This window comes from Halobacterium zhouii (genome assembly GCF_021249405.1).
Classification (GTDB): Archaea; Halobacteriota; Halobacteria; order Halobacteriales; family Halobacteriaceae; genus Halobacterium; species Halobacterium zhouii.
In genome coordinates this window covers 1-54,082 of sequence record NZ_CP089593.1, presented here as the reverse complement: position 1 = coordinate 54,082, position 54,082 = coordinate 1, and the positions used below count along the sequence as shown (strand labels likewise).

Here is a 54,082-nt window from a genome sequence, read left to right as displayed (position 1 = left end):
CTCCCAGGCGCTCGCGCAGTGCCGTCGCTACCTCGACGAACACCACCCGGACGTCGACCGGCGCGCCGTCGCGTCCACCGCGCGCGGCGTCGAACTCGCGAGCGAGAACGACCGCGTCGCCGCCATCGCGCACCCCGACGCCGGCGGCGACGAACTCAACGTGCTCGCCGAGGACGTCCAGGACCAGACGAGCAACGCCACGCGCTTCTTCGTCGTCGCACCCCCCGAGGAGCGCTCGGACGCCGGCGGGAAGTCCTCGTTCGTCGTCTACCCGAACGCCAACTACCCCGGACTCCTTCTCGAACTCCTGGAGCCGTTCGCGGACCGCGGCATCAACCTCTCCCGGGTCGAGTCCCGCCCCTCCGGTGAACGCCTCGGCGACTACCTCTTCCACGTCGACGTCGCCGCCGGCCTCTACGAGGACCGCACTCAGGCCGCCATCGCCGACGTCGAAGCCCTCGCGGAGAACGGCTGGGTCCGGCGACTCGGGTCGTACGACACAGCGCACGTCACGTAGGGCGCTTTTGCGCTCCGGGCGCGCTCCGCGCGCCCTCGGCAAAAGCGACACCAAAAGCACTCCTCCACTCACTTCGCGCTACCGCGCTCCGTTCGGTCGTCGGCCTCCGCTCACTCACGTTGCTCACGGCTCGCTTCGCTTGCCGTTCGCGCATTCGGCGGTTCTCGCTTCGCTCCGAACCGCCCGCCGCTCGTTCGCGGATGCTATCGGTTTTCCGGCCCCGTAGTTCCGACGGCATTTGACCACCCTCTGGCCACAGAGTTTTCATCGTCTCAGGTCATCTGTTAGAGTATGGCACGAGGAAGCAGTCCGTTCGAGGAAGTCGAACGATTGTTCGACCGCATGGGAGAGATGAACCGAGGGAGCGGGCTCGCCGTGGACCTGGAGGACACTGGCGACGCGTTCGTCCTCACCGCCGACCTGCCCGGATTCGACCGAGAGGACATCGACGTGGAACTCCGGGAAGGGTCGCTTCGCATCTCGGCCAGCCGGGACGAGAGCGCGTCCCACGAGGACGAGAGCTACATCCACCGCGAGCGAACGAAACGCTCCATCAACCGCAGCGTCTCGCTGCCGGAACCGGTGGACAAAGAGGAGACGACTGCGACGTTCAAGAACGGCGTGCTCACCGTCCAGCTACCGAAATCGAGGGCGAGCGAGGACGCGACGAGCATCGACATCGAGTGACGAGCGCTCGAAGGTCGACGCGGGTCACTCGCCGAACGCGTCGACGTGGTCGGCGAGCGACCCACAAGTCGTGCTGACTGCAACGCGCCGTGCACCGAACCCGACCGGGTTCTCCGGGTGTCCGTCGCCGTGAAGCGCGTTCCTGAGCCAGTGGGTGACAAGCCACGGCGAGTGAACGCTCCGCGGCGCAACTTCGACACCAAGCACGCCGTCGACGCAATGAACAGCAGTGTCACCGAGATTCCACCGCTCCGCGGCCGTGTCGACGCGTTCTCTGGCGAGTTTCCGGTCGATGTCCCCGGGGAGCGCCCAGCAGACGGGTACGTCAAATCGACCGGGTACGTGGTGGCGTCGCTGGCACGAACCGTCTGAATCGCCGCCTCCGCACTCTGGTCGGCGGAGGCGACGCCGGCGGTTCGACTCGTCGGTGGGTGCTGTGAGTCATCCCACCGGTCGTCGTAGGCGTCCCGGGCAAGCCACCGGAGAAGGCAGGCGGCTTTTCGCGGCGAGAGCGTCGGCGGCGCCGTCAGGGTCACCGCGACGTACTGTCCGTCCACGGTAACGCCGGAAACCTCGACACCGCGGTAGCCGGACGTCGCCTCGTACGCTGCCGTCAGTCGGGTTTCTGGATTCGGCGGTACGTCGTCCGCGGAGTAGTACTCCCAGATGGCGTGGTAGGCCACGTCCCCGTGAAACGACTCTTGAGTGGTGGGTTCAGGACACTCCGTGACAACGTCCGCCGCATCGTCCCCCGGAGTGGCGGCGAGGTAGCCGAGGCTGTCGAAGTCGTGCTCGCGCTGGAGGACGGCGGCCGGGTGTTGCTTCCACGACGAGAACCACTCCGGGTCAGGAGGCACGTCGTCGCCGGCGGCGGGTGCGTACGTCTCGTACTTGGCGTCGGGACCGTCTTCGTCCGGCCACGCCTCCACGTCTCGCCGCGTCACCCACCTGCCGTGTTCGTCGCGCGCGTAGAGTCGCCCGGTCGCCGCGTCGGACGTGTCGTTGGCGGTGTACTTGACGTATCGCGGGACACCGAGGTACTCGCAAGCATGTTCGACGGCCGCGTCGTCGTGGCCGGCGTCCGCTCGAACGACAAGATTCCCGCCGAACACGGACGCGTCAGGGTCGCGCCGGCGGCGGAGACATCCCACGTACGCGAGCGCGTCGCTGGGCGTCACGCCCTCCGCTCGACTCGTCTCTAGCGTGTAGAGGAGGTAAGACGACACAAGCAAGGCTTTCCGGCGGACCGAGAAAACGTTTCGCGTCGTTCAGAGTAACTCGGCGATTTCGCCGGCGACGTCTTCGACGGCATCCCGCCAGTTCTCTGGTTCGCGCCTGCCACGCTTCGGCGGCGTGAACCGCAGATCGACGGCGTGGTAGTCGAAGCCGTCGACTGATTCTTCGGCGAGACAACCGACGAACGTCGCGTTCTCGCGCTTCGAGGAGACGCCGCCACTGTCCAGGTCGTAGTAGCCACTGAACACCTGAACGAGCAGCACTGGCGCGTCGAACTCGCCATCAGCGGCGTGCCGCGCCAGTTTCACGGGATTGTTCGCGGGATCAGCCCGACGCATCTCCACCTCCACGAACACGAGTGGCGAGTCGTCACCGGGAACGCCAGCAACATCCACGGGCGTCCGGTCGGCGTACCACTCCGTCCGCCAGTCGCGCGCAGTGTCGTGGCTGGCGAGGGCGTCGCGGAGCGCCGCGTGCACGTCGTCGGTGAACTCGCCCACGAGCTGGCCCAGCCACGGCGGTCACTTCAGTCTTCGTGGACGTGAATCGCGGGACGACCAGGCTCGGCCTTGCCCGCGAGGTCGTCGTCTGCCTCTTCGGCGTCGAGCACCCGGACCGGCGCGTCGAACTCCGATTCGAGGAGCCACGCGGCCCGCTCCAGCGTGTCGCGCTCTCGGTCGGGGCCGAGTGGCTCCGGAATCGCGGGTGCCTCGGCCGCGAGGTCCTTCGCGTAGTCGGCCGCCTCCTCACCCCGCTCGCGGAGGTCCTCGTCTCCCATCACCGCGCCGACCACGTCGCCGTCCGCGCCACGAGCGATCTCGAGCGCGTCGTACATCCAGTCGGGGGCGATGACCACGTCGACGCCGGTCGGCTCCTCGATGCCGGCGACGTCGACGATGTCCCGGACGTCCTCGCGGGTCCGGTCGACCAGCCGGGACGCCTGTCCGTGGTCGCTCACGTCCCGGTCCGGCGTCGGCCACGCGGCCTCTGCAACGAACCCGTCGCCGCCCATCTCGTCCCAGCACTCCTCGCAGACGTGGGGCGCCAGGGGCGCCAGGAGTTTCACGGCGACCTCGACGCCGCGCGCGAGAACGCCGGCGTCGGCCTCTTCGCGGTCGCGGTACCGGACCAGCAGCGACACCATCTCGTCGACCACCTGGACCGCCCGGTTGAACTCCATCTCCTCGAAGTGCTCGGTCGCCGTCTCTACGGTTGCGGCGACCTCACGGGCGACGTACTCGGCGGCCGGGTCAGTGTCGGCGGGCGTCGCGTCGGCGTCGACCCCGCGGGCCATCTCGAGCAGTCGTTCGAGGAACGCGTTACTCGACCGGACGCCCTCCTCGCTCCACGGGAAGTCCTTGTCTGGCCGAGCGGCACGGAGCACGAACAGTCGCGCGGTGTCGGCCCCGTACTCCTCGACGATGCGCTCGGGGGAAACGCCGTTGTCCTTGGACTTCGACATCTTCGTGCCGTCCTCGCCGAGCACCATCCCCTGCGTAGTGAGCGCCTCGAACGGTTCGCGGTGGTCGAGCAGATCCAGGTCGGCCAGCGCCTTCGTGACGAACCGCGAGTACAGCAGGTGCATCACGGCGTGCTCGACGCCGCCGACGTACTCGTCGACCGGCATCCAGTCGTTGGCTCGCTCGACGTCGAACGGCGCGTCGTCGAGGTCCGGCGCGACGAACCGCAGGAAGTACCACGACGAGTCGACGAACGTGTCCATCGTGTCGGTCTCCCGGACGGCGGGGCCGCCGCACTCCGGACAGTCCGTGTGCTTCCACTCCTCGGCGGCGTCCAGCGGGTTGCCGGTGGTGTGGACGAACTCGGGCAGTTCCACCGGCAGGTCCTCGTCGGGCACCGACACCGGTCCGCAGTCCTCGCAATGGACGACCGGAATCGGCGTCCCCCAGTACCGCTGGCGGGAGACGCCCCAGTCCCGGAGCTGGTACTGGACCGCCGACTCGGCGCTGTCGAGGTCCGCCGTCAGCTCCTGACGGGCCGTCTGGCTCGCCAGCCCCGAGTAGTCGCCGGAGTCCACCAGCACACCGTCGTCCGTGAACGCGGCTTCCTCGACGTCGACGTCCTCATCACTCTCGGGCGCAACCACCTGCCGGATCGGCAGGTCGTGGGACTGCGCGAAGGCGTGGTCGCGCTCGTCGTGGGCAGGGACAGCCATCAGCGCGCCGGTGCCGACGTCCGAAAGGACGAAGTCCGCGACGAAGACGGGAATGTCCTCGCCGGTCGCGGGGTTGGTCGCGGTCAGGTCGGTCCGGATTCCCTGTGGTTCGTCACCCTCGGGGTCGGCGACGTGGTCGACGAAGTGAGCGACCTCGTCGTCGCGCTCGGCAGCGGCCTCGGCCAGCGGGTGGTCGGGGGCCAGTGCGAAGTAAGTCGCTCCGTAGATGGTGTCGAGGCGCGTCGTGAACGCGACGACGTCCTCGTCACCGGCGGGCGTGTGGAGTGTGAACGGGACTTCTGCGCCCTCGGTCCGGCCGATCCAGTTGCGCTGCATGTCTCGAACGTTGGTCGGCCAGCCGTCCAAGTCGTCGATGGCGTCGAGCAGTTCGTCGGCGTATTCGGTGGTGCGGAAGAACCACTGGTCGAGGTCCCGCTCCTCGACGGGGGTACCACAGCGCCAGCACAGTTCCTCGTCGCCCTCTACCTGTTCGTCGGCCAGCACCGTCTCACAGGACGGACACCAGTTGACGGTCGCTGCCTGCCGGTCGACCAGTCCAGCCTCGCGGAACCGGTTGAAGATCCACTGGTTCCACCGATAGTAGTCGGGGTCACAGGTGGTGATTTCGCGGTCCCAGTCGTAGCCGAAGCCCAGCGACTCGAACTGCTCGCGCATCTGCTCGATGCAGCGCTCGGTCCACTCCCGTGGATTCGTGTCGCGTTCGTTTGCGGCGTTTTCGGCGGGCAGTCCGAACGAGTCCCACCCCATCGGGTGGAGCACCTCCTCTCCGTCCATCCGGCGGTATCGTGCGAAGGCATCAGTTATCGCGTAGTTCCGGACGTGACCCATGTGAAGCTGTCCGGAGGTGTACGGGAACATCGCCAGTACGTACTCCGGGTCGTCGGCATCGTCCGGCACCCGAAACACGTCGGCCTCGTCCCACTGGCGCTGCCAGCGTCGCTCTATGGCCTGATGGTCGTAGCCGTCATCCTGTCCCATGTGTGTCTCTTGAACGGGGGTAAGACGGGGAGGGGCAAAGGCCTTTCAATACGACAGTCGGCCCAGTTCGACCAGTGGCCCGCCAGCGAATAGTTCCGCGAGAAACACTTTTTCGCGTCGGCGTCGAATCTCCGGGTATGAGCGTCGCTCCCAAGCCCGTAAAGAAGGTTCTGCGTACGGTGACGCCGCCGTACCGCTCGCGTCCGGACGCCGAGATGACGACCATCGGCTGGCTGGTGTTCCTCGTGTTGCTGGTGCTCCTCGTGCCGCTGGCGCCGTTTATCGTCGCGCTGTGGGCCGTCACGAAGGTCTCAGACTACGTCTCGGACCAGACGAACAGCGACGCTACGGAGTAGGCCGAGGCGCCTACCCACAGATTGCTCACGGGCGACGACTGCTGCTCCGCGAGGCGGTGTCGCACTCACGCTCCGGCCGAGTGGCCGTGCGTACCGAGGCCCGCTGCCTCGAACCGCTGGCGCCTCGCGGTCCTGTTCAGGTCACGCGCAAGGTTGGCCCCGTTGTAGTACTTGAACCTACGCAGCCGATAGTGATCGGCAGTCGAATCAGCCAGTCCCGTCAGCAGCCGCCACAGCCGGTCGCCGCTAGTTCCGCGAGCGAACGGCTCGAAGAGCCTGAGTGAAGCGGTTTTCCGTCAACGCTACGCGTTGACGACGTCACGCTCGCTGTCGTCGCCGGCCTACGGCCGGCTTCCAGCGGGACCTTTGGTCCCGCCCGGCTCGCGTAACCACCGAGCGCGAGCAACGCGAGCGCTCGGGCCGACGACTGAGGGGAGTGAGCAACGCGAACGAACCGAAGAAGGAGTGCTTTTAGCGTAGCTTTTGCCAGCGAGCGAGGGCGCGACAGCGCCCGAGTGAGCGCAGCAAAAGGTACTATACGCCGAGCAGGTCGAATTCGTAGCCGTTGCCGTGTTCGTTGGCGTGTTCGTAGACGACGTGGGCGGCGGCGACGTCCTGGATGGCGAGGCCGGTGGAGTCGAAGACGCTGACGCCATCCTCGGGGGTTCGGGCGTCCGTCTTGTCGGTGACGAGTTCGCCGATCTGGCCGTGGATGTCGTCGTCGTCGAGGACGCCCTCGTGGTAGGGGACGTTGATTTCGCCGGAGTGAGTAGTTTGAGCGTGGTCGTCGATGACGAGTTTGGCATCGAGGAGAACGTCGTCGGCGAGTTCGTGTTTGCCTTCGGCGTCGGCACCCATGGCGTTGATGTGCGTGTCGTCGCCGACGTCGTCGGGGGAGACGACGGGGGATTCGACGGGCGTGACCGTGGAGAGGACGTCGCAGTGGCCGGCGTCGCTGATGGAACCGCCGCGGACGTCGAAGCGGTCGTCGAAGTGGTCGACGAACGCGTCGACAGCGTCGTCGTCGAGGTCTGAGACGACGACCTCCTCGATGTCTCGGACGGTGCTGATTGCCTCGAGTTGGGTGTAGGACTGGACGCCGGCGCCGACGACGCCGAAGCTCGTGGCGTCCTCGACGGCGAGGTAGTCGGTGGCCACTGCGGCCGCCGCGCCAGTGCGTTTCATGGTGAGTTCGGTGCCGTCCATGATGGCGAGCGGGTAGGCGTTCTCGGGGTCGGAGTACACCATCGTCCCCATGACGGTGGGGAGGTCGAACTTCTCGGGGTTGTCCGGGTGGACGTTCACCCACTTGATGCCGGCGGCGTCCCAGTCGCCGGCGTCGAGGTACGCGGGCATCGAACGGAAGTCGCCGTTGTACTGCGGGAGGTCGATGTAGGATTTCGCGGGCATCTGGGCGTCGCCGGTCTCGTACGCCTCGAAGGCGTCCTCGATGGCCGCGATGAGTTCCGGCATCGGTGTGTTCTCGTGTACGTCCTCCTTGTTGAGCAGGAGCGTCTCCATGCCCGCAATTCTTGCAGGCCGGCACTTAGAACCTCCTTTTGCGGGACGACAGCGGTCGTTTGGGTCAGGCGTCCGTGATTTCGACAGTACGTTTGAGTCGGTCGTCCGCCGTGATGAGCGCGAAGGAAACGGTGTCTGCCCGCTCAACCTCCTGGTGTGTCGTGACGAGCGTATTCCACTCCCGCGACTCGCCGGGTTCGAGGGCGAACGAGACGGGGTCAGACCAGTAGAGTGGTCCCGCCTGATTGAACGCTGCCCGGAACGTCCCCGCGCCGTCACCGCGGTTTTCGACGGTCGCGGAAACTGGAATCGATTCGTCACGGGGAACAGTGTCGGGCGCGCTGAACTCGGTGACGGAGAACACGGGTGGCGGTGCCTGAAGCGCGGCGACGGCGTCGTCGGGGAGTGACCAGTGCACCGCGCCCTCGGATTCGCCGCCGAACTGCACTCGGAACTGGGAAGCAGACACAGGGGCGGAGAGGTCGAACCGCAGCCAGCCAACTCGGGTGTCACGTTCGTACGGCTGCCCGTCGCGGGGGAGCCGGCGCGACGAGTCTCCGTCGGTCGTCCACGCCTGTACGGTCTCGTCCGTGATGACGGCGAAGTCCTCCGGTGCGGGTCGCGGATCATCGCCCTGGACGGTGACCGTGACGAACAGCGCCCGCCTGTTTCCGAACGAGAATACCCCGAGTGCGTCCGGGTACGCTTGATAGAATGCGGAGTGCTGGACGGTCGTGGCGCGCGGCGTCACCGCCGTGCCGTCGATGGTCGCGGTTTCGCCCCACGACAGCAGTGTTGGCTCGCGGATGGAGTCGACCGTCGTCGAGTCACCAGTCGTATCGGTCGGGGTGGTCGTGTTCGACCTGGTCGAGGAGGGTGCGTCGAGATTCGGGAACCGGCTACAGCCCGCGAGTGCGGCGAGGCCGACGCCGGCCGTCGCGAGCAAGTCGCGGCGGGTTCGCATACTGACGGCCACACCCAGCGGTGGTAAATGTCTTCTCCCGTTCGAAAAAAGTCGCAGAGTGGTGAGCGAGCGGTGCGGGAGACGGCAATCCGGAACGCCGGCGAGTTAGCATCCGGCGACCGAGCGGGCCGACAGGCCCCGGCAGGTCGCCGGTTCACCGCGCGACCGCAGGGAGCGCGGGCCGACGACCGACCATCGGGAGGGAGGAGTGCTTTTAGTGGAGGTTTTGCCGAGCGACGGCGCGCGAAGCGCGCCGAGCGCAGGGCAAAACGTCCTACATCGGCTACGTCAGAGCCCTGCTCTGACGGCCCATGGAAAGTAGGCGATCGCCTACTGTCACATGGCGCCGCCCATGCCGCCCATGCCGCCCATGCCGCCGCCCATGCCACCGCCGCCCGGCGGCATCTCGTCGTCGCCGCCACTGTCGGCGTCGACCTGGCCGCCCTTGAGGTCGCCGGCGGCGATGACGTCGTCGATGCGCAGGAGCATCGTCGCCGCTTCGGTGGCGGATTCGATGGCCTGGGTCTTCACGCGGAGGGGTTCGACGACGCCTTCGCCTTCCATGTCGATGGTTTCGCCGGTGTAGGCGTCGAGGCCGGCGCCGAGTTCGCCGCCGTCGTGGCGGGAACGCAGGTCGACGAGGGAGTCGATGGGGTCGTGCCCGGCGTTCTCTGCGAGGGTGCGCGGGACGACTTCGAGCGCGTCGGCGAACGCTTCGACGGCGAGCTGTTCGCGGCCGCCAACGGAGTCCGCGAAGTCACGGAGCTGCATCGCGAGTTCGGTCTCGGGCGCGCCGCCGCCGGGGAGGACCTTGCCGTCCTCGAGGGTGACGCGCACGACGCCGAGGGAGTCGTCGATGGCGCGTTCGACCTCGTCGACGACGTGCTCGGTGCCGCCGCGGAGGACGAGGGTCACACTTTTCGCTTCCTCGACGTCCTCGACGAAGATGCGCTCGTCGCCGCCGATGTCCTTCTGGGCGACGCTGCCGGCGTCGCCGAGGTCGTCGGCGTCGATCTCGTTGACGTTCGAGACCGGGGTGGCGCCGGTGGAGCGCGAGAGGCGAGTGAAGTCGTCGCTCTTGGCGCGGCGGACGGCCAGGATGCCCTCCTGAGCGAGGTAGTGCTGGGCCATGTCGTCGATGCCGCCGTCGACGAAGACGACGTTCGCGCCGGCCTCACTGAGCGATTCGACCATCTCGCGGAGCTGCTCTTCTTCCTGGTCGAGGAACTGCTGGAGCTGGTCGGGGTCGTTGACGTTGACTTCGGTGTCGATCTCGGTCTCCTTGACCTCGAGGCCGTCGTCGACGAGCGCGATCTTGGCGTCCTCGACGCCGTAGGGCATGTTGTCGTTGACGCGCTCCTTGTCGACGATGACGCCCTCGATGAGTTCGGAGTTCTCGGTGGCGCCGCCGGTGACTTTCTCGACCTTGATGTTGTCCGTGTCGACGGTGCCGTCGTCGGCGACGGACTGTGCGGCGCGAACGACGAGGTCCGAGAGGAGGTCCTTGGCGTTCTCCGCGCCCTTGCCGGTCATGGCGGTCGCGGCGATCTTCTCGAGTTCCTCGGTGTCGTCGGGGGAGACGTCGATGGCCTGCTCGTCGAGGAACTCCTTGGCCTTCGCGGCGGCCTGTCGGTAGCCCTGCGCGAGCGTGGTGGCGTGGATGTCCTGTTCGAGGAGGTCCTCGGCCTCGGAGAGGAGTTCGCCGGAGACGATGACGGCGGAGGTGGTGCCGTCGCCGACTTCGTTCTCCTGGGTCTCGGAGACTTCGACGATCATGTTGGCCGCGGGGTGCTCGATGTCCATCTCCTTGAGGATGGTGACGCCGTCGTTGGTGACGACGACACCGCCCGAGGAGTCGACGAGCATCTTGTCCATGCCCTTCGGGCCGAGTGTGGTGCGTACGGCCTCGGCGACGGCCTTGCCCGCAGTGATGTTCATCGACTGTGCGTCCTTTCCGGAGGTGCGCTGACTGTCGTCGGAGAGTACAATCAGCGGCTGGTTGCCCATCTGCTGCGCCATAATCACTCTCTGATTGAATGCGATTCTATTTAAAAGTTGTGAGCAAGTGAATGACACACCAACCGAGACGCGGCGAGGCGCCGGCTCGTCGGCGAAGCGTTACGTCGAAAGAAAGGGGTTTATCTGAACGAGAAGGTGGTGGTCGGGAGCGCGTTCGGCAGCGTCAGCCGGAGTAGTCGTGATACTCCATCCCCTGGTGTTTCAGTTCCTCGGTGCGCTTGCGCTCGAGGAACGAGTAGACGGTGCCGTGGGGCGCGCCGTCGAGGAGCATCTCGGCGGCCGAGCGCGCGATTTCGACCTCCTTCGGCTGGCCGATGACGCCGAACGTCGACCCGTAGATGACCACCGTCGCGCCCGTCAACTCCTCCATCAGCTCTCTCGTGCGACCACTCTCGCCGATGAGTCGCCCCTTCTTCCGGCGGAGGTCGTTGTCGTTGCGCGCGGCGCGCTCGATGTCGATACTCTCGTACATCCGCATGTCGTCGTCCAGCAGCGTCAGCGCCTCCTCGGGCTTGAACCCGCGCCCGATGGCCCGCACGATCTGGGGACCTTTCATCCCGCGCAGGGGGTCACCGGTCTTCTCGATGGCGACCGACCCGTTCTCGGAGTCGACGTCGAGGCGGACCTCCGCGGCCTGCTCGATGCGGCGGAGCGTCTCACCTCCTTCGCCGATGAGGACCCCGATTCGGTCCTGCGGAATCTTCACGTGTTGCATACACGGAGGTACTTTGCGAGCGGGTAAAAGCCTTCTTTCGGGCGTGTCGGGGAGCACAGCGAGCCGACAGAATGCGCGAACGGTGAACGGAGTGACCCGTGAACGCAGTGAGTGTCCGAGTCGGTCAGTCCCGCTGGAGGTCCACGGCGTCCCGTGCTCGCGCGCGTTCGTCCTCGGTCAGCCGGAATCGCTCGAGTTCCTCGCGCGTATCGCCGAGCGCCGCTCGTCGCTCCTGGTGGGCGTCGAGGAAGTCCGCAATCCGCTCGATGGCGAGGTTCTTCATCTCCCCGGAGAGCAGTTCGCCGCTTCGATACTCACGCTCGATGCGCGCGAGTTCCTCGTCGTCGTCCTCGAAGAACGCCGCGAGGTACTGGAACGGCACGTCCACGTCGGGGTCGCCGCCGTGCTCGCGGTGCTCCTCGAGGCTCGTCTTCCCGCCCGAGTACGCGTGTTCGTGAATCTTCTCCCGGACCGTCTCACGGTCGTCGGTCAAGCGAATCGTCGCGCCCTCGCTCGAACTCATCTTCCCCGGGCCCGTGAGCGCGGGGAGGAACTTCATCAGGAGTGCCCCCGGCTTCTGCACTGGGTAGCGGGCCTTCGCGGCGACGTCCCGGGAGACGCGGACGTGGGGGTCCTGGTCCACCGCGATGGGGACGAGCGTCGGGTGCTCGCCGTGGACGAGCTGGGGGAGCAGCAAGTGGGCGGTCTGTACCGCCGGGTAGAACCCCTGCCCGACGTTCTCGGGTTCCCCGTAGACGGCCTCGAGTGTGGAGTTCGTGATGTCCTTCGCGAACGCTGTGGCGAGCGGATACACGACGTCGGCGTCCTCGGTGTCCACGACGAAGCGCGTCAACTCGGGGTCGAAACCCACTGCGAGCAGGTCACGAAGGTTCGACTCGAGGTACTTGGACGTCTCCGCGAGCGTCTGGTCTTTGAACCAGTACTTCTCGTCGTCCGAGAGCGGGACGTAGACGCGCGCGCCGAGTTCCTCCTGCAGGCGCTTGGCGAAGTAGAACACGGGCGCGTGGCCGAGATGCATCGGTCCCGACGGGCCGATGCCCGTGACGATGGACGGGCGGTCGGCTGCCAGGAACTCGTCGACGTCGCGGCCCGCGTAGAACACGCGGCGGCGCACTAGCGGGTGGTCGGGGAAGCGACTGGTCTGGTCGTCGGTCAGTTCCTCCGCGCCGAAACGGGCGAGCAGTTCCTCGTAGTCGACGTCGCCCTCGACGGCGTCCGGTGTGACGGTGAATTCGGTCATGGTCGGGTGTTGATATCGGTATCGCGGTTGCTCGACGAGTGATATGCGGAAGAAGCGAAGGGAGCAACGCGCCCGACCCGAGCGAGTGACGCCCGTCAGGCCGCGAACGCGAGACTGTCCGCTTCCCGGTCGCACCAACGCCAGCAACGGGAAGCGGACTGCATACTCGATGGTAGCGGGTCAGCCGTCGAAAAACGTTGCGGTCAGTTCGCGTCCGACTGCTCGCCGTCGGCATCCACGTGTTCGCCGTCCGCATCTACTCGTTCACCGTCGGCATCCACTTGCTCGACGCCGCGCCCGTCGCCCTCGGTCGTTTCGGCGTCCGTCGACGGATCGGCGTGGGACGTGATGTAGTTGTAGAGGTCGTCGGCGTCCGCGTCCGCGCCCTGCCGCGAGAAGAACGCCGCGACGTTCTCACAGTCCCGCCGCAGGAAGTCGTCGCTGTTCGGATGGTGGGTGGTCATCGACTGCCCCACGTCGATGACCACGAGTTCGCCCTCGTAGACGACGATGTTGTACTCCGAGAGGTCGCCGTGCACGAGGCCCGCACTGTACAGGCGGCGCATGTACTCCCGGACCACCTCGAAGGCGGTCTGGGGGTTCTCCACGTCGACGTCGTTGAGCGTCGGCGCGTGGTCGTCCTCCCGGCCGATGAGTTCCATCACGAGGACGTTGCGCTGGACGGCGATCGGTTCCGGCACCCGGACGCCCGCCGCCCGGGCGCGCAGGAGGTTCGCGTACTCCTTCTGGGTCCACGCCAGTACCACCGTCTTCTTGTCGCCGCGGATCTCGTCGAGCCGCGGGTCGCCCTCCAGGTAGTCCCGCATGTGGCGGAAGTCGGAGGCGTTGATGCGATACACCTTCATCGCGACGTCGCCGTCGTCGCCGCCAAGCGCCTCGTAGACGTTCGCCTCCTTCCCCGTCGAAATCGGGCCGCCGACCGCGCCGAGGTGGCCGTCCTGCACGAGCTTGTAGATGGCGGCGTACGTCGCGTCGTCGAACGCGCCGGCCTCCACCTTGAACTGGTCGGCGTCCTTCAGTCGCTTCCGGAACTCCGAGAACTCGCGGTCCTGCGTCCTGGCGATGCGGTCGGCCTCCGTGTCCGAAACGTCGATCTCCTCGAACTCGTCGCCGGGAGCCCCCTCCGTCTCCTCGACGAGGCCGTAGTCGTCGGTCATCGCCGCCGCACGGTCATTCTGAGTGCTCCCTCGGTGTCATTGGATGTGTCCCTCCTCTCGCAGTTGGTCAGCTTCGGACTTCTCGTAGCGCCACGCCACGTCCGCCTTCTCGTCCTGCCAGTCCCAGGGCTCCACGAGCACGACGTCGCCTTCCCGGATCCAGATGCGCTTTTGCATCCGGCCGGGGATGCGCGCGGTCCGCTCCTCGCCGTCCGCACAGCGTACCTTCACGCGATTCGCCCCGAGCATGCTCGTTACCTCGGCGAACACCTCGTCCTCGTCGGGCATACGAAGGTTTCGGCGTCCGCCTCCGTCCTCGCTCATGCGTCGGAGTTGGCCCGGCAGCGGTTTAAACCCCACCGAATTCTCCAACGTGTGGCAGTCTCGGACTCCGCGGAGCGCACCGGGCGCTGTTTCCCGTCGGGGCGGCCGTCGACCAGACCAGTTCTCGACCAGTACGTTTACGGCGGTACTCCGATTCGCCACGAGCATGCTCGACAAACTCGGTCTCTCCGGCATCGTCGGCGCGCTCGTCTCGCTCGCCGGCGTCGGCATCGTCGCGTGGAAGGCGCCGGTCGTCGCCGGCGGCATCGTCCTCGTCCTGCTCGGCCTCGCGCTCGTCGTCCGCAGCCTCGCGAAGTCGCTGATGGGCGTCTTCGGTTTCTGAACGCGCTCTAATTCGACGGCTCCGAATGAGACTCGCACAAGACCTTTGGTCCAGAATGCGTACGCCCGGGCAATGGAGTTAGAGGCGATTCCGGGCGTCGGCGCGAAGACCGCCGAAGCCCTCCGGTCGCTGGAGGACCCGGAGGGAGCGCTGGAACGCGGCGACGTGGCGGCGGTAGCGGGTGCGCCGGGCGTCACGGAGGGCCGGGCCGCGCGCATCGTGCAGGGCGCAATCCAGGCCCGGCACGACGACGACGGCGGGTTTCTGGCGACCGACCGCGCGAGCGAAGTGTACGAGGCGGTGCTCGAGCGACTGCAGGAGCGCGCGGTGACGGAGTACGCGACCCAGCGCCTGCGGACGTTCTACCCGAGCGCCGTGGACTCCCGCATCGAGGAGGTGAACGCGTTCGCCGAGGGCGCGATGGCCCGCGACCCCGACCCCGAGGTACAGGAGGCACTCGAAGGGGTCGAACCGCTGTCGCCGCCGCGGAATCTGTCGGTCAGAGACCGGTGTCTCGCCACGACGGACGCCGAACGCTACAGTGAGGCGAAGGAGGCGTTCCCGGAGCTGTCCGTCGAAATCGTGGAGGACACGCGAGGCCTAGCGGAACTCGCGCGCGGATACTCCACTGTCGTCGCGCTCGACGAGGCGTTCGCGGGCGTGGAAGTCGAGGGCGACGTGCGCGTCGAACCGGACGCCATCGAGCGGCCGGAGGAGGTCGTCCCCGAGCGCGTGCTCGCGTTCTTCGCGACGAACCGCGAGCAGATCCGGGCCGCGGTCGCCGTCCACCAGACCGCCGGCATGGACGCCGGCGTCGACCTCGAAGAGTTGGACGACGCGCTCGCTGACCTCGACGCGGACGGGAGTGTCGTCGGCGACGAGGAACTCGACCGCCTCTCGACCGCCGCGGACGACCTGGACGCCGCCGTCTCCACCGCCGAATCGGTAGCGAACGACCGACTTCGGGAGGCCATCCAGGAACAGGACGTCACCATCGAGGGCGCCGACCTGCTGAGCCTGGTTGAGCGCGGCGCGGGCGCGGACAGCCTGCTCTCCCGTGAGTTGGCCGACGAGTACGCGGCCGCGGTCGACGCCGCACGCGACCACCTTGTTGACGCGCTGGACCTACAGGACGGCGAGGTTGACGCTGCACGGCGTACGTTCGGAGACGAACCCACGTTCCCCGTCGAGCACGAGGAACAGGCAGTTTCCCGCCTGCGAGAGGACCTCGCGGCAGCGCGTGACCGGCGAGCGGCCGAGCGAAAGCGCGACCTCGCGGCGACGCTCGCCGACCTCCGAGAGCCGACGCGAGAACTCGTGAACGACGCGCTAGACCTGGACGTGGAGCTGGCCGTCGCGCGGTTCGCCGAGGACTTCGACTGCGTGCTCGCGGAGCGCGGCGGCGCCGGCTTCGACGTCGAGGGCGGGCGCTCGCCGCTGCTGGACGTCGACTTCGCGGACGTGGAACCCGTGGACTACGGCGTCGACGGCGTGGCGCTGCTGTCGGGCGTGAACTCCGGCGGGAAGACGAGCACGCTCGACCTCGTCGCGGTCGTAGTGGTGCTCGCGCACATGGGCCTCCCCGTCCCCGCCGAGTCCGCGCGCGTCCCGGACGTCGAGGAACTCCACTACTACGCGAAGTCACAGGGCACACTCGACGCAGGCGCGTTCGAGGCGACGCTCCAGGACTTCGCGTCGCTGACGGCTGGTGCGAACGACCGACTGGTGCTCGTGGACGAACTCGAATCCATCACCGAACCGGGGGCGTCAGCGAAGATCATCGCTGGCATCCTCGAAGCGCTCCACGAGGCCGGCGCGTCGGGCGTCTTCGTCTCCCACCTCGCGGGCGAAATCCGCGACCAGTGTGGCTACGACGTAGCGGTCGACGGCATCCGCGCGGAGGGCCTGGAGGACGGCGAACTCGTCGTGGAGCGCTCGCCCGTCAAGGACCACCTCGCGCGCTCGACGCCCGAACTCATCGTGGAGAAACTGGCTGATTCGTCGGGCACGGAGTTCTACGGTCGACTGCTCGAGAAGTTCTGACCGTCGATTCCGGTTTCGGGGCGCTTTCGGGCTGTTTTCGGGACTCGTGGCGAAGCGTTAAGTACCTAGCCGAGCGTGGTGAAAGTGATGAGTGACGACCCCGAGGACGGAATGCTGGGCTGGGACGAATCCGTCTTTCGGGACGAACACGTCTTCGAAATCGACTACGTCCCCGAGGCGTTCGACCACCGCGAGTCACAACTCCAGACCCTGCAGTACGCGCTCCGTCCCGCTGTCCGCGGCTCACGCCCGCTGAACGTGATGGTGCGCGGGCCGCCCGGCACCGGGAAGACCACCGCCGTCCAGAAACTGTACGGCGAACTCGGCAACCAACCCGGCGTGCGGACGGTGCGCGTGAACTGCCAGGTCGACTCCACGCGGTACGCCGTCTTCTCCCGCGTCTTCGAGGAGATATTCGAGTACGAACCGCCCTCGTCGGGCATCTCCTTCAAGAAACTGTTCGGGCAGGTCGCCGAACGAATCGCGGACGAAGACGAGGTGCTGGTGGTCGCCCTCGACGACGTGAACTACCTCTTCTACGAGGGCGAAGCCAGCGACACGCTGTACTCGCTGCTGCGCGCCCACGAAGCCCACGAGGGCGCTCGCGTCGGCGTCATCGTCGTCTCCTCGGACCTCGACCTCGACGTCATCGAGGAACTCGACGGACGCGTGCAGTCCGTGTTCCGACCAGAGGAGGCGTACTTCCCCGCGTACGACCTCGGCGAGATAGTGGACATCCTCCAGAACCGAATCGACGTCGGCTTTCGCGAAGACGCCGTGTCCACGACCGTCCTCGACAAGGTCGCCGAACTCACCGACGAAGCGGGCGACCTCCGGGTCGGCATCGACGTGCTCCGTCGCGCCGGCCTGCACGCCGAATCTCGCGCGAGCAAGACCGTCGAACCCGAGGACGTCGACGCCGTCTACGAGGAAGCGAAACACATCCACCTCTCCCGGAGCCTCGGCGCGCTCGCGGAGAACGAGCGAACGCTCGTGGAGACAGTGGCGGAAAACGACGGCGACCAGGCCGGCGACGTCTACGACTCGTTCCACGACGAGACCGGCCTCGGTTACACGCGCTACACGGAGATCGTGAACAAACTCGACAAACTCGGCCTCATCGAAGCCGAGTACGAGGAACTCGAGGGACGCGGCCGCTCGCGCACACTCCGCCTCGCGCACGACCCCGACACGGTCAGAGAGCAACTCTAACACGCACGTTTTGCGCTGCGTGCCTGGCTTCGGCCGCGTCTGCTCACGGGCGCGTAGCGCCCGTTCGCATGGTTAGCGGGACCACAGATCCCGCTCAACTCGGCAAAACCTGCACTAAAAGCACTCCTCGCTCCCTGCGGTCACTCGTCGGCCTCTGCTCGCTCGCTCACGGCACTTCGTGCCGCTCGCGCATTCCGAGGCGCGTAGCGCCTCGCGACGTTCCCAGAGTGAATCGCCTCCTTCGGGCTCTTCGAGCCGCTCAGTCGGCGAATAGTGGCTTCGACCGGCTGGCCCTACTATCGACCACTACTGGCTGCGTAGGTTCAAGTAGGAGGACGGACCAACCCCGGCCATGAACTGACAGCCAGCGCAGGTCGACCGAGGCGGGAGCACGGCAACCCGGCCTGCGATAGCGTGGTTCGCACGAACCGTTTCGCCGTCTGTTCGCACTTACAGAGCGCAAGCGAGCGGTTCCGAGAACGAACTACTCGTCGACAGTGATGGCGCCGTCGAAGAGGCTGTCGAAGGAGCCACAGACCTGTTCGTCGTGGGCGTCCGGGTTGACGTGGCAGTGGATGCTACCGCCGGCGGCGCGGACGCGGTTCACGAGCACCTGGAGGAAGCGGAACGCGCGGGACTCGTCGACGTACTGGAGGAGCGTCGTGAGCGAGTCCAGGCAGACGCCGGGCGTGGTGTCCTCGGGGAGCGCGTCGAGACACTCCGAAACGGCGATGCCGAGACCCGTGAGGTCGCCGGGAGACGAGACGGTTCGCACGCAGTCGGCGTGATCGTGAGTGGCGACGAATCGCGTCGGCGGAATCGCGTCGGCGCCACGGGCGTCCAGCCACGAGGACGGCTGCCGACGGAGCGAGATTGCGAGCGCGGCGTCGGCGGATTCGAGCAGCGACTCGCAGGCGCGTTCGCGGCCGGGAGCGAACCCGGGGGCGTACACGAGCGTGGCGGCATCGGTTGCGGCGAGCGCGTCCGCCTGCACGGAACGTCCGACTGTCGTCATTGCCACCTCCGACAACTTCGCTACCCATAGTTAATGGCAGGCTAACGGTACGGGACTGGTACTCAGGGGTGAGAGTAGGGCACGAACGAAACGGTGAGACGAGCGAGGGCGTGGGTTTTTGGTGAGTCATTACCACCGTTCCCGCATGAAAAACGCGAGCGGAAGCAACGCTGCGAAACAACTCGCCGGTGAGGCCGCTGCCGAGGAAGTCGAGGACGGGATGGTCGTCGGACTCGGTACCGGGAGTACGACCGCGTACGCCGTCCGCGCGCTCGGCAACGCCGTCGACGCAGGACTCGACGTCGAGGGTGTGCCGACGTCGTTCCAGTCCCGCCAGCTCGCCATCGACTGCGGGATTCCGCTGACCACGCTCGAGGAGTCCTCGGTCGACCTCGCTATCGACGGCGCGGACCAGGTCGCGAGCGGCCGGACGGGGCCGGTGCTCGTGAAGGGCGGCGGGGCGGCCCACGCCAGCGAGAAGGTGGTGGACGCGAGCGCCGACCGCTTCGTGGTCGTCGCCGACCCATCGAAGGAGGCCGACACACTCGACCACCCGATACCGGTGGCGGTGCTGCCGGACGCGTACCCGGTTGTCGAGGAGGCCGTCCGCGGTCTCGGCGGCGACCCGGAGTTGCGCGCTGCCGAGTGCAAGGACGGCCCGGTCGTCACGGACGACGGCAACCTCGTACTGGATTGTGGTTTCGGCGAGATTTCGGATCCTGCGTCGCTCGCGTCGGAACTATCGGCGGTCCCCGGCGCCGTCGAGCACGGTCTGTTCGTAGACCTCGCAGACGCGGTCTACGTCGGCACGGACGACGACGTCCGCATCCGCGAGACGTAATTTCTGGCGGCATCCTGCCCGAGACCGTGTTTTGCGGTCGCTGTCGACAGTGCCACGCGTACTGGCGACGCTGAACACTGCTGTCGCTGGGACGTCGGAAAATAATGGAAAGAAGGTCGACCGAGTTTACAGGTCGCGCGGCTGGACCGTCTTGCGACCGTTGGACTCGGCGCGGCCAGCGGCGTCGTCGAGGAGATCCTCGACCTTGTCGTCGAGCGCCTCGTAGAAGTCGGAGGCGACGTTCTTGTCATCGAGTGCTTCCTTCACAGCGGCCTTGACGATGAGGTCTGCCATACAACTCGGGTTTTTCCCGCCCTGATTATAAGGCTTCCCATAATCACCCGCCTCAGCCACCCGTAGCCCTCGGTTCCTATTCGATTGGAGAACGAATAAAACGACCAGGAGTTGTAAAGTGTCGGCACACCCCCTGAAACCCCCGTCCGCGATACCACCCAGCTACGACCCAGATGATTACGACATCAACCGTCTCTCGTTCGCCATGGGGCAAATTATGTTTAGATTTGGGAAAACCCATTTAGGTGTGTGAAGGGTAAACACATCCGTCGGCGGTGACCCGTCGACTCCAGTACATGGCACGCTGTGACTACTGTGATGGCCACGTTTCGGACAACTTCGCGCGCGTCTTCTCGGACGAGGACGGCCGACTGCTGGCCTGTCCGAACTGCTCGGCCAACGTCGGCATCGCGGAGGTGTCACGGAACCGAGCGCGCGAAGCGTGACCGAACTCGCCACGACCGCCGCTGAATAGACTCCCCGACCACCGCGGAACCCGGCCACCGCGAAACGACCCTGCCCGTCGGCGCCCGCGCGGCAACGGAGGTCGCTCGCCACGCGAGCGATTGCCTCGACGTTCGGTACGGGTTTCCGCTCGCTCCGGCCATTCTGCTCGTCGTCCACGCAGTCGCTCTATCAGCGTCCACGCCAGCGGCGCGACCGGCTAGAGCGCTACCGAAACACACGTTTCCGCTGCAGCCAACACTCCGTTCGTGCACCACGTCTACGTCCTCGAGTGCAGCGACGACACCTACTACACGGGGTACACCACGGACGTCCAGCGGCGCGTCGCGGAACACGACGCGGGCGACGGTGCGAAGTACACGCGGGGCCGCACGCCGGTCGAACTGCGGCACACGGAGTCCTTCGAGTCGAAGTCGGCGGCGATGCGCCGCGAGCACGAGATAAAACAGCTCTCGCGGGCCGAGAAAGAGGGGCTGTTCTGAGGGAGACACCCGAGGTCGGCCGCGGGGAGCCGCCGGCCCGCGTCAGTCGTCCACCGACGCCGTTTCGGTCTGGTCGCGCGCTGCCATCCGGATGCGGGCTTCCTCGACGACGTCCTCGGCGAGCGCGTCGATTCGGTCCGCGATGTCCGAATCGATCATCGTGCCGTCGGCTTCGAACTTGCTAGAGGCGTTGCGGACGCCGACCTGCCCCGGGATGACGTGGGCGTGGACGCCGCGCATCGTGACGCGCATGTGGTCGAGCGTCGACGCGATGGTGCCGCCGCCCGCGACGACGAGCAGGCCGACGACGGTGTCCTCGTACTCGTCGAACCCGCAGTAGTCGTGGAAGTTCCGGAACGTCGAGGAGTAGCTCGCGTGGTACACCGGCGACCCGACGACGACGGCGTCGGCGGCGCGAACGCGCGCCAACAGGTCGACCGCGTCGCCGGAGTCCGCGGCGTCGCGGTCCGGGTGGTACAGCGGCAGGTCGACGTCGCCGAGGTCGATCAGGTCCGTCTCCGCGCCCTCGGCCTCGGCGGCGGCGAGCGCGAGTTTGATGCCCTTCAGTGTGTGACTGCCGTCGCGGCGACTGCCGGAGACGCCGACGACGAGCGGCGCATCTGTCATTACCGGCAATTTCGACCTGTTCTGTTAAACGCCTCTCGGTCCCCGACGCCGTTTCCGGCAGTTCGTTTCAGTCCGCTCGCCGACACGTCCGGGGGACCGCAGAGATTTTCACGAGACACAACGACGCTCAGGACATGGACGCCATCTCATTCGGGACCGACGGCTGGCGCGCCACGCTCGACACGTTCACGAGCGAGCGCGTCCGGATGGTCGCGCAGGCCGCCGCCGACCACCTGGCAGAGGAGAGTCGAGGCAGCGAGACGGTCGCGGTCGGCTACGACGCCCGCGAGACGTCCCGCGGGTTCGCGGAGGACGCCGCAGACGTGCTGGCGATCAACGGCTTCGACGTGGTGCTCCCGGAGCGGGACTGCCCGACGCCGCTCGTCGCCCACGCCATCGTGGAGCGGGACCTTGCGGGCGCGCTCGTCATCACGGCCTCCCACAACCCGCCGGAGTACAACGGCGTGAAGTTCATCCCCTCGGACGGCGCGCCCGCGCTCCCCGAGGTCACGGAGGCCATCGAGGCGAACCTGCGGGAACCCGAGACCGGCGAGCGGACCGGCGATGTCCGGGACGTGGATTTCGTGGAGTCTCACGCCGAACACTGCCTCGGTCTCGTGGATGCGGACCTCTCGGAGCTGACGGTCGTCTACGACGCGATGCACGGGAGCGGGCGCGGCGTCACAGACGCGCTCCTCGAACGGGCGGGCGCGGACGTAGTTCGCCGGCGCTGCGAGCGCGACCCCACGTTCGGCGGTACGCCCCCGGAACCCGACGAGGAGAACCTCCGCGGACTCGCTGACGCCGTCGAGGAGCACGACGCGGACTTCGGCGTGGCGAACGACGGCGACGCCGACCGCGTCGCGGTGGTCACGCCCGAACGCGGCGTACTCGACGGGAACCGATTCTACGCGCTCGCCTACGACTACCTGCTCGAGGATGACTCGGGGCCCGCCGTTCGCACCGTCTCGACGACGTTCCTCGTGGACAGACTCGCCGAAGCCCACGACTGCGAGGTGGTGGAGACGCCGGTCGGCTTCAAGTGGGTGGCGGCGGCGATGGGCGAGCACGACGCGCTGTTCGGCGGCGAGGAGTCCGGCGGCTACACGATGCGCGGCCACGTCCGGGAGAAGGACGGCGTGCTGATGGCGCTGCTCGCGGGCGCCGCGGCGAGCGAGCAGTCCCTCGACGCGCGCCTCGACGCCATCACCGCCGAGCACGGCGACATCCACCAGGACAAGGTGAGCGTGGACTGCCCGGACGACCGCAAACAGGCGGTACTCGACGACCTCGCGGACCGACTCCCGGACGCAGTCGCGGGCGTGGACGTCGAGCGCGTGAACGACGCGGACGGCTTCAAGATCTTGCTCGCGGACGGCACGTGGCTGCTCGTCCGGCCCTCTGGGACGGAGCCGAAGATGCGGGTCTACGCGGAGGCGGACAGCCCCGAGCGCGTCGAGACGCTGCTCGGCGCGGGCCGCGACCTGGTCGAACCGCTCATCTGAGCGCGAGCGCGTCTGACCGCTGTCAGTCCAGCACGCCTCGGAACCGCTCTCCCGTCGCTTCGCAGTCGAACCCCAGATTCTCGTAGAACGGCTTCACGTCGGGATCGAACTCGGCCGTGAGCGGCGTCCAGTGCTCCACGGCGGCCTCGACCAGTCGGGAGCCGATCCCGCTCGCTCGGCGGCGCCGCCGGACTGCGATTGCATCGACGTGTGCACCGGCGTCGTGTGGTTCCTCGTCCAGTTCACCGTCGTGTGGTTCCTCGTCCAGTTCACCGTCGCGTGGTTCCTCGTCCAGTTCGCTGTTTCGGGGGGCGGCGACGAGTGCTCCGACGACGCGCTCGCCGTCGACCGCAACGAGAACAGTTCCGGCGTCGATGCGCTCCTGGATCGCGTCGGCGTCGGTCTCGAGCATCGCGGCGTCGAGAATCCGCAGCGCGTCGAGGTGATCTGCTTCGGTAGCGCGACGAACGGTGGGGTCGCGCGCCGCGCTGTCGGCGTCCCAGTAGTCCGCCACGCTACCCACCCCGGATGAGGCGGAGGACGCGGACGTGTTCGGCGTCGACGGACTGGTTCTCGGGGACCGGGCGTCCGTCGACCATCACGGACACCTCGTGGGGGCTGAGGTCGACGCGCTCGAGGAGGTCCGCGTACGTCTCGTCGGTCACGTCGAACTCGTGGGTGTCCGCTCCGACCACCTCGACGGTCACGCGCATGGTTCCGAGTAGCGGACAGGCGGCCTTAGGCGGTGCGGTCGCGGTGTCGACGCAGTCAGACTCCGTTCTCGCGGCGCAGCGTGTCGTCCTCACGCCGTCGACGACCTGCGCGGTAGACGGCGACCCCGACGCCGCCGAGACCGAACAGGAGTACGACGAACGAGACGATGCCGCCGAGAATCGGCACGAGGCCGAGCAGGAAGACGACGAGCACACCGACGATCAGGGCAAGCCACCGGCTGTCGGTGTCAGCGAGGCCGAGCAGCCACGCGCCGATGGCGTACTGCCCCCAGACGAACGCGAGCCACAACAAGAGTGCGTACAGGAACGCGACGACGAACGCGATGGGGATGCCGACGACGGTGAGCAACAACACGACGACGAGCAGCGGCACGCCGACGAGCACGAGGATACCGAGGACGGCGGTTCGGACCGGCGAGTTCGCGGTCTCTCTGGCGACGGTGGCGCTGGTGCCGGGAAGCACGAGCAACAGGAGCGCGCCGACGAGGAGCGTGACGAGCAGGCTGTACAGCGACACCACCCAGGACGCGATGGACGGCACGCCGAACCCACCGCCAAGACTGGAGTCCTCACGCACCTGTCCGCCGACGGCTGACCCCTCCGCGCGGGTGAGGTCGCCGTCGTAGACGAGGTCACCCTGGACGACGGCCTGCGGGCCGAGCACGATAGTCCCTGCGCCGACGCGCACGGACCCCTGGACGGTACCGTCGAGCGTGAACGACCCGGTGGCCGCCTGGACGTCCCCGGTCACGACGGCGGACTCCGTGATGACGACGGTTCCGCTCGCGAGCTGGGCGTCACCCTCCACGCGACCGGCGATGCGGACCGACCCGCCGACGGCGGTGACGTCACCGGTGACGACCCCGCTTTCGGCGATCTCGATCGTGCCGGCGAACGCCTCCAGGTCGCCCTCGACGGTACCGCGCACGATGACGGTGCCGCCCGTAGCCTGGAGTCCGCCCGTGACCGTCTCGCCCTCCTCGACGATGATCGTGTCACCGGTGCGCTGGTCGGCGGCAGCGACGCCAGCGAACAGCGACGTAGCGAGAAGCACCACGAGCGTGACTGCGAGCGCGTGACGCCCGACACTGGTGGCCATAGCCGCACTGACAACGTCCACCGCCATAAACATATTTCCCATCCAACACTTGCGGTGGGGTTGCTCGCGGCTGGCTCCCGAGTGCCCGTAAACTGCGTCTGGTGCTCCAGGGTCGCTCCATCCCCCGCTCACTATTCCGAGGGTCCTCGCTGCGCTCGCACTCTCGCTGTTCGCGGTTCGCTCCGCTCCCCGCTCGCTGTAACGAGGCTCCCCACTCCGTTCGGAGCCTCGCTTCTCACGGCTCCCTCCGGTCGCCGTTCGCCATTCTGCGTCTTCTCGCTACGCTCGAAGACGCACTGTTCGGACGCTTTATGAACGCCCGGCCCCTGGCTGCGGACATGACAGACGACGCGGCTGGCCGACAGGAGATCTGGGTCGAGAAGTACCGACCCGAGCGTCTCGCGGACGTCATCGGCCACCCGGACATCACGGACCGACTCGAGAGCTACGTCGCCCGCGACGACCTCCCGCACCTCCTGTTCGCAGGGCCGGCAGGCGTCGGGAAGACGGCCTCGGCCGTGTCGATCGCCAAGGAGGTGTACGGCGACGACTGGCGGGACAACTTCCTCGAGTTGAACGCCAGCGACGAACGGGGCATCGACGTGGTCCGGGACCGCATCAAGAACTTCGCGCGCACCTCCTTCGGCGGCTACCCCTACCGCATCATCTTCCTCGACGAGGCCGACGCGCTCACCAGCGACGCGCAGTCCGCGCTCCGCCGGACGATGGAGCAGTTCACGAACAACACCCGCTTTATCCTCTCGTGTAACTACTCCAGTCAGATCATCGACCCCATCCAGTCCCGGTGTGCCGTGTTCCGCTTTTCCCCCATCTCGGACGAGGACGTCGCCACGCGCATCCGCGAAATCGCCGAGAACGAGGGACTCGACTACACCGAGGACGGCATCGACGCGCTCGTCTACGCCGCCGACGGCGACATGCGGAAGGCCCTGAACGCGCTCCAGGCCGCCTCGGCCACCGGCGACGCCGTCGACGAAGAGGTGGTGTACGCCATCACCGCGACCGCGCGCCCCGAAGAGATCGAAGGGATGGTGACCGAAGCCCTGGACGGCGACTTCACCGCCGCGCGCAGCGCGCTCGACGACCTGCTCACGAACCGCGGTCTCGCGGGCGGCGACATCATCGACCAGGTCCACCGCTCGGTGTGGAACTTCGACGTGGACGACGAGCACGCCGTCCGCCTGCTCGAACGCCTCGGCGAAGCCGACTACCGCATCGCGGAAGGCGCGAACGAACGCGTACAGTTGGAGGCGCTGCTGGCGTCCGTCGCGCTGCAGGCGGAGAACTGAGACACCCACCGCGAACGCTGCGCGTTCGCGGGAGGTTTTTGGTGCAGATTTTTACAACGGGGGTTCCCGCAGTGAGCGGCGCTGTGCGCCGCGAACGAGGAAACCCCCGCAGTAAAAAGGTGCGTGTCGAATGATAGGGTTCTTCCCGGCGCGTGTGTACAGTCCACGCATGGCAGACCTCACCGAGTACCAGGAGAAGGTCATCGAAACGATCTCGACGCTCGACGACGTGCCGATGGCGCTGCTCTACCACGGGCCGAACGGCCCGGAGATGTTCCTACAGAACGACCACCGGGACCGCGACGACTTCACGCCGCACCTGGGCCTGGTGTCGGCGTACGTCGTGCAACTCGCGCGGGCGGAGGACACCGAACCCGAGGAGGTGCTCATGGACATCGAGACGAAGATCAACGAGTGGGCGGAGGGGGAGGTCGGCATCGACGCCGAACAGCGCGGCGGCGAGGACGGCGTCGACAATCCCGGCGGGTTCGACGACGACACCGTCGAGAACGCCTAGTTCAGCGCCCAAAACGCGTAATTCAGGTACGTCGCGAAGCTCACCCACGCGAGGTACGGAACGAGCAGGAGGCCAGCAGTCCGGCGGACGCGCCAGAACGCCACGAGTCTGGCGGCGATGAGTATCCAGAGGACGGCGATGACGGCGAGTCCGCCGGCGATGCTCTCGCTCCCGAAGAACACCAGCGTCCACGCCACGTTGAACGCGAACTGGACGACGAACAGCGCCAGCGCCGTCGTTCGCTCCCGGCCGACGCCGCCCTGGTAGACGATGTATGCGGCGACACCCATGAGCACGAACAGCGTCGTCCACACGGGCGCGAACACCCAGTTCGGTGGTGCGAGCGCCGGGTCGGCGAGAGACCGGTACCACGAGTCCGACCCGGTCGCAGTGACGAACGCGGGCGCCGCACCGACGACGTTGCAGGCGACGATGGCGACGAGCAGACCGGGCGCGTCCTCGCGGGAGAGAGCCATACTCGACGTTCGACGCCAAGCGACTAAATCGTCACCCTGGGGTGTTCAGTCGCTCACTGCTGGAGCGACGCGGGCGGCCCGCCCGGCAGGTCCTCGCGACCGTGGGGCGCGTAGAAGTCCGGGTCCGGGCCGACCGGGACGATGCGCTTCGGATTCAGTTGGGCGTGGCTGCGGTAGTAGTGGTTCTTTACGTGGTCCATGTGGCAGGTTTCGGCGACGTGGGGGAGCTGGCAGAGTTCCCGGAGGTACGGCCAGAGGTTGTCGTAGTCAGTGATCTCGCGGCGGTTGCACTTGAAGTGCGTGTGGTACACTTCGTCGAAGCGGTAGAGCGTGGTGAACATCGCGACGTCCGCGAGCGTGAGTGCGTCCCCGGCGAGGTAGCGCTGGTCCGCGAGCACGTCGTCGTAGTGGTCGAGCGCGTCGAAGAGGTCCGCGACGGCGTCCTCGTAGGCGTCCTGGGTGTCCGCGAACCCGGCGCGGTAGACGCCGTTGTTGATGGGCGTGTAGATCTCCTCGGCGAGGCGGTCGACCTCGTCCTCGTAGCCCTCGGGGTAGAGGTCGACGTCACGCGTCGCGAACTCCTCGAACGCGCCGTCGAGCATCCGTATGATCTCCTCGCTCTCGTTGTTCACGATGGTGTCCGCCTCGGTGTCGTAGAGCACCGGCACGGTGACCCGCCCGGAGTAGTCCGGGTCGGCGCGCGCGTACACCTCGCGGAGGTACTCCGAGTCGAACAGGTGGTCGGGCGTGCTACCGGGCACGTCCGCATCGAACTCCCAGCCCTGGTCGTAGCGCACGGGGTCGACGACGCTCACCGAGACGGCGTCCTCGAGACCCTTCAGCGCGCGCACCAGGAGCGTGCGGTGCGCCCACGGGCAGGCGTACGACACGTAGAGGTGGTAACGCCCGGACTCGGCGGGGTAGTCCTCACCGACCCACTCCCGGAACGTCGTGGTTTCGCGCTCGAACTCCCCGTTCTCGCCGTGTTCGACCATCTCCTCGTCCGTGTGCCAGTCACCGTCGACCATTCGTCCCATGGACGAAGAAACGGGTTGCGCGCGTTTACGCGTTTCCGGAGTCGGAGTGGCTCGCTCCTTCCGAGACCCTCGCGTTTCCGTGGTTCTCACTCACTTCGTTCGTTCCGAACCACGCTATCGCTCGCTCCGACTCTCGCTACCCCGGAACTGTTTTACTCGTTCGTCGGCCACCTACTGGCAATGAGCGAACTCGAAGCCGAATACCGCCTCGACTACTTCGAGGAGGAGGGATTCGAGCGCCGGGAGTGCACCGAGTGTGGTGCCCACTTCTGGACGCGGGACCCCGACAGAACGACCTGCGGCGAACCGCCGTGTGAGGACTACCAGTTCATCGACAACCCGGGTCTCGACGAGGAACTCGAACTCGGGGAGATGCGCGAACGCATCCTCTCGTACTTCGAGGACAACGGCCACGAGCGCATCGACCCGTACCCGGTCGCGGCGAACCGGTGGCGCGACGACGTGCTGCTGACCCAGGCCTCTATCTACGACTTCCAGCCCCACGTCACGTCCGGGGAGACGCCGCCGCCCGCGAACCCGCTGGTGGTCTCCCAGCCCTGCATCCGGATGCAGGACATCGACAACGTCGGGAAGACCGGCCGCCACACGATGGCCTTCGAGATGCTCGGCCACCACGCGTTCAACGCCGACGAGGGCACCGACTACGCCTACTCGGGCGAGGTGTACTGGAAGGAGGAGACCGTGGAGTACTGCGAGGGCCTCTTCGCGGAGATGGGCGTCGACCTCGAGGACGTCACGTTCATCGAAGACCCCTGGGTGGGCGGCGGGAACGCCGGCCCCGCCTTCGAGGTCATCTACCGCGGCCTCGAACTCGCGACGCTCGTGTTCATGTCCCTCGAACTCGACCCCGACGGCGAGTACGAGATGAAGGACGGCAACACGTACTCGAAGATAGACCGCCGGGTCGTCGACACGGGGTACGGCGTGGAGCGCTGGACGTGGATGAGCCAGGGCACCGCAACCGTCTACGAGGCCATCTACCCGGACACCATCGAATTCCTGAAAGAGCAGGCCGGCATCGACTACACGGAGAAAGAGGAGGAACTCGTCCACCGCGCGGCGAAGCTCTCGGGCCACCTCGACATCGACGAGGCCGAGGACGTGGAGGCGGCGCGGGACAACATCGCGGACAAACTCGGCGTGGAGACCGAGCGACTCACCGAACTACTGCGCCCGCTCGAGGACATCTACGCCATCGCCGACCACTCCCGCGTCCTCGCGTACATGTTCGGGGACGGCATCGTGCCGTCGAACGTCGGCACGGGCTACCTCGCGCGGATGGTGCTGCGGCGCACCAAACGTCTCGTGGACAACGTCGGCGCCGACGTCCCTCTCGACGAACTCGTGGACATGCAGGCCGAACGCCTCGGCTACGAGAACCGCGACACCGTCCGGAGCATCGTCCGGTCGGAGGTCGAGAAGTACGCCGAGACGCTCGACCGCGGCGGACGAAAGGTACGCCAGCTCGCCGCCGAGTACGCCGAGCGCGGCGAGCCGATTCCCTCGGCCGAACTCATCGAACTGTACGACTCCCACGGCATCCAGCCGGACATGGTCGAGGAAATCGCCGCGGAGGAGGGTGCGAGCGTGGAGACGCCCGACGACTTCTACTCGCTGGTGGCCGACCGGCACGACGAGGGCGGCGCGCTCGGCGGCGACGGCGAGGGGGACGAACGACTCACGGACCTCCCGGAGACGGAGTCGCTGTACTACGACGACCAGTACCGCTCGGAGTTCGAGGCCGTGGTGCTCGACGTGTTCGAGCGCGAGGGCGAGGACGGCGACACCGTCTACGACGTCGTGCTCGACCAGACGATGTTCTACCCGGAGGGCGGCGGCCAGCCCGCCGACCGCGGTACGCTCTCGACGGACGACCGCACGGTGGACGTCGCGGACGTCCAGGAGCGGGACGGCGTCGTGCTCCACCGGACGCGCGTGAACCCCGGGAAGGGCGAGTTCGTGCGCGGCCAGATCGACGTGGACCGCCGCCGACGCCTGATGGCCCACCACACCGCGACCCACGTCGTCGTCCACGCCGCCCGGCAGGTGCTCGGCGAGCACGTCCGCCAGGCCGGCGCGCAGAAGGGCACGGGTAGCTCCCGCATCGACATCCAGCATTACGAGCGCCTCGACCGCGAGACGGTCGAGCGCATCGAGCGCGTCGCCAACGACATCGTCACCGAGAACACCTCCGTCCAGCAGGAGTGGCCGGACCGCCACCAGGCCGAGGAGAAGTACGGCTTCGACCTCTACCAGGGCGGCATCCCCACCGGGGAGAACATCCGCCTCATCCACGTCGGAGAGGACGTACAGGCCTGCGGCGGAACACACGTCAAGCGCACCGGCGAGATCGGCACCATCAAGATTCTGAACGCAGAGCGCGTGCAGGACGGCGTCGAGCGCCTGACGTTCGCTGCCGGCAAGGCCGCCATCGAGCACGTCCAGGAACTGGAGAACGACCTGTTCGCCGCGGCCGACGCGTTCGACGTCGCGCCCGACGAGGTTCCCGAGACCGCCGAGCGCTTCTTCACGGAGTGGAAAGAGCGCGGCAAGACCATCGAGGACCTCAAGGAACAGCTCGCAGCGGCCCGCGCCTCCGGCGGCGCTGGCGGCGAGGAGGTCGACGTCGCGGGCACCACCGCCGTCGTCCAGCGGGTCGACGGCGACATGGACGAACTCCGCGCGACCGCGAACGCGCTCGTCGACGACGGCAAGATAGCGGTCGTCGGGTCCGGCCGAGACAGTGCGCAGTTCGTCGTGGGCGTCCCCGACGGCGTGCCTGTGAACGCGGGCGAGGTCGTCGGCGAACTCGCGGGCATGGTCGGCGGCGGTGGCGGCGGCCCCGCGGACTTCGCGCAGGGCGGCGGCCCGAAGAGCGAGGAACTCGACGACGCGCTCGAACGAGCGCCGGACGTGCTGAAGGAAGTCGCGAGCGCATAGGCGTTCGTTTTCTGTTTCGCAGGTGTTTCTTCGGATTTTGGCGCAGGGGAATCTCCGTCTAACGCCACCTCGAAAGCCCCGGCTGGAGAACACGCTACCACAACCACCGCTAACACCCAGAAAGCCCCGGCCCTTTCAGTCCCGCCCGATGCCGGCTGGCCAACCAGCCACCGGGAGGACTGAAAGGGGCGGCGCGCTCGCGGGTGAAACCCAAGGCCGTCTCAGCGACCCCTGTCCGCGAGGGAGTGGCGCGACCGAGCGGATATGTCGTCCTCAGAAACGCGGAGCGTTTCTGATGTGCGAACGAGACGCCTCCGGCGTCTCGTTAACGCTGAGCGGGCGCGAGCGCGCCGGGGCTTTCTAGGTGTACGAGGGTGTACCGTCGTCTGCTGCAGTTGGGGCTTTCGAGGTGGTGTTTGAGGGAGGCGAACAGACGGATACGGACTCCCAGAACACCTACGGAATCGTCGACGCGTCGACGCGCACAGTCACGGACTCCACAACCTCGTCGCTGGCGTTCACGGCGAACAGCGTGTTCTCCGCGCCGACCGAGAGCAGGCCGCTCACGCTCGTCTGTCCCGCCACCACGCTGCCGGTCCAGACGTCGCTGCCGCCGCTGACGGCCACGATCTGCCGGACCTTCCGGTCGGTGGTCGCGGCGTCGGTGAGGCCGATTTCGGCAGCGATGGTGTTCGCACCCCAGGAGACCGACTGCGTCGGGGTGACCGAGGTGAACACCGGACCGGAGAGGTCGGCGTCGACGGTCGGACCGGTGGCGACACAGCCTGCGAGCGCGGTAGTGAGCGCGGCGCTGGCGGCGGTTGCGAGGAAGCGACGGCGCGAGGTAGGCATACAGAGAACGACGGTGACCGAATCCGTAAGCGTTCGTGCCGGTTCCACTGGCGCAGGCCCGCAGCGCGTCAGGCGTTCACGTCGCCTACGCCCGCGAGACCGAGTTCGCGTTCGGCGGCGGCGGCGACCTCGGGGGCGCAGTCGTCGGGCGCGTAGACACCGAAGCGCCACTGGACGCGCTGGGCTTCCTGCATCCCCTTCACGAGCGGGCTCTGCTCGTGGAGCGGGCGGACGTCCCCGTTGACCGCCACACGCACGGAGGATTCTGGCATCGACGGCTGACCGGGGTTGTCCACGAGAACGTGCTCCGGCGAGACGCCCGCGGTGGCGGCGATAGTGCGTTCGAACTCCTGGATTTCGTCGTGGTCCGCGGCGACGACGTCGTCGGGGACGGCGGCGCGTTCGGTCCAGACCGCGCGCTTGTAGAGGTCGCGTTCAGCGATGCGGCGCGCGGCCTCCGTGGTGGCGTCGTGGTCGTCGAGTGCGCCGAGCAACTGGCCGTCGGTCATGCGCGCGAACGTCTCCGTGTCGAGGTTACTCTCGTCGAGTAACCGGGTGCTCGCGCGTTCGAGCATCGAACCCGTGATTCGGGAGACGTGGTGGCGGTAGACGGTGGCGTTCATGAGGGCGCGTCCGACGAGTACGCTCTCGGCGGTCTGGACGTTGCCCTCGTCGAGCACCAGGTCGCCGTCGCGGAACGCGAGCGCGCGCAGCAGGCGGCCGTGGTCGATGGTGCCGTAAGGCACGCCGGTGTGGTGGGCGTCCCGCACCAGGTAGTCCATCCGGTCGACGTCGAGTTCCCCCGCGACGAGTTGGCCGAGGCGGCCCTCGCCCTCGACCATCGCGGCGACGCGCTGGGGGTCGAGTCCGTGGTCGCGGAGCACGTCCCCGACGGCGCCGGACGCGAGCAGGTCCTCGACCTCGTCGTGGTGGCGGTCGAGGCGGCGCTGGATGATGCCCTCGGTCTGGTGGCCGTACGGGCCGTGGCCGACGTCGTGGAGGAACGCAGCGGCGCGGACGGTGTCGGCGCGCGCACCGGTGACGTCGAGGTGGGAGAGCGCGCGGTCCGCGAGGTGGTAGACGCCCAGCGAGTGCTCGAAGCGCGTGTGGTTCGCCGAGGGGTAGACCAGGCGGACCGTGCTCAACTGCTTGATGTGGCGCAGACGCTGGACCGGCGGCGTGTCCAGTAGGGCCTCGGCGACGCCGTCGACCTCGATGTAGTCGTGGACGCTGTCCTTGATGGCGCGCATTCGTTCGGAGCACGCGCGGCGGCGTCAAAGGTGATTCGACCCGCGGCGAGGCCCCCGCAGGTGGCAGTGACTGCAGCGGAGTGACACCGAACGGGAACCGGGTTCGCCGTTCCGTAGAACTTTGTGCATAGAGAACTTTTGGCACACCGCGGTTGACGTCACGTGGAGTCCGACGGGAACGGAGGGGCACGTGTCATCCCCGCCCCTTCGATACGGGCCATCCACGGCGAACGGTGTCGCCGTCGAAACGGCTTTTCCGCTCCAGTGGCAACGAACACGCGATGAGTAGGCCGCGTCTCGCGCTGTTGAACGCCGCCCACGACCCGACGGACACGACGCGGAACTTCCGGCGGGAACTCGACGCCGACCTCGTAGAGTTCCACGTTGCCGAGGGCGAACTCCCCGACCACTTCGAGTTCGACGGGGTCTCCGCGAGCACAGCGAGCGGAGTCTCCGAAGATCGAAGATCTTCGGGATGTGGCGAATCTCCGATTCGCAACAGCTCGTCGGAGGAGCGAAGCGAGTTCGACGGTGTCGTCGTCACCGGCTCTCGGTCCTCCGTGTACTGGGACGAGGAGTGGATTCCGCCGCTCGTGGAGTACGTCGAGGACGCCCACGAGCGCGGCGTCCCCGTGCTCGGCGTCTGCTTCGGGCACCAGGTGCTCGCCGAGGCGCTCGGCGGCGACGTCGGCGACATGGGCGAGTACGAGATCGGCTACCGAGAGGTCACGCAGACCGCCGACTCGCCGCTCCTCGAGGACGTCCCGGAGACGTTCACGGCGTTCACGACGCACTCGGACGCGGTCACCGAACTGCCGCCGGACGCCGCCCTGCTCGCCGAGAACGACTACGGCGTCCACGCGTTCCGCGTCGATGACTCCTACGGCGTGCAGTTCCACCCCGAGTACGACACCGGTACCGCCGAGCGCGTGACCACGCGGAAGGACGACCTTCCCGAGGAGCGCGAGCGCGAGGTGCTCGCTGGCATCACGCCTGAGAACTACGAAGCGGCCTGCGAGACCAAGCGCCTGTTCGAGAACTTCACCGACCAGATCGCTAGCGGATAGAGACGACGACGGTTCTGTGAACCACTGGAATACCACGACTGGAGGATACTGTTCTGCGTTCGTGGACACCCAGGAAGCCCTGGCTGTTGTAGACCGGATTAGTTCTGCGACCACCCTGCAGGTTGCCCAACCGGTCAAGGCGTGGGACTGAAAGGGGCGTCTGGCTACGGGAATCCCGCGAGCACTGCGAGCGGGATGTCGAAGGACGAGCGCAGCGAGTCCTTCGGAAAGCACGACGAAGCAAGCACCGAGCGACCAGCAGGAGCGAGGCGCACAGCGAGGCGCGCGACCGTAGCCAGACGGGGCTTTCTGGGTGGTTACAGAAGTGGGTCAGTTCACGCCAATCGGAGCTTTCTGAGTACCGTCGCGAGCAAGTGACGGGATCTTCGAGTGGTCTCACCGTTGAACGTCTAGAAATCCAACCCTCGACTGCTGCAGTCGGGGCGTTTATCCCCCGTCCGGCCGACGACTCACACATGCACCGAGTCCGTCTCGCGGACCTCGAAACCCGGATGGGGCCCGCCGACCGCAGCCTCCCGCTGTCGGACGCGCTCGGCGCGGCGAACGTCGCGCTGAACCACTACGAACTCGCGCCCGGCGACAGTTTCGCGTACGGCTTCCACGCCCACGAGAACCAGGAGGAGGTGTTCTACGTGCAGGAGGGAACGGTCACGTTCCGCACGCTCGACGGGGACGTCGAGGTGAGCGCGGGTGAACTCGTCCGCTTCGGCCCGGGCGAGTTCCAGCGCGGCGTCAACGAGAGCGAGGAGCGCGTTCGCGCGCTCGCCATCGGCGCGCCCCAGGACCCCGGCGACACCGAGATCCTGCGCGCCTGCGAGGAGTGCGGCGAGGAGACGCCTCACGATCTCGAGCTTGCGGACGACCAGTCCGCCGTGCTCGCAGTGTGCGCGGAGTGTGGCACCACGACCGGTACGTTCGACTGACGCGACGAACGCTTACGCTTCCATCCAGACCACTCATGCCAGACCATCCACCGCGAGTCGTGTACGACGACGTCTGTGGCTTCTGTACGTGGTGTGCGGCGTTCGCCGCGCGCCACGGCGACGTCGAAGTCGTCGGCTTCTCGGACCTGACGGCGGACCAGCTCGCGCGCCTCCCCGACGACTACGAGGACTGCGCGCACTTCCTCACCGACGACGCCGTCTACTCCTGCGGGGAGAGCGTCGAACGAGCCCTGAAATACGACTTCCCCGCGCTCCGGTACGTCTTCGGCGCACTCCGTGCGATTCCGGGGTACGAAACTGCTCGCGAGAAGCTCTACCGGTGGGGCGCGGACCGCCGCGACTGGTGGGGGAAGTTCCTCCGGGAGTCGCCGCCCGCGCTGGAACAGTAGCTGTCGGACGCCGCTTCTATCGTTCGCTCGCCCACTCCAGCACCGGCTCCAGCCGAACGGCGAGCTCCCTGCCGTCGTCCGTGAGGTCGTACTCGACGCGGGGCGGAATTTCGTCGTACTGCTCGCGTTCGAGTAGCCCCGCCTCTGCGAGTTCGTCGAGGCGCGCGGAGAGCGTAGAACTGGAGGCGTCGAGCGCGTCCTCGATGTCGCGGTAGCGCGCGGGCCCCATGTGCGCCACACCGCACACCACCTGCATCGCGTGCGTTCGACTAAGCAACTCCATCACGTCCGTCAGTTCGCAGTAGCAGGCTTCGTCCATGGCTTCGAGCACTCGCAGTTGCTCCATTACTTCGGACTCGGCAGTATAAGCACTTCGGCTTTCAAAGTAGAGACGAGATGGACTGTGATTGCTGCGCCGCGACCGACGGCGGCACCGCCCGCGAGGAATCGACTGCCGACGCGACGTCGAAGTCGGCACCTGAATCGGCCGCCGGGACGCGACTGCCCGACAACGTCGTCGACGCGTTCGCCACCGCGTACGACCGGCCACCGGCCGACACGCTCGACGAGTGGGTGGCGATGCTCCCGGACCTGTTCCCGGACTGGCCGCCCGCCGCCGAGCAACTCTGTCACACCGAGGACGGCCCGCACCGCGCGAGCACGCCGGACGACGAGCACCGCTTCGTCTGCGTGCTGGACCCGATGCTACTCCCGTATCTCACCGGCGACCCGGTCACTATCCACTCGACACCCCCCGAGGGCGAGGACGTGACGCTCGACGTCGCGGCGGACGGCGCCGTCGAGGCACCGCCGGGCGCCGTCGTCTCCTTCGGCGCCATTCCGGAGGCCCCGGACGGCGACGTCACTCCCGAACACACGTACGCCGCTATCTGTCCGGCCATCCACGTCTTCCCGTCGCTCGCGGACTACGAGCGCTGGGACGCGGGCGCGAACGCCGAAACGACGCCGCTGTCCGTCGAGCGCGCGACGGCGCTCGTCGCGCAGATGGCCACCTCGTCGTCGCGAACGCCGACGTGCTCGGACGTCCACCAGCCGTGACAGCAGACGGCGTCGCCCGCGCCGGAGAACGCTTCGGGGTGTTCTGCGAGGTAGTCGAGGACGGCGTCCGCGACGTCGCCGTGTCCGTAATCGGCGAGCACCGGACGCCGCCGCCTGACGTACGCCAGCACTGCGGCGTGCCAGTCGTCCGCGCCGTCGACGCGAACGCCGTCTCCGGCAGCCACGAACTGACCGAACGCGTCAGTGTGCTCGGCTGTCTCTGCGTGGAGCGTGGCGAGACTCCGGCCTGCGGTCCGCCCCCACGTTTCGTCGGGGTCGCGCGGCGTGCCGTCACCGTCACCGCCGCTCGCATCGGGCTCCGGGGCGTTCGGGTGCCACCCGGCGACGTAGTAGTCGTCGCCAACTGCCAGCACCTCCGGGACCGGAACCGTCGTTTCCTCGCCGACGAACGCGGTCACGCGCCCCTCGACTGTGGCCTTCCCTGTCGGGCCGGTGTCGCGCTTGCAGACCGCGCGCCGGCCGTCGACGCAGACCTCCCAGACCTCGTGTGGCGGGACGTCGTGGAGTTGGCGGACGATGCCGTGTTCGTCGAACTGTGCGTCGAGCGCGTCGTGGATGTCTTCGCTCATCGTAACTCCGCCGCGTGTCGTGCGGCGGCCGGCCGCGACTGCGGTGCTGGCTGTGGCGGGACAGCACCGCAGCTACGGCCTCGAGAACACACTCATCAGCAGTCAGGCCTGGAACGTAACTGTTCGGGTTCGCTGTCGCGTCAGTCCCTCGGTCAGACCACGCCTGCGAGTTCCACCCTGGCGACGGCGGTGGTCGTGACGACGTAGTCGACGCCGTCGGACTCGCTCCGCTCGTCCGACGAGCTGTTGCGAATCGAAGACTCGCTACATCCCGAAGATCTCCGATCTTCGGAGACTCCGGTCGCTCCGCTCCCGGAGACGCCGTCGAGGTACGCCGCGAGTTCGTTGGGGCTGGCGACCGCCGTGCTGCCGTCCTCGACGGCGGCGGTGAAGGTGTCGCCGAACGACGCCCCGGGAGCGCGGTCTGCCACGGTCACGACCTGCGCGTCGTCGCCGGGACTCGCGGCGTCCATATCCAGCGTGTAGTGAGCAGCAGCGTCACCGACGACGGCTTGGACGCGGTAGGTCTCGTTCTGGACCCGGAGGTAGCTCTGTAGCTGGAACGTTCTAGCGGCTGCGGGCAGCGCTTCGTGGAAGCCGACGTCGTACGACCCGTTGACGAGCATCTCGTCGACGATCGCGCGCTCGCTCTCGTTCAGGTCTGCGTACTGGAGAACGTCGCCGCCGACCTCGCTTTCGGGGATCTGCTCGGCTGTGTAAGTGTAACTCGCTTCCTGCGCGAAGTGCGTGTACGTCGCGTTTGGCTCGTACGTCTCGCCCCGGAACCGGAGGTACGCGAACTGGCCGAGCGCGAGTGGCTCGTCGCCGCTCACGCCCCAGTTTTCCTGGAGGTCGACCCGTCCCTCGGCGGCCGCGGCGTCCGCGACGAGTGCGTGCAGTTCGAGCGTGGCGGGTACGACAACCGATCCGTCGGGGACCTCGCTCGCGTCGACGACAGTCGCGTACAGCGTCGGTTCGTCGGGCGTGGTCGTCCCGGCAGGTTCGCTCGTGGTCGGCCCGCCCGTCTTCGGCGAGCCGTCTCCGACTGCCTGACAGCCGGCGAGCACGGCGAGAAGCGCCGCGCTGCCCGCTCGGAGGGCCGCTCTACGGGTTGGCATATCGTCGGCTTCCCGAGGAGTCGGTAAGTGTCTTGTCGTGGTGCGTCGGTCAGAAGAAGGGTCTGTCCACAAGCATCGGCGAGCGAGTGGCTTGAAAAGCCCGAGCGAAGCGGTTCACTGCGCGAGCGACGCGAGGCGGCTTCGCCGCCTCGGAACGCGCGAACGGGGAGCGAAGCGACCCGTGAGCCGAGCGAGCGGAGGCCGACGACTGAGGGGAGCGAACGAAGTGAGCGAACCGAAGGAGGAGTGCTTTTTCCCCAAGTTTTTGCCGAGTGGGGCGCGCTGCGCGCGCCCCACGCAGAGCAAAAAGTGGGCTAGTCGTACGCGGGGATGCCGGTGAGGTCCTCGCCGAGAATCAGCGTGTGGATGTCGTGAGTGCCCTCGTAGGTGTAGACGGTCTCCATGTTCAGCATGTGGCGCATCGGCGAGTAGTCCGTGGTGATGCCGTTGCCGCCGAGCATCTCGCGGGCGGTGCGGGACTGGTCGCGGGCCATGCGGACGTTGTTGCGCTTGGCCATCGAGACGTGCTGCGGGCGGAGGTCGCCGCGCTCCTTGAGGTCGGCGAGGCGGTGGGCGAGCAACTGACTGGTCGTAATCTGGGTCGCCATCTCCGCGAGTTTCTCCTGTTGGATCTGAAAGCCACCGATGGGCTGGTCGAACTGCTCGCGGTCGGTGGCGTAGCCCCGAGCGGTCTCGAAGCAGTCGCGGGCGGCGCCGACCGCGCCCCACGCGATGCCGTAGCGCGCCTGCGTCAGGCAGGACAGCGGCCCCTTCATCCCCGAGACGCCCGGCAGCACGTCCGCCTCGGAGACCCGCACGTCCTGCAGACCGATTTCGCCCGTGATCGAGGCGCGCAGGCTGAGTTTCTCGTCTATCTTGTTCGTCGTCACGCCGTCGCGGTCGGTCTCCACGAGGAATCCACGGACGGGGTCGTCCTCGGCGGAGCGGTCGCGCGCCCAGACGACGGCGACGTCCGCGATTGGCGAGTTCGTGATCCACGTCTTCGAGCCGTTCAGCACGTACTCGTCGCCGTCCTTCTCCGCGTACGTCTCCATTCCCGAGGGGTTCGACCCGTGCTCGGGTTCCGTGAGACCGAAACAGCCGACGGCGTCGCCCGAACCCAGCTCCGGGAGCCAGCGCTCCTTCTGCTCGTCGCTCCCGAACGCGTGAATCGGGTACATGACGAGTGCGCCCTGCACGCTCGCCATCGAGCGCAGGCCCGAGTCACACGCTTCGAGTTCCTGCATCAGGAGGCCGTAGGCCGTCTCGCTCACGTTCGGCAGGCCATACCCCTCGAGGTTCGGCGCGTAGAATCCGAGTTCGCCCATCTCCGGGATGAGGTCGGTCGGGAACGTCCCCTCGATGAAGTGCTCGCCGACGTCCGGACGGACGTTGTCCTCGACGAACTCCCGGGCAGTGTCCCGGATGAGTCGCTCCTCCGAGGAGAGGTCCGCTTCCAGGTCCACGTAGTCCAGCATGGGGAATCGTCCGGGAGCGGTGATGAAAAACCCTGCTAGTTTCGCCCTGCGACCGACGGCCCGGCGTCAGCAGACCAGACGCTGTCGGCGAGTCGAGTCGTTGATACCCGCGGAGAGCGGAGCATCGCACATGGCCATCGATCCGCAGTTCGACGACAACCGGGAGCAGGTGGATTCGCACAGGGGCCACGACGTGTGGGGTCCCGTCGAGGAACCCGAGAAGTTAGGCATCCACGGCACCCACGTCGCCGTCGACTTCGACATCTGTATCGCCGACGGCGCCTGTCTCGAGGACTGCCCGGTCGACGTCTTCGAATGGGTCGACACCCCCGACCACCCCGAATCCGAACTGAAAGCCGACCCCGCCAACGAGGCTCAGTGTATCGACTGCATGCTCTGTGTCGACGTCTGTCCCGTCGACGCCATCGACGTCGACGCCGGGCGGAGCTGAACGCGGGACTGGGCGGGCGGGAGCAGAGAACGGAGAACGCGAGCGGAACTGAACGCGGGACGTGGGTGAGCGGAGAACGCGAGCGACGCGTCGTTGGTCCGCAATCGACGCGCGGTCAGTCCGCAATCAACGCGCAGTCGGTCCGCTGTGCGTCGTCGATTCACTCCCCGCGACCGCTCGCTACGCGCGGTCGATCTCGAACTGGTCCCGGAGGCGCTGGAGGGCTTCGTCGTCGGAGAACTCGTCCAGGCGCTCCTGGAAGTGCTCCTCGCAGAGGCCGACCTTGACGCCGTCCTTGTCGACGGTGAGGTCCGCGCTCCGGTCGCAGTAGTGACACTGCATGCGAGTTGTTTCGGGCCGAGGCTACCTGAACCCTACGGCGGCGGCACTCGTGGTACCGTGACTCGCGTGCAGTTCAGGAGAGGCGGACTTGCACGCGCTCGTACTCCTCACGGGAGAGTCCAGCCTTGCCGAGTGTGCGCTCGTGAGCGTCGCTGCCGCCCGTAGGAATCAGGTCGTGTTCCTCGATTGCGGCCTCCACGGCTGCGTGACCGCTCCCTTCGGCGTCGGGGTCGCTGCCGACGGGGCGGTCGTAGGGGTAGTGGAGTTCCACCGCGTCGAGGTCGGCACAGCGCGCGAGCGCCGCCTCCGGATCGTCGTAGCGGAGCGGGTGGGCGAGGCCGACGAGGCCGCAGGCGTCCTGGAGGAGCGCGACGCCCGTCTCGAAGCTAGGGACATCGCGGGCGACGAAGCACGGGCCGTCGTCCCCGATGAGGTCGTCGAAGACGGCCCCTAGCTCGTCGTACTCGGTGTCGGGGTGGGCGACCACGCTGCGCGCGACGTGCGGGCGACCGAGGCCCTCCCGGGGTTCGACGTCGAGCGTGACGCCGAGGTGGGCTTCGACGTTCTCGATTATCTTCGCGCCGCGCTCGACGCGGTCGCGCTGGATGCGCTCGCACTCCGCGACGAGGTCGTCGGTGGCGGTGACGCCGTAACCGAGCACGTCGATCCGCTGGTCGCCCGCGTCGACGCGCAACTCGATGCCGTGGACGAGTTCGACCCCTCCACGCTCCGCGACCGGTTCGTCGAGTTCGGGGTGGAGGCGGTCGTGGTCGGTGATGGCGACGACGGAGACGCCGGCGTCGCGGGCGGCGGCGGGGACATCCGCGAGCGAGAGCGTGCCGTCGGAGTTGTCGGTGTGGACGTGGAGGTCCGCGTAGACCATACCCCGACTGCGGGTTGCGGGGCCAAAACAACTCGGTAAGCTAGGTTCCTTTCTCGACTCACCGAACTCCTTCAGGACCTTAAACAATCATAATCATTCATGCACAACCGGTTTGTACGGCGTCCCCGATTCACTGTTCGATGACGCTCAGAGAGACCGGTGACCTGCTGGCCGCACAGAGCTACCCGCTGACCGCCGAGGAACTCGCCGACCGGTGTGGCGACCACCGACTCGACCACCCGAACGGGACCGAACAGTTGCGGGCGGTCATCGAGCGGACCGGCGAAGGACGCTTCGGGAGCGCGCTCGAGGCGCAACTCGCGGTGTTCGGTGCCGTGAGCGCGGAGGCCGTGGGCCGCGTCGGGTACACCGACCGCGACCCGGCGCCGATGGGGACCGACGGTCCGCGCCCGGTGTCGTTCTGAGCGGTCGACCGATCGGTCGCCACGACCGACTTATTCGGTCGTTTTCGGCGACCACACGCCGTCTAACTGGTGTCGTCTCACCGTCCGTTACATTCAAGCCCATCGACCGACAAGAGTGAGTGTAGTTGCCATGTCAATGGGTGCCTATGACGAGGACGAACACGAGCGCCGCGAGCAGAAGAACAGTTCCGTCGACATCGCGGACGACGACACGCGAACGGCCTACGAGGGGTCCGTAGAGTTCGACTCCGGCGAGTCGGCGGACGACCTGCTCGACCAGTTCCAGCAGATCAAATCCAACTAGTCGGCCTATCCTACTGCTCGTAGCAGCGCCGACGCCGCCGACCACGGTAGAGAGTGACAGCCATGAGAGCAGGAAGCGATGGCCGTAGTGGTGTGGCTGTCAGCCAGCCGCTACTGCTCCCAGCCCGGAGTCTCGGGTGCTCCTCGCTCCACTTCCACGCGCTCGGAGAGCCCCGAATCCGGGTCGTCGCTGTCGGCGCGTTCCTCCCACTCCCGAATCGACTGTCCGACCCAGGAGTCCGCTTCGAGCGCCGTCTGATAAGCCTCCTTGCGCTTCGTCGGTTCGACAGCGGTGGTTCCAGGCGCACTCGCGGCAGCGACGGCAACGAACCGCGCTCGGTCCTCGTCCGCGAGTTCGCCCACGGCGAGACGATCGAGGAGCGCCCCCTCGAGGTCCGCTGGCTCCGGGTACGCGAACACCGTCTCGCCGACCGCTTGCGGGCCAAACAGCAGCCCCGGGTCGTCTTCTGGTGGCGTGTCGTCGAGCAGTCGCTCGCCGCCGACGTGGCGCTCCACGCGTTCGCACTCCGTCTCCGCGTCGAGCGCGAGGTTGTGCCCAGGGTACGTCGCACACTCCTCGGGGTACTCGGGGTCGCCGTGGATGCGACACTGCAGCGTCTCGGGGTCGAGGAACGCGCACGTCGGCAGCCACGCGGGGTCGAAGCCGACGTCGGCGTCGCCGCTGGCCGTCGACTCGGCGTCGACCGTCGAATCGCCACCGGCTGTCGAACCGCCACCGGACGCCCCACCGAACGCCGCGACGGGCTTCGGTGGTTTGCGCAAGCCCACGAAGAACGCCGGCTTGCCGTTGATTGCGGCGACCTCGTGGTCGCCGACGGTGACGCTCGGGCCGTAGTCGGCTTCCCAGAGCCGCGGCGTCATCGCGTCCCCGAGTCCCGAATCGAGGAACGTCCGCACGTCCTCGCGCGTGAGCGGGACGAGATTGTACGCGTCGTCGAGTGGCTGCTGCGGGCCGCGGCCGTCGCGCTCGTGGTCGGACACGTCCGCCAGCGCGCGCCAGTCGACACAACAGCCCGCGCAGTTCGAGCAGTCCACCTCCATGCACACGGGTTGGAGCCGTGAGGCGAAAGTGTTTGTCCGCGCCGTTCCAAGCGGAGGCATGGGCGAACGCTGCGAGGGGTGTGGCGACGAGGTCCGACTCGCCGGCGGCATCGCGAACATCTGGACGACCGAGGGCACCGAGACCGGTGGGATGACCCTGGAGTTCGAGGACGGCAGCGAGCACTTCCTCTGCTTCGAGTGCATCGAGCAGTTGCCGGACTACCCGACCAGCGAGGACGTCAAGGAACTCGAGGACTGACGGGCATTCAGCGGAGAAGCCGGATTTCTCTCACTCGGCCGGTTCGAGGATGGTACCGGTCTTCCAGGGGTCCGGGCGGAGGACGTTCTTCTCGTCCCGGTCGCCGTCCCGTTCGGCGCGAACGACCAGCGAGTCGTCCACGTAGCACGTGACCAACATCCAGGGAGAGTGGCCGGCCGTGCGTTGCTCACTCCCGGCTTCTTTCTCTATCGTCGTGTACCGGTACTGGGTTCGAACGACGCAGGCTTCGCTAGAGACCGCGAGCGGCGTCGTGAACGCGAAATCGCTGTCGTGGGAGACGAGTTCGCCGCCCCGTCGCTCGAGAAGGGTGTTCCGGCGGTACGCTCGCTCGTACTGTTCGACGAACGACGCGGCGGACTGTTCGGTGTACGACGCTGGCTTCGCGGGGTAGTCGAGCGGTGGAGCCGTTTCGTCGGTCGCGTTTCGAGGCGGTTCAGCAGGAGGGCGCTCGGCCGTCAGCAACTCCCCCGTCGACGGCGGGTCGCGTCGCTGGAGGACCGACTGGCTGCCGCTGCAGCCAGCGAGGAGGACGGAACTGGCGGCGAGCGCCAGCACGCGGCGGCGATGCATGACTGGTCCGACACATGTACGTGGTAAATGCTTTCTCGTGGACGGGAGTCCGGCGGGAGCGGTGCGGTTATCCGGGGGGCGTGCGTGGCACCGGTAGTGAATCCAGAGCGCATCTCGTCGGCGTTCCCCGCCCCCGAGTTCCGGGGCGCACAGGAACAGGCGCTCCGGGACGTCCGTGCGGCCTTCGAGTCGGGCAACGACGTGGTCCTCGTGCGCGCGCCGACCGGCAGCGGGAAGTCCCTCATCGCTCGCGCCATCATGGGATGCGCGCGCACCGTCGACGAATCCGACCCGAGCGACGCCACCGGCGCGTACTACACCACACCGCAGGTGTCCCAGTTGGACGACGTCGCTGAAGACGACCTGCTGGAGGACCTCCAGGTCATCCGCGGGAAGCGCAACTACACGTGCATCCTGCCGGGCGAGGAGACGACGCCTGTGGACCGCGCGCCCTGCGTCCGCGAATCCGGCTACGACTGCGCGGTCAAACACCGCTGTCCGTACTTCTCGGACCGCGCCATCGCGTCGAGTCGTGAAAACGCCGCGATGACGCTCGCGTACTTCATGCGCACCGCGGGGTCGGAAGTGTTCCGACGCCGGGACGTCTGCGTCGTCGACGAAGCCCACGGCCTCGCGGAGTGGGCTGAGATGTACGCCACCATCGACCTGAACGAGCGCACCGTCCCCGTCTGGGAGGACGTCCGGGTGCCCGACGTGGACGGCGACCCGGAGGCCGCATCGCGCTTCGCCGAACACCTCTCGCGGGTCTGCGAGGGCGCGAAAGACGAACTCATCGGGCAGAACGAACTCACCGCCGAGGAAGTCGCCAGAAAGGACCGTCTGCAGGAACTGCTCTCGGAACTCGACTGGTTCGTCGAGGACTACGAGAATCCGGAGTCTGCAACTGAGTGGGTGGTCGACGCCAGCGAGCGCTCGGTGACGGTGAAGCCGATGAACCCGGAGCGCTACCTCAAGCACACGGTCTGGGACCGCGCGAACAACTTCGCGTTGCTGTCGGCGACCATCCTGAACAAGGAGGCGTTCTGCCGGAGCGTCGGCCTCGACCCGTCGAACGTCGCGCTCGTCGACGTCGAGCACACGTTCCCCGTGGAGAACCGGCCGCTGTACGACGTCACGAGGGGGAAGATGACCTACGAGGACCGCGACAGCACGCTCCCGAAACTCGCGGAGACCGTCGTGCAGGTGATGGCCAAGCATCCGGACGAGAAGGGGTTGATACACGCTCACTCCTACGACATCGCGGAGAAACTCGGAGCGGAGCTCGAGGCCCACGGGGTCGGTGACCGCGTCCGCACGCACGACTCGGACACCCGGGACGCCGAACTCGAGCGCTGGAAGGCAAGCGACGACCCCGAGGTGTTCGTCGCGGTGAAAATGGAGGAAGCCCTCGACCTGAAGTACGACCTCGCGCGCTGGCAGGTGCTGTGCAAGGCGCCGTTCCTGAACACCAGTGACTCCCGGGTGGCGTCCCGCCTCGCGGACGGCCAGTGGGCGTGGTACTACCGCTCGGCGATGCGGACCGTCATCCAGGCCGCGGGCCGCGTCGTGCGCGCACCCGACGACGAGGGCGCGACGTACGTCGCCGACGAGAGCATCCTCGACCTCTTCGAGCGCGCCCGCAGCGACACGCCGCCGTGGTTCCGCGACCAGATCGACCGGATGACGACGCCCGACCTCCCCGAGGTCGACTCCGAGGGTGCGCTCGGCGCGACGACAGACGGCGTCGACCAGGTGGAGTCCGTCGGTAGCGAATCAGAGAGTGGCAAGAACGCAGGTGGCGGCACGTCGAACGGACGTGCGGCGACAGACGCGAACGGAACCGCCACTGGAGGCCGAGAGCGGGACGGGAGTACGACGACCAGCGACCGAAGCGACAGGAGCGAGTCGTCGAGTCCCGTCGCGGACGCGTGGAACACCGAGTGACACGCCACCAGCGGGTCGCGGGGGGACTGCTGGACGCCGGAAGCACACGCGCCACTCGATGTTCACAGGATCGAGATGGTGTACACGACCGACGACCCGAACATCAGCAGCGTCAGGAACACCGCGAGCACCTGTTTCCGCGTCATGGCCGTGTTCTGTACGGGAAGCAACAAAATCGTACCGGTGGTCCCAGTGGGTCCGGTGACCGGTGCGTCCAATGAGTTCGGTGACCGGTGGGGGCCCGGTGACCGATGAGTCCAGTGACCGGTGAGGCCCGGTGCGTCCAGTGGCTTCGCGGTCAGTCGACTCTCGCGTCCAGCACGACGTGCCAGACGCCCTCGCTGTGGGACTTGACGCGCCGGCGGGCCTCGACGGTGAGGTCGCGACCGGCGCGCTCACAGCCCTCGCGGAGCGCCGACTCGGGGCGCTCCCAGAGTTCGGGTTCGGGCACCGCGCTGTGGACGTGGAGCACACCACCGGAAACGAGGTTGGCGAGCGCGGCATCGAGGTAGCCCGGGTCGTCCGGCGAATCGTCAGCGGACGCCTCGCCCACCGGGCCGCCGCCGAGCGCGTCGTAGTAGCCCATCACGACGCGCTCGGCGTCCGCGTCGACTTCCCGGCAGTCGCCGAGCACGCAGCTCACGCGGTCGCTCACGCCGTTGAGTTGGGCGTTCTCTGCGAGGTAGCGGAAGGCCTCGGGGTTGCGCTCGACGGCGGTCACGTCCGCTCCGGCGCGCGCCATCGGGAGCGCGAAGTAGCCGATGCCCGCGAACATGTCGAGAACGCGCTCGCCGTCGGCCACGGTATCGCCCATACGGGCGCGCTCGGCCTGGTTGCCGGGCGCGAACATCACTTGCGAGAGGTCGAGTGCGTACTTCGTGCCGTGCTCGGTGTGGACCGTTTCGGTCTCGCCGGCGCCCGCGACCACCGAGGTGTCGGGCTGGCGGTGCTCGCCGGCGACGCCGCCGCGGTCGAGCACCGTGTCGGCCTCGCGGTGCACCGCGAGGAGCGACTCGCCGACCTCTGCGGGGCGCGGACAGTCCATGAAGTCCGCGAGAATCACGCTGCCGACGACCGCCCACGAGGACGGTGCGCGCTCGACTTCCGCGTCGGTCCACCCCTGCTCGCGCAAGCGAGCGTCGAGGTCGGGGGCGCGGAGGTTCGGATTCTCCTGCTCGACGAGTCCGCGGACGGCCGTCTCGGTGGGTTCCCCGGTGACCGGCAACTCGACTGTCTCGTCGTCGCGCTCCCGGACCTTCCGGTCGTCGTCGTAGACGCCCTCCGCCTCGAGCGCGTCGATGCGGGCCTCCGCGTCGGCCTTCCCGACGACCGCGGCGAGCCTACGCATCGGGGAGCACGTGGAGTCCAGCGCGGGATTTCAGCGCAGGCACGGTGTCGGCGTCGGCGTCCACGTAGTCCGGCCGCGGCACGGTCTTGGCCTCGTAGGTCTCCGGGTCGAGCACCTGGATGGAGTTCTCGTCCTCGACGGTGACGACGGTGACGTCCTCGGCGTCCTCGTGCGTGCCGAGTTTCCGGCCCGGCGGGCTGTCGGCCTCCTCGTAACTCGCCTCGTAGGAGTCACCCGTGGCGAGCCTGACGCCCTTCAGGTTGCCGTGGTTCGAGCGCACGAGCACCGGACCCTGGTCGTCGTCGCGGAGGTCGACGACGTCACCGGGTCGGAACTCCGGAAGACGGACGATGAACGTCACGCGGTACACCTCGTTGCCGTCCTCGTCCTCCGTGACGAGCGTCTCGTGGTCCTCGAACCCGCCGCCGAACTCCTCGACGAGCTTCCTGGCGAGTTTGAGTCCGATCTTGTTCGTCGAGAGTTTGATGTCGATTCCCGACTCGGCCTCCGATATCTCGGTGACGAACGCGTTCCGGTCGCCCGTGTCCTCCATCTCGGAGACGATTCGGTGGGCGAGTTCCGTGGCGCGTTCGGTCTCCTCGCTCCCGGGATCCCGGCCGTCCGCCCGCACCTGCACCGTCGACGCGTAGTAGTCGCCCGCGATCCGGCCACAGCGAGTGCACGTCTGCCGGCTGATCTTCACGGGCACCGCCACCTCCTCGGTCTGGACGGTCCCGCGCACGACGCCCGTGAACGTGCAGTGCATCCGAATCGTGTTCTGGTCGAGTTGCTCCGGGCGCACGTGCCAGTCGACGTCCTCCGCGGCGACGTGCACGCCGAGCGCCTCGCTCGTCACGTCGACGGCGACGTCCGTGTAGTCCTCGGCGTCCACGTCCACCCAGCGATTCCCGCGGTGGACCGCCCCGCAGCGCGCGCACACCCGGACCTCGATGCGCTCGGGCGCGTCCACGAGGTCGAAGTCCGAGAAGTAGCAGGCGTCGCACAGCGACTGCTCGCGCCGATTAACGCCGTCGCTCTCCGCATCGATGGCGTCGCCGCAGCGCGGACAGAACGTCGTGCCTGCCTCAGTCATGTCCCCTCGTAAGCCGCGAGCGTTGTTAAGTCACCCGAGATGGAGACTGCAAACGCCACCGACCACCGCTCGTTTCTGCCGACGAAGCAGTCACTGCTTTTCGCCCACCTCGTCAGCCGGTAGCCTGGCGGATTGAAAGGGCGAGATGCGCGTGGCAGCGAAGCCGCCACGGAATGTGGCGGTCGGCAACGCCGACCGCCCGCTCGCGGGAGCGAAGCGACCGTGTGCGCGTCCGCGACCACTATCGCGAGTGAAACGAGCGATATGTCGCGGAGCGTGCGCGAGCGCACCGAGGGCTTTCGGGCGTTGTCGTCAACGATGTCGACGGAATCGACCACCCAAACAAATCCAGTCCGCGAAGGAAAACCTAGTTCCGGTCACCCCACGAACACACTCGGTATGAGAATTGCCGTGCCGAACAAGGGCCGACTCCACGAGCCAGCCCTCGAACTGCTGGACAGGGCAGGACTGGGCGTGGAGAACGGCGCGGACCGTCAGTTGTACGCGAACACCGTCGACCCCGACATCACGGTGTTGTTCGCGCGCGCCGCCGACATCCCGGAGTACGTGAGCGACGGCGCGGCGGACGTGGGCATCACGGGCTTCGACCAGCACCAGGAATCCGGCGTGGAGAACGTCGGGAGCGTACTGGATCTGGAGTTCGGCAAGTGCCGACTCGTGCTCGCGGCGCCGGAGGACGGGGACATCACGAACCCCGCGGATCTCGCCGGAAAGACCGTCGCGACGGAGTTCCCGCGGATCACGCGGAACTACTTCGATGACCTCGGCGTCGACCCGGAGGTCGTGGAGGTGACGGGCGCGACCGAACTCACGCCGCACGTGGAGATGGCAGACGCCATCGTGGACATCACGTCGACGGGGACGACGCTGCGGGTGAATCGACTCGCCGTCGTCGACGAGGTGCTGTCGAGTTCGGCGCGGCTGTTCGCCCGCGAGGACGTGCGTGGCGACGAGAAGGTCGGGCAAGTGGTGACGGCGCTCCGGTCGGTGCTGTCCGCGGAGGGGAAGCGCTACCTGATGTTGAACGCTCCGGAGGACGAACTCGACGCGGTCGAGGACGTGATTCCGGGACTGGGCGGTCCGACGGTGCTGGACGTGGACGAACCGGGGATGGTGGCGGTGCACGCGGTCGTGGCTGAGCGGGACGTCTTCGAGACGGTCGACGAACTGAAGCGAGTGGGCGCGTCGGGGATTCTCGTGACCGAGATAGAGCGCCTCGTGGAGTAGCCCCGCCGACGTTCGCAGAGCCGTCCGCCGACGCCCGTAGCGCAGTCAGTCGAGTCTCTCGCCGACGCGTTCGCCCCACGCGGCAGCGCGCGCGGTCACCGGATACGTGACGAGGCCGACGACGCCGAGCGACGCGAGTGCGAGCGCCGTCATCCGAAGGTCGCGTGCGGTCGCGCTCGCGACCGCGAGGACGGCGGCGACCGCGGGCACCGCCCACGCGCCGGCAATGGCGGACAGGCGGTTGAAGAGGTAGTAGACGGCGAGGAGGACGACGGCGGCGATGGCGAGTACCGCCGCGACGTCCTGCGTCGAGCGGGGAACGAACGACGCCGCGTAGGCGAGCGCGGCCGCGAGGAGCGTCACGACGCTCCCGCGGATGGCTTGCCGCTGGTAGTCGTTCATGTGCAGGCGTGGACGCGGAGCGACCAAAAGCGGCGCGGGCGTTCTCGCGGTCTGCGAAACCGGCGGTAGACCAGTCTTCTGTCCCGGCTAGTGTCGGCCGTGGTCGGCCTACACCGGCGCGGTGGAGAGCAACGCGAGTAGGTTCGCGGCGAGCAACACGAGCGCGAGCGAGACGACGTAGTGCATCACGACGACGAGTCCAGCCGTGCGGTACTTCAGGTGGTAGACGACGTGGACGGCGGCGAAGTCCGCGAGCAGGCCGACCGCAATGATGACCAGCGGGTTGTAGCGGACGAGCGCGACAGTGACGATGGCGGGGACGACGCCGACGACGAACGCGCGCTTCCACGGGACGTCCCCGAGGACGTACGTCGCGGCGACGTGCGCGGTAAAGGAAAACAGGAGCCAGCCGGCGACGAGCGTGCCGAGGAACTGCGTGAGCGTGCCGGCCCCTGGTTCGATCTGGAGGACGAACAGCGACTGGAGTTCGAGCAAGTGCGGGAGCGAGAGAGTGGTGGCAGACACAGTCGAAAGAGCGTGGGCGCTTATTCGAGCAGGCCGAGGTCTTCGAGTCGGGAGACGATCTTGTCGACGGCGTGCTCGGCGTCGACGGGCTGCTTGCCGCCAGTGATGACGAGTTTTCCGGAGCCGAACAGGAGCGCGACGACCTCGGGCTCGTCGAGGCGGTAGACGAGACCCGGGAACTGCTCGGGTTCGTATTCGATGTTCTCGAGGCCGAGGCCGATGGCGATGGCGTTGAGGTTGAGCTGGCGGCCGAGGTCCGCGCTCGTGACGATGTTCTGGACGACGATTTCGGGGTCGTCTTCGACCTGGATGTTGAGCTCTCGGAGCTTGTCGAAGACGATGCGCAGGGACTCGTGGACGTCGTCCGTGGACTTCGCGCCGGTGCAGACGATCTTCCCGGAGCGGAAGATGAGCGCGGCGCTCTTCGGGTCCTGAGTTCGGTAGACGAGGCCCGGGAACTGCTCGGGGTCGTAGTCGGCCCCCTCGAGGTCCATCGCGACGCTCTGCAGGTCGAGTTCCTGCCCGATGCCCGTCGACGCGACCACGTTTTCAATGTTGATGGTTTCCTTGGGGTCGGTCATGTACGACTTAAACGTCGTATTTAAGGTTTATAAACCTTGGTGGTCCGGCCCGTGGTGCCTCAAGTACCCTGCGGAGTAGTGGACGCACGGGAGCGGTCGGCAGTGAGCGACTGGTCGTCGTCCCGCCATCGGTACGCTGATTGGCGGCGGCGCCCCAGTCGGGGTGTGTACGTCCTCGAACTCGGCGGCGACGACGACGCGTTCGCCGCCGCGGAAGCCGGCGCCGCCGCCGAGAACGTCCGCGTCGTCGCCCCCGGTCTCGCGCTCGCGGACACCCTCGACGAGGAGCGGTTCGCCGGTCTCGCGTACGTCCACCGCGCCGGCGGGTACGTCGCGGACGTAGCTGCCACGGTCGGGGACTCGGTCGCCGCGCTCGAAACCGTCGACTTCGACCGCAACGGCTCCGTCGCCGTCCGCGCCCGCGACGTCCGGAAGACGGTGGGCCTGGACACTCAGCAGGCCGAACGCGAACTCGGCTCGGTGCTCGTCGACCACGGATTCACAGTGGACCTCGACAACCCCGACTACGAACTGCGGGCCACCTTCTCGGGAGACTCCTGTTACCTCTCCTGGCTCGCCGCCGAGTCCGTCCGCGACTACGGCGACCGCAAGCCCACCGACCGCCCCTTTTTCCAGCCGGGGAGCATGGACCCGCTGCTCGCCAGAGCGGTCTGCAACCTCGCCCGCGTCGAACCTGGCGACCGCGTGCTCGACCCGATGTGTGGCACCGGCGGCGTGCTCATCGAGGCTGGCCTGCTGGGCGCGCGACCGCTCGGCACGGACGCCCAGGCGAAGATGGTGCGGGGCGCCCGTCAGAACCTCGCGCACTTCCGCGAAGCGTTCGCTGCTGACGGATTCGACGTGGCGCGGGCGGATGGCACCCGCCTGCCGCTCCGCGACGACACCATCGACGCGGTGGTCTTCGACGCGCCGTACGGCCGGCAGTCGAAAATCGAGACCCACGACCTCGCGGACCTCGTCGGCGGCGCACTCGCGGAAGCCCGCCGCGTCGGCGACCGCTGCGTGCTCGTCGCGGACCGCGACTGGCGCGACGAAGCGACTGAGGCTGGCTGGACCGTCGAAACGCGATTCGAGCGTCGTGTCCACCGGTCGCTCACGCGGTACGTGCTCGTGCTCGCGTGAGTTCGGAGAACGAGGTTCGGGCGGGTTCGAACCACCAGTTCGTTCGCTTCCCGGCCCGCTAACTTGTCGTTCGAAGGGGAAATCGCATTCAACGATGGCTGTGTACGTGCACGTATGTCTCAGTCGCAAGCTTCGTCGCTTCCCCGCCGACTCGACCGTGCTGCCGACGCGGGCGTCTACGCGCTCGTCGCGGGTACCGTACTCGGACTGTTCGCGTTCGTCACGAACCCCATTCCCGACCCGTCGTTCCCGTGGGCGACGCTCCCCGCGTCGCTCCGCCTGCCGATCACGCAGCCGAGCATCGAACACTGGCCCGTGACGTACACACTCGGCATCTGGCTGTGGGTGTTCGGCCTGCCCTTCGCGCTGCTCGCCGCCTACCGGCGGTTAGAACCGCGGACCAGTGCAGGGCCGCGGGCGTGGCTGGTCGGGCTACCCGCCGGTCTGATGCTCGCGCTCACGACGTACTGCCGGTTCCTCTGGCCGAAACTCTATCCGGCGTCGTGGAACGCGCCATCCTACACGCTCGTCTGCTGGGGCTACTGCTCGTCGTACATCCCCGCGTGGAGCAACCTCTCGTACGCCGTCGCCGCGTTCGGGGTCGGCGCGTACCTGCTCACGAGAACTGACGTCGACCACGCGACCCTGGCCGCGGGCGCGTTCGGCGTACTATCGCTCCCGCTCGGCCTGCCGACGCTTTACTACGCCTACCGAAACTGGACCGAGGAGAACAGCTACCGGCCGAGTTCCGCGAGCAGTCGCCCGACCTGAATCCGGTCGCTGTTGCCCTGCGTCACGTCGAACTCCACGTCGCCGACGAGCTGGTGGAGGCGCGCGAGGTCGTCTCCAGAGTACCGGGCGCGACCGACGCGCAGAATCTCCCGGAGCACCTCCTCGCCGTCCATCCCCTCGTCCACGAGCAGGTCGTCGAGGGTCTTCCGGGCGTCCGTGAACTCGCCAGCCTCCGCGTCGTCCAGCATCGACTCGATCTCGTCCTTCGAGCGCACCTCCTGGAGGGCCTCGTAGGCCGCGCTCATCGTCACCTCGCCCTCCTGCTCGGCGGTGGTCTGGGCGCCCAGAATCGCCTTCCGGAGGTTCCCCTCCGCGAACCCGGCGACGAACTCCAAGCCCTCGTCGTCGTGCTCGACGCCCTCCGCCTCGACGATGTTGCGGAGCACGTCGATGACGGCGTCGTCGTCGGGCGCGGGAACAGGAACCGGGAAACAGCGCGAGCGAATCGGCGGGATGAGTTTCGTGGGTTGCCGGGTGGCGATGATGAACTGCGTGGCCTCGTGGTGGCGCTCCATCACGCGGCGCAGCGCCTGCTGGAAGTCCTCGCGGATGGCCTCCGCGTTGTCCAGCAGGATGGTGTTGTAGCTCCCGGACACCGGCGGGTAGCTCGCGGTCTCCTTGAGCACGTGGTTGACGAGGTCGGCCTTCGAGGAGTTCCGGCGGCGCTTCGAGTCGATGAACGACGCGAACCGGGGGTCCTCGCTGATCTCCTTTTTCGTCATCCCGAAGAAGTCCTTGACGTTCAACTCCACGAGGTCGTTCTCCGGGTCCTCGTGGGCCGCCTCGGCGAGCGCCCGCACCGCCGCCGTCTTCCCCGCGCCCTCTGGCCCGTGCAACACGAGGTTCACGGGTTCGTCGACGGCGTCCTGGAGGCGTTCGCGCACGTCGGCCTGCGGGAGGTCCGCGAGCGCCGGTGCGTGCGAGTCGGTCCACAGCGGCTCGTCCATTGGGTCAGCGTAGCCGCCCACCGGTCAAGAATCGGTCGGTTGGCGACTCGGCTCCGTGTGC

The 54,082-nt window shown here is 67.5% G+C and carries 58 protein-coding genes and 1 pseudogene (1 of these 59 cut by a window edge); 25 read left to right on the top strand and 34 right to left on the bottom strand.

Annotation, left to right across the window (positions count from 1 at the left end; all coding sequences use genetic code 11):
- Both pheA and LT970_RS00285 read left to right on the top strand, forming a co-directional pair.
- Positions 1-517, top strand: partial view of a prephenate dehydratase gene (gene pheA / locus LT970_RS00290; RefSeq protein WP_232686978.1) — the 3' portion only. It extends 290 nt beyond the left edge of the window; only the last 517 of its 807 coding nucleotides appear in the window; its start codon lies beyond the left edge, outside the window; its stop codon occupies positions 515-517.
- Positions 518-808: 291 nt separating this feature from the next.
- Positions 809-1,204: an Hsp20/alpha crystallin family protein gene (locus LT970_RS00285; protein WP_232686977.1), complete on the top strand. Its 396-nt coding sequence runs from the start codon at positions 809-811 to the stop codon at positions 1,202-1,204.
- A gap of 1,268 nt (positions 1,205-2,472) precedes the next feature.
- Here the strand turns inward: LT970_RS00285 and LT970_RS00280 are convergent.
- A complete protein-coding gene (locus tag LT970_RS00280; RefSeq protein ID WP_232686976.1) occupies positions 2,473-2,940 on the bottom strand; it encodes a hypothetical protein in 468 nt (155 codons plus the stop codon).
- A gap of 26 nt (positions 2,941-2,966) precedes the next feature.
- Positions 2,967-5,615, bottom strand: a complete 2,649-nt coding sequence (gene leuS / locus LT970_RS00275; RefSeq protein WP_232686975.1) for a leucine--tRNA ligase — start codon at positions 5,613-5,615, stop codon at positions 2,967-2,969.
- 137 nt (positions 5,616-5,752) lie between these two features.
- On the opposite strand from leuS, the gene LT970_RS00270 reads away from it, so the two are divergent.
- Positions 5,753-5,971, top strand: coding sequence for a DUF7535 family protein (locus LT970_RS00270; protein WP_232686974.1), 219 nt, complete (start codon positions 5,753-5,755; stop codon positions 5,969-5,971).
- 534 nt (positions 5,972-6,505) lie between these two features.
- On the opposite strand, the gene LT970_RS00265 is transcribed toward LT970_RS00270, so the two are convergent.
- The 7 genes from LT970_RS00265 to eif1A all read right to left on the bottom strand — a co-directional run bounded on the left by LT970_RS00265 (position 6,506) and on the right by eif1A (position 13,953).
- Complete coding sequence (locus tag LT970_RS00265) at positions 6,506-7,492, bottom strand: ornithine cyclodeaminase family protein (protein ID WP_232686973.1); 987 nt, start codon at positions 7,490-7,492, stop codon at positions 6,506-6,508.
- Positions 7,493-7,556: 64 nt separating this feature from the next.
- On the bottom strand, positions 7,557-8,456 hold the full coding sequence (locus tag LT970_RS00260; RefSeq protein ID WP_232686972.1) for a hypothetical protein: 900 nt from the start codon (positions 8,454-8,456) through the stop codon (positions 7,557-7,559).
- A gap of 336 nt (positions 8,457-8,792) precedes the next feature.
- Positions 8,793-10,475: a thermosome subunit alpha gene (thsA, locus tag LT970_RS00255; protein WP_349292221.1), complete on the bottom strand. Its 1,683-nt coding sequence runs from the start codon at positions 10,473-10,475 to the stop codon at positions 8,793-8,795.
- A gap of 163 nt (positions 10,476-10,638) precedes the next feature.
- Positions 10,639-11,190 (bottom strand): KH domain-containing protein, encoded by a 552-nt coding sequence (locus LT970_RS00250; RefSeq protein ID WP_232686971.1) that lies wholly within the window; start codon positions 11,188-11,190, stop codon positions 10,639-10,641.
- 124 nt (positions 11,191-11,314) lie between these two features.
- Complete coding sequence (locus LT970_RS00245) at positions 11,315-12,451, bottom strand: tryptophan--tRNA ligase (protein ID WP_232686970.1); 1,137 nt, start codon at positions 12,449-12,451, stop codon at positions 11,315-11,317.
- Between the two features lie 203 nt (positions 12,452-12,654).
- Entirely contained in the window at positions 12,655-13,629 is a 975-nt protein-coding gene (rio1, locus tag LT970_RS00240) for a serine/threonine-protein kinase Rio1 (protein ID WP_232686969.1), read from the bottom strand.
- Between the two features lie 36 nt (positions 13,630-13,665).
- The gene (gene eif1A, locus LT970_RS00235) at positions 13,666-13,953 is read right to left on the bottom strand and encodes a translation initiation factor eIF-1A (protein WP_232686968.1); all 288 of its coding nucleotides are present in this window, start codon (positions 13,951-13,953) and stop codon (positions 13,666-13,668) included.
- A 166-nt stretch (positions 13,954-14,119) separates the two neighbouring features.
- On the opposite strand from eif1A, the gene LT970_RS00230 reads away from it, so the two are divergent.
- The 3 genes from LT970_RS00230 to LT970_RS00220 all read left to right on the top strand — a co-directional run bounded on the left by LT970_RS00230 (position 14,120) and on the right by LT970_RS00220 (position 17,551).
- Positions 14,120-14,296 (top strand): DUF7470 family protein, encoded by a 177-nt coding sequence (locus LT970_RS00230; protein ID WP_232686967.1) that lies wholly within the window; start codon positions 14,120-14,122, stop codon positions 14,294-14,296.
- 72 nt (positions 14,297-14,368) lie between these two features.
- The gene (locus tag LT970_RS00225) at positions 14,369-16,339 is read left to right on the top strand and encodes a MutS-related protein (protein ID WP_232686966.1); all 1,971 of its coding nucleotides are present in this window, start codon (positions 14,369-14,371) and stop codon (positions 16,337-16,339) included.
- Positions 16,340-16,426: 87 nt separating this feature from the next.
- Entirely contained in the window at positions 16,427-17,551 is a 1,125-nt protein-coding gene (locus LT970_RS00220) for an ORC1-type DNA replication protein (protein WP_232686965.1), read from the top strand.
- A gap of 484 nt (positions 17,552-18,035) precedes the next feature.
- Here LT970_RS00220 and LT970_RS00215 read toward each other — a convergent pair whose 3' ends face one another.
- On the bottom strand, positions 18,036-18,566 hold the full coding sequence (locus tag LT970_RS00215) for a DUF7504 family protein (protein WP_232686964.1): 531 nt from the start codon (positions 18,564-18,566) through the stop codon (positions 18,036-18,038).
- A gap of 145 nt (positions 18,567-18,711) precedes the next feature.
- Here LT970_RS00215 and rpiA point away from each other — a divergent pair, with 145 nt between their 5' ends.
- The gene (rpiA, locus tag LT970_RS00210) at positions 18,712-19,407 is read left to right on the top strand and encodes a ribose-5-phosphate isomerase RpiA (RefSeq protein ID WP_232686963.1); all 696 of its coding nucleotides are present in this window, start codon (positions 18,712-18,714) and stop codon (positions 19,405-19,407) included.
- A gap of 126 nt (positions 19,408-19,533) precedes the next feature.
- On the opposite strand, the gene LT970_RS00205 is transcribed toward rpiA, so the two are convergent.
- On the bottom strand, positions 19,534-19,701 hold the full coding sequence (locus LT970_RS00205; RefSeq protein WP_232686962.1) for a DUF1931 family protein: 168 nt from the start codon (positions 19,699-19,701) through the stop codon (positions 19,534-19,536).
- A 296-nt stretch (positions 19,702-19,997) separates the two neighbouring features.
- On the opposite strand from LT970_RS00205, the gene LT970_RS00200 reads away from it, so the two are divergent.
- Both LT970_RS00200 and LT970_RS00195 read left to right on the top strand, forming a co-directional pair.
- On the top strand, positions 19,998-20,147 hold the full coding sequence (locus LT970_RS00200; protein WP_232686961.1) for a DUF7563 family protein: 150 nt from the start codon (positions 19,998-20,000) through the stop codon (positions 20,145-20,147).
- 267 nt (positions 20,148-20,414) lie between these two features.
- Positions 20,415-20,648, top strand: coding sequence for a GIY-YIG nuclease family protein (locus LT970_RS00195; RefSeq protein WP_232686960.1), 234 nt, complete (start codon positions 20,415-20,417; stop codon positions 20,646-20,648).
- Between the two features lie 42 nt (positions 20,649-20,690).
- On the opposite strand, the gene LT970_RS00190 is transcribed toward LT970_RS00195, so the two are convergent.
- Positions 20,691-21,275, bottom strand: coding sequence for an NADPH-dependent FMN reductase (locus LT970_RS00190; RefSeq protein ID WP_232686959.1), 585 nt, complete (start codon positions 21,273-21,275; stop codon positions 20,691-20,693).
- A 134-nt stretch (positions 21,276-21,409) separates the two neighbouring features.
- On the opposite strand from LT970_RS00190, the gene LT970_RS00185 reads away from it, so the two are divergent.
- Positions 21,410-22,780 (top strand): phosphoglucomutase/phosphomannomutase family protein, encoded by a 1,371-nt coding sequence (locus tag LT970_RS00185; protein ID WP_232686958.1) that lies wholly within the window; start codon positions 21,410-21,412, stop codon positions 22,778-22,780.
- 22 nt (positions 22,781-22,802) lie between these two features.
- On the opposite strand, the gene LT970_RS00180 is transcribed toward LT970_RS00185, so the two are convergent.
- From LT970_RS00180 to LT970_RS00170, 3 genes are read right to left on the bottom strand one after another with little or no spacing between them, the layout of a single operon-like run.
- Positions 22,803-23,294 carry a GNAT family N-acetyltransferase gene (locus LT970_RS00180; protein WP_232686957.1) on the bottom strand — a complete coding sequence of 164 codons (492 nt, stop codon included), beginning with the start codon at positions 23,292-23,294 and terminating at the stop codon, positions 22,803-22,805.
- Position 23,295: 1 nt separating this feature from the next.
- Positions 23,296-23,493 (bottom strand): ubiquitin-like small modifier protein SAMP2, encoded by a 198-nt coding sequence (gene samp2 / locus LT970_RS00175; protein ID WP_232686956.1) that lies wholly within the window; start codon positions 23,491-23,493, stop codon positions 23,296-23,298.
- Between the two features lie 55 nt (positions 23,494-23,548).
- Positions 23,549-24,613: a bactofilin family protein gene (locus tag LT970_RS00170; protein WP_232686955.1), complete on the bottom strand. Its 1,065-nt coding sequence runs from the start codon at positions 24,611-24,613 to the stop codon at positions 23,549-23,551.
- Positions 24,614-24,951: 338 nt separating this feature from the next.
- Between LT970_RS00170 and LT970_RS00165 the strand changes: the two genes are divergently transcribed.
- Together LT970_RS00165 and LT970_RS00160 are read left to right on the top strand one after the other, a co-directional pair.
- On the top strand, positions 24,952-25,923 hold the full coding sequence (locus tag LT970_RS00165) for a replication factor C small subunit (RefSeq protein ID WP_232686954.1): 972 nt from the start codon (positions 24,952-24,954) through the stop codon (positions 25,921-25,923).
- Between the two features lie 169 nt (positions 25,924-26,092).
- Positions 26,093-26,440 carry a hypothetical protein gene (locus LT970_RS00160; RefSeq protein ID WP_232686953.1) on the top strand — a complete coding sequence of 116 codons (348 nt, stop codon included), beginning with the start codon at positions 26,093-26,095 and terminating at the stop codon, positions 26,438-26,440.
- On the opposite strand, the gene LT970_RS00155 is transcribed toward LT970_RS00160, so the two are convergent.
- Positions 26,437-26,916, bottom strand: a complete 480-nt coding sequence (locus LT970_RS00155; RefSeq protein WP_232686952.1) for a TspO/MBR family protein — start codon at positions 26,914-26,916, stop codon at positions 26,437-26,439. The two genes, LT970_RS00160 and LT970_RS00155, sit on opposite strands and share 4 nt — an antisense overlap.
- 53 nt (positions 26,917-26,969) lie before the next feature.
- The gene (locus LT970_RS00150) at positions 26,970-27,953 is read right to left on the bottom strand and encodes a glutathione S-transferase family protein (RefSeq protein WP_232686951.1); all 984 of its coding nucleotides are present in this window, start codon (positions 27,951-27,953) and stop codon (positions 26,970-26,972) included.
- A 180-nt stretch (positions 27,954-28,133) separates the two neighbouring features.
- Here LT970_RS00150 and alaS point away from each other — a divergent pair, with 180 nt between their 5' ends.
- Complete coding sequence (alaS, locus tag LT970_RS00145; RefSeq protein WP_232686950.1) at positions 28,134-30,914, top strand: alanine--tRNA ligase; 2,781 nt, start codon at positions 28,134-28,136, stop codon at positions 30,912-30,914.
- Between the two features lie 456 nt (positions 30,915-31,370).
- Here the strand turns inward: alaS and LT970_RS00140 are convergent, their stop codons facing one another.
- The gene (locus LT970_RS00140) at positions 31,371-31,766 is read right to left on the bottom strand and encodes a hypothetical protein (protein ID WP_232686949.1); all 396 of its coding nucleotides are present in this window, start codon (positions 31,764-31,766) and stop codon (positions 31,371-31,373) included.
- 68 nt (positions 31,767-31,834) lie between these two features.
- Positions 31,835-33,016, bottom strand: coding sequence for an HD domain-containing protein (locus LT970_RS00135; protein ID WP_232686948.1), 1,182 nt, complete (start codon positions 33,014-33,016; stop codon positions 31,835-31,837).
- Positions 33,017-33,297: 281 nt separating this feature from the next.
- Here LT970_RS00135 and LT970_RS00130 point away from each other — a divergent pair, with 281 nt between their 5' ends.
- The 3 genes from LT970_RS00130 to LT970_RS00120 all read left to right on the top strand — a co-directional run bounded on the left by LT970_RS00130 (position 33,298) and on the right by LT970_RS00120 (position 35,437).
- Positions 33,298-34,083: a type 1 glutamine amidotransferase gene (locus LT970_RS00130; RefSeq protein WP_232686947.1), complete on the top strand. Its 786-nt coding sequence runs from the start codon at positions 33,298-33,300 to the stop codon at positions 34,081-34,083.
- A 476-nt stretch (positions 34,084-34,559) separates the two neighbouring features.
- The gene (locus LT970_RS00125) at positions 34,560-35,027 is read left to right on the top strand and encodes a cupin domain-containing protein (RefSeq protein ID WP_232686946.1); all 468 of its coding nucleotides are present in this window, start codon (positions 34,560-34,562) and stop codon (positions 35,025-35,027) included.
- Positions 35,028-35,062: 35 nt separating this feature from the next.
- Positions 35,063-35,437: a thiol-disulfide oxidoreductase DCC family protein gene (locus LT970_RS00120; RefSeq protein ID WP_232686945.1), complete on the top strand. Its 375-nt coding sequence runs from the start codon at positions 35,063-35,065 to the stop codon at positions 35,435-35,437.
- A 16-nt stretch (positions 35,438-35,453) separates the two neighbouring features.
- On the opposite strand, the gene LT970_RS00115 is transcribed toward LT970_RS00120, so the two are convergent.
- Positions 35,454-35,720, bottom strand: a complete 267-nt coding sequence (locus LT970_RS00115; protein WP_349292269.1) for a winged helix-turn-helix transcriptional regulator — start codon at positions 35,718-35,720, stop codon at positions 35,454-35,456.
- A 113-nt stretch (positions 35,721-35,833) separates the two neighbouring features.
- Here LT970_RS00115 and merB point away from each other — a divergent pair, with 113 nt between their 5' ends.
- A complete protein-coding gene (merB, locus tag LT970_RS00110) occupies positions 35,834-36,496 on the top strand; it encodes an organomercurial lyase (RefSeq protein ID WP_232686943.1) in 663 nt (220 codons plus the stop codon).
- A 17-nt stretch (positions 36,497-36,513) separates the two neighbouring features.
- Here merB and LT970_RS14650 read toward each other — a convergent pair.
- The 3 genes and pseudogenes from LT970_RS14650 to LT970_RS00100 all read right to left on the bottom strand — a co-directional run.
- Positions 36,514-37,086, bottom strand: a pseudogene (locus LT970_RS14650) (phosphotransferase family protein); the annotation flags it as partial.
- 152 nt (positions 37,087-37,238) lie between these two features.
- Positions 37,239-38,204 (bottom strand): DUF7979 domain-containing protein, encoded by a 966-nt coding sequence (locus tag LT970_RS00105; RefSeq protein WP_232686942.1) that lies wholly within the window; start codon positions 38,202-38,204, stop codon positions 37,239-37,241.
- A 314-nt stretch (positions 38,205-38,518) separates the two neighbouring features.
- Positions 38,519-39,682: an acyl-CoA dehydrogenase family protein gene (locus LT970_RS00100; protein ID WP_232686941.1), complete on the bottom strand. Its 1,164-nt coding sequence runs from the start codon at positions 39,680-39,682 to the stop codon at positions 38,519-38,521.
- A gap of 130 nt (positions 39,683-39,812) precedes the next feature.
- Between LT970_RS00100 and LT970_RS00095 the strand changes: the two genes are divergently transcribed.
- Positions 39,813-40,133 (top strand): 4Fe-4S dicluster domain-containing protein, encoded by a 321-nt coding sequence (locus LT970_RS00095; protein WP_232686940.1) that lies wholly within the window; start codon positions 39,813-39,815, stop codon positions 40,131-40,133.
- A gap of 180 nt (positions 40,134-40,313) precedes the next feature.
- On the opposite strand, the gene LT970_RS00090 is transcribed toward LT970_RS00095, so the two are convergent.
- Together LT970_RS00090 and LT970_RS00085 are read right to left on the bottom strand one after the other, a co-directional pair.
- On the bottom strand, positions 40,314-40,475 hold the full coding sequence (locus tag LT970_RS00090; protein WP_232686939.1) for a DUF6757 family protein: 162 nt from the start codon (positions 40,473-40,475) through the stop codon (positions 40,314-40,316).
- Between the two features lie 73 nt (positions 40,476-40,548).
- Positions 40,549-41,358, bottom strand: coding sequence for a PHP domain-containing protein (locus LT970_RS00085; protein ID WP_232686938.1), 810 nt, complete (start codon positions 41,356-41,358; stop codon positions 40,549-40,551).
- 140 nt (positions 41,359-41,498) lie between these two features.
- On the opposite strand from LT970_RS00085, the gene LT970_RS00080 reads away from it, so the two are divergent.
- Positions 41,499-41,783 (top strand): DUF5789 family protein, encoded by a 285-nt coding sequence (locus LT970_RS00080; protein ID WP_232686937.1) that lies wholly within the window; start codon positions 41,499-41,501, stop codon positions 41,781-41,783.
- 130 nt (positions 41,784-41,913) lie between these two features.
- Positions 41,914-42,087, top strand: coding sequence for a DUF5786 family protein (locus tag LT970_RS00075; protein WP_232686936.1), 174 nt, complete (start codon positions 41,914-41,916; stop codon positions 42,085-42,087).
- 110 nt (positions 42,088-42,197) lie between these two features.
- Here the strand turns inward: LT970_RS00075 and LT970_RS00070 are convergent, their stop codons facing one another.
- Positions 42,198-43,148: a YkgJ family cysteine cluster protein gene (locus LT970_RS00070; RefSeq protein ID WP_232686935.1), complete on the bottom strand. Its 951-nt coding sequence runs from the start codon at positions 43,146-43,148 to the stop codon at positions 42,198-42,200.
- 58 nt (positions 43,149-43,206) lie between these two features.
- On the opposite strand from LT970_RS00070, the gene LT970_RS00065 reads away from it, so the two are divergent.
- A complete protein-coding gene (locus tag LT970_RS00065; RefSeq protein ID WP_232686934.1) occupies positions 43,207-43,407 on the top strand; it encodes a DUF7561 family protein in 201 nt (66 codons plus the stop codon).
- 30 nt (positions 43,408-43,437) lie between these two features.
- Here LT970_RS00065 and LT970_RS00060 read toward each other — a convergent pair whose 3' ends face one another.
- Positions 43,438-43,998 carry a hypothetical protein gene (locus LT970_RS00060; RefSeq protein WP_232686933.1) on the bottom strand — a complete coding sequence of 187 codons (561 nt, stop codon included), beginning with the start codon at positions 43,996-43,998 and terminating at the stop codon, positions 43,438-43,440.
- Between the two features lie 96 nt (positions 43,999-44,094).
- Here LT970_RS00060 and LT970_RS00055 point away from each other — a divergent pair, with 96 nt between their 5' ends.
- A complete protein-coding gene (locus LT970_RS00055) occupies positions 44,095-45,942 on the top strand; it encodes a helicase C-terminal domain-containing protein (RefSeq protein WP_232686932.1) in 1,848 nt (615 codons plus the stop codon).
- 62 nt (positions 45,943-46,004) lie between these two features.
- Here the strand turns inward: LT970_RS00055 and LT970_RS00050 are convergent, their stop codons facing one another.
- From LT970_RS00050 to LT970_RS00040, 3 genes are all read right to left on the bottom strand, one after another.
- The gene (locus tag LT970_RS00050) at positions 46,005-46,160 is read right to left on the bottom strand and encodes a hypothetical protein (RefSeq protein ID WP_232686931.1); all 156 of its coding nucleotides are present in this window, start codon (positions 46,158-46,160) and stop codon (positions 46,005-46,007) included.
- An 80-nt stretch (positions 46,161-46,240) separates the two neighbouring features.
- The gene (locus tag LT970_RS00045; protein WP_232686930.1) at positions 46,241-47,290 is read right to left on the bottom strand and encodes a class I SAM-dependent methyltransferase; all 1,050 of its coding nucleotides are present in this window, start codon (positions 47,288-47,290) and stop codon (positions 46,241-46,243) included.
- A complete protein-coding gene (locus LT970_RS00040; RefSeq protein WP_232686929.1) occupies positions 47,283-48,383 on the bottom strand; it encodes a 60S ribosomal export protein NMD3 in 1,101 nt (366 codons plus the stop codon). Before LT970_RS00040 ends, LT970_RS00045 begins: the two co-directional genes overlap by 8 nt.
- Positions 48,384-48,782: 399 nt before the next feature.
- Here LT970_RS00040 and hisG point away from each other — a divergent pair, with 399 nt between their 5' ends.
- Positions 48,783-49,631, top strand: a complete 849-nt coding sequence (gene hisG, locus LT970_RS00035; RefSeq protein WP_232686928.1) for an ATP phosphoribosyltransferase — start codon at positions 48,783-48,785, stop codon at positions 49,629-49,631.
- A 45-nt stretch (positions 49,632-49,676) separates the two neighbouring features.
- Here hisG and LT970_RS00030 read toward each other — a convergent pair whose 3' ends face one another.
- The 3 genes from LT970_RS00030 to LT970_RS00020 all read right to left on the bottom strand — a co-directional run bounded on the left by LT970_RS00030 (position 49,677) and on the right by LT970_RS00020 (position 51,139).
- The gene (locus LT970_RS00030; RefSeq protein ID WP_232686927.1) at positions 49,677-50,033 is read right to left on the bottom strand and encodes a hypothetical protein; all 357 of its coding nucleotides are present in this window, start codon (positions 50,031-50,033) and stop codon (positions 49,677-49,679) included.
- 108 nt (positions 50,034-50,141) lie between these two features.
- On the bottom strand, positions 50,142-50,558 hold the full coding sequence (locus LT970_RS00025) for a DUF7473 family protein (protein WP_232686926.1): 417 nt from the start codon (positions 50,556-50,558) through the stop codon (positions 50,142-50,144).
- 20 nt (positions 50,559-50,578) lie between these two features.
- Positions 50,579-51,139, bottom strand: coding sequence for a TATA-box-binding protein (locus LT970_RS00020; protein WP_232686925.1), 561 nt, complete (start codon positions 51,137-51,139; stop codon positions 50,579-50,581).
- A gap of 165 nt (positions 51,140-51,304) precedes the next feature.
- Here LT970_RS00020 and LT970_RS00015 point away from each other — a divergent pair, with 165 nt between their 5' ends.
- Together LT970_RS00015 and LT970_RS00010 are read left to right on the top strand one after the other, a co-directional pair.
- Positions 51,305-52,282 (top strand): TIGR01177 family methyltransferase, encoded by a 978-nt coding sequence (locus LT970_RS00015; protein WP_232686924.1) that lies wholly within the window; start codon positions 51,305-51,307, stop codon positions 52,280-52,282.
- A gap of 114 nt (positions 52,283-52,396) precedes the next feature.
- Complete coding sequence (locus LT970_RS00010) at positions 52,397-53,053, top strand: hypothetical protein (protein ID WP_232686923.1); 657 nt, start codon at positions 52,397-52,399, stop codon at positions 53,051-53,053.
- On the opposite strand, the gene LT970_RS00005 is transcribed toward LT970_RS00010, so the two are convergent.
- The gene (locus LT970_RS00005; protein WP_232686922.1) at positions 53,017-54,021 is read right to left on the bottom strand and encodes an AAA family ATPase; all 1,005 of its coding nucleotides are present in this window, start codon (positions 54,019-54,021) and stop codon (positions 53,017-53,019) included. The two genes, LT970_RS00010 and LT970_RS00005, sit on opposite strands and share 37 nt — an antisense overlap.
- Positions 54,022-54,082: the final 61 nt, after the last annotated feature.

Bases quoted from the DNA above. Each gene is read 5' to 3' on its own strand.
- eif1A (WP_232686968.1), bottom strand. From the start codon at position 13,953: ATGAGCGAGGACGGAGGCGGACGCCGAAACCTTCGTATGCCCGACGAG.
- LT970_RS00170 (WP_232686955.1), bottom strand. From the start codon at position 24,613: ATGGCCACCAGTGTCGGGCGTCACGCGCTCGCAGTCACGCTCGTGGTG.
- LT970_RS00070 (WP_232686935.1), bottom strand. From the start codon at position 43,148: ATGGAGGTGGACTGCTCGAACTGCGCGGGCTGTTGTGTCGACTGGCGC.
- LT970_RS00155 (WP_232686952.1), bottom strand. From the start codon at position 26,916: ATGGCTCTCTCCCGCGAGGACGCGCCCGGTCTGCTCGTCGCCATCGTC.
- LT970_RS00030 (WP_232686927.1), bottom strand. From the start codon at position 50,033: ATGAACGACTACCAGCGGCAAGCCATCCGCGGGAGCGTCGTGACGCTC.
- LT970_RS00010 (WP_232686923.1), top strand. From the start codon at position 52,397: ATGTCTCAGTCGCAAGCTTCGTCGCTTCCCCGCCGACTCGACCGTGCT.
- LT970_RS00160 (WP_232686953.1), top strand. From the start codon at position 26,093: ATGGCAGACCTCACCGAGTACCAGGAGAAGGTCATCGAAACGATCTCG.
- LT970_RS00045 (WP_232686930.1), bottom strand. From the start codon at position 47,290: ATGCGTAGGCTCGCCGCGGTCGTCGGGAAGGCCGACGCGGAGGCCCGC.
- LT970_RS00230 (WP_232686967.1), top strand. From the start codon at position 14,120: ATGCTCGACAAACTCGGTCTCTCCGGCATCGTCGGCGCGCTCGTCTCG.
- LT970_RS00150 (WP_232686951.1), bottom strand. From the start codon at position 27,953: ATGGGACGAATGGTCGACGGTGACTGGCACACGGACGAGGAGATGGTC.
- LT970_RS00080 (WP_232686937.1), top strand. From the start codon at position 41,499: ATGACGCTCAGAGAGACCGGTGACCTGCTGGCCGCACAGAGCTACCCG.
- LT970_RS00125 (WP_232686946.1), top strand. From the start codon at position 34,560: ATGCACCGAGTCCGTCTCGCGGACCTCGAAACCCGGATGGGGCCCGCC.
- LT970_RS00185 (WP_232686958.1), top strand. From the start codon at position 21,410: ATGGACGCCATCTCATTCGGGACCGACGGCTGGCGCGCCACGCTCGAC.
- LT970_RS00245 (WP_232686970.1), bottom strand. From the start codon at position 12,451: ATGACCGAATTCACCGTCACACCGGACGCCGTCGAGGGCGACGTCGAC.
- LT970_RS00040 (WP_232686929.1), bottom strand. From the start codon at position 48,383: ATGACTGAGGCAGGCACGACGTTCTGTCCGCGCTGCGGCGACGCCATC.
- LT970_RS00265 (WP_232686973.1), bottom strand. From the start codon at position 7,492: ATGGAGACGCTCCTGCTCAACAAGGAGGACGTACACGAGAACACACCG.
- LT970_RS00115 (WP_349292269.1), bottom strand. From the start codon at position 35,720: ATGGAGTTGCTTAGTCGAACGCACGCGATGCAGGTGGTGTGCGGTGTG.
- LT970_RS00140 (WP_232686949.1), bottom strand. From the start codon at position 31,766: ATGCCTACCTCGCGCCGTCGCTTCCTCGCAACCGCCGCCAGCGCCGCG.
- LT970_RS00270 (WP_232686974.1), top strand. From the start codon at position 5,753: ATGAGCGTCGCTCCCAAGCCCGTAAAGAAGGTTCTGCGTACGGTGACG.
- LT970_RS00165 (WP_232686954.1), top strand. From the start codon at position 24,952: ATGACAGACGACGCGGCTGGCCGACAGGAGATCTGGGTCGAGAAGTAC.
- LT970_RS00085 (WP_232686938.1), bottom strand. From the start codon at position 41,358: ATGGTCTACGCGGACCTCCACGTCCACACCGACAACTCCGACGGCACG.
- rio1 (WP_232686969.1), bottom strand. From the start codon at position 13,629: ATGACCGACGACTACGGCCTCGTCGAGGAGACGGAGGGGGCTCCCGGC.
- LT970_RS00135 (WP_232686948.1), bottom strand. From the start codon at position 33,016: ATGCGCGCCATCAAGGACAGCGTCCACGACTACATCGAGGTCGACGGC.
- LT970_RS00120 (WP_232686945.1), top strand. From the start codon at position 35,063: ATGCCAGACCATCCACCGCGAGTCGTGTACGACGACGTCTGTGGCTTC.
- LT970_RS00100 (WP_232686941.1), bottom strand. From the start codon at position 39,682: ATGCTGGACTACGTGGACCTGGAAGCGGACCTCTCCTCGGAGGAGCGA.
- hisG (WP_232686928.1), top strand. From the start codon at position 48,783: ATGAGAATTGCCGTGCCGAACAAGGGCCGACTCCACGAGCCAGCCCTC.
- LT970_RS00220 (WP_232686965.1), top strand. From the start codon at position 16,427: ATGAGTGACGACCCCGAGGACGGAATGCTGGGCTGGGACGAATCCGTC.
- LT970_RS00215 (WP_232686964.1), bottom strand. From the start codon at position 18,566: ATGACGACAGTCGGACGTTCCGTGCAGGCGGACGCGCTCGCCGCAACC.
- LT970_RS00065 (WP_232686934.1), top strand. From the start codon at position 43,207: ATGGGCGAACGCTGCGAGGGGTGTGGCGACGAGGTCCGACTCGCCGGC.
- LT970_RS00005 (WP_232686922.1), bottom strand. From the start codon at position 54,021: ATGGACGAGCCGCTGTGGACCGACTCGCACGCACCGGCGCTCGCGGAC.
- LT970_RS00260 (WP_232686972.1), bottom strand. From the start codon at position 8,456: ATGCGAACCCGCCGCGACTTGCTCGCGACGGCCGGCGTCGGCCTCGCC.
- leuS (WP_232686975.1), bottom strand. From the start codon at position 5,615: ATGGGACAGGATGACGGCTACGACCATCAGGCCATAGAGCGACGCTGG.
- LT970_RS00105 (WP_232686942.1), bottom strand. From the start codon at position 38,204: ATGCCAACCCGTAGAGCGGCCCTCCGAGCGGGCAGCGCGGCGCTTCTC.
- LT970_RS00250 (WP_232686971.1), bottom strand. From the start codon at position 11,190: ATGCAACACGTGAAGATTCCGCAGGACCGAATCGGGGTCCTCATCGGC.
- LT970_RS00205 (WP_232686962.1), bottom strand. From the start codon at position 19,701: ATGGCAGACCTCATCGTCAAGGCCGCTGTGAAGGAAGCACTCGATGAC.
- LT970_RS00060 (WP_232686933.1), bottom strand. From the start codon at position 43,998: ATGCATCGCCGCCGCGTGCTGGCGCTCGCCGCCAGTTCCGTCCTCCTC.
- thsA (WP_349292221.1), bottom strand. From the start codon at position 10,475: ATGGCGCAGCAGATGGGCAACCAGCCGCTGATTGTACTCTCCGACGAC.
- LT970_RS00285 (WP_232686977.1), top strand. From the start codon at position 809: ATGGCACGAGGAAGCAGTCCGTTCGAGGAAGTCGAACGATTGTTCGAC.
- LT970_RS00090 (WP_232686939.1), bottom strand. From the start codon at position 40,475: ATGCAGTGTCACTACTGCGACCGGAGCGCGGACCTCACCGTCGACAAG.
- rpiA (WP_232686963.1), top strand. From the start codon at position 18,712: ATGAAAAACGCGAGCGGAAGCAACGCTGCGAAACAACTCGCCGGTGAG.
- LT970_RS00020 (WP_232686925.1), bottom strand. From the start codon at position 51,139: ATGACCGACCCCAAGGAAACCATCAACATTGAAAACGTGGTCGCGTCG.
- LT970_RS00075 (WP_232686936.1), top strand. From the start codon at position 41,914: ATGTCAATGGGTGCCTATGACGAGGACGAACACGAGCGCCGCGAGCAG.
- samp2 (WP_232686956.1), bottom strand. From the start codon at position 23,493: ATGCGCGTGACCGTCGAGGTGGTCGGAGCGGACACCCACGAGTTCGAC.
- alaS (WP_232686950.1), top strand. From the start codon at position 28,134: ATGAGCGAACTCGAAGCCGAATACCGCCTCGACTACTTCGAGGAGGAG.
- LT970_RS00225 (WP_232686966.1), top strand. From the start codon at position 14,369: ATGGAGTTAGAGGCGATTCCGGGCGTCGGCGCGAAGACCGCCGAAGCC.
- LT970_RS00190 (WP_232686959.1), bottom strand. From the start codon at position 21,275: ATGACAGATGCGCCGCTCGTCGTCGGCGTCTCCGGCAGTCGCCGCGAC.
- LT970_RS00200 (WP_232686961.1), top strand. From the start codon at position 19,998: ATGGCACGCTGTGACTACTGTGATGGCCACGTTTCGGACAACTTCGCG.
- merB (WP_232686943.1), top strand. From the start codon at position 35,834: ATGGACTGTGATTGCTGCGCCGCGACCGACGGCGGCACCGCCCGCGAG.
- LT970_RS00095 (WP_232686940.1), top strand. From the start codon at position 39,813: ATGGCCATCGATCCGCAGTTCGACGACAACCGGGAGCAGGTGGATTCG.
- LT970_RS00130 (WP_232686947.1), top strand. From the start codon at position 33,298: ATGAGTAGGCCGCGTCTCGCGCTGTTGAACGCCGCCCACGACCCGACG.